We start from the raw sequence: 45,880 nt of genomic DNA, 5'->3' as shown, positions 1-45,880 counted from the left end.
ACGCCTATGGCTGCGCTCAGGGAGCCGATGCGCTGGTGATCGTCACCGAATGGGATATGTTCCGGGCACTCGACCTCAAGCGGCTGAAGGCAGCCCTCTCCAAGCCCGTGGTGGTGGACCTGCGCAACGTCTACCGCCCCGAGGAGATGCACAAGCACGGCTTCACCTATTCCAGCATCGGGCGTGTCTGACATCGAGCCGGAGAGATGTTCACGCGGACGCCGTCCCGTGCCATACCTCCCCTTACTTCATCATTGCTTGAAGCCGACGCCTTTTGGAGCGCCCCATGCAGACCTTCTTCGTCGAGATCAAATGCAAGCTCGGCAAGACCTACGCGGTTGCCAACGCCCTCGCCGACCGGGAGATCGCGTCCGAGATCTACTCGACGGCCGGCAATTACGACATCCTCGCCAAGTTCCACGTGGATGACGGGGTCGATATCGGCCATTTCATTGCCGAGAACGTGCAATCCATCCCCGAGATTGCCGACACGCACACGATCATTACGTTCAAGGCGTTCTGATCACTGCGTGACGGCGCTGGTCTCCGTCACATCAACGGTCGGACGCGTGACCTCGGCGAGATAGGGGCCGATGCCTTCGTAGCGGTCGAGACGACGGACAATCTTCGAGTCGATCTTGTTGTAGAGTTCGGCGACTGTGACCGGGCGGCGCTTGCGGCCCTTGCCTTCCATGAACAGGCCCGTATTGGCCTTGGCGGCTTTCGGGAAGAGCTTGGAAGCCTTCATGTTCGGGTCCCGGTCCAGAACCTCGAGGAAACGCACGGCGCTCTTCGCGCCCAGGAAGTGAGCAAGGTAGAGCTCGGCTTCGGCGAGTTCGCGCTCGCCTTGAGCGATTAGGGCGCGCTCCACGTCCTTGATCAGTTCGCCCGCCATCAGCGCCGAGAAATAGGGATCGGTGCGCAAATTCATGATCCACTCCCGATCCTTGTCGCTTACGGTCGGCTCGCCACTGATCATGCGGATGGCCTCGGCTGCGGCGGTGAAGCCGTAATCTGCGGCGTGCATGGCAACGATCTCGAGCCAGGTGCGGTCGATGAACTGGAACAGGCCCTCGGCGGACGAGGTCGGAGCCTTGGCCTCGGGCGAGAGGCTCGATTCCACGTCGGCCAGCGTCATCATGTAGACCGGGTCCACGCCCGTCACGTGTGCCGCCTTGAGGATGGAGTGAACCAGCCAGCGCGGGATGTTGCGCCCGTTGAAGGGAATGATCTCATCCGGATTGCCGGAGGCCTCCGGGAGAGGCTCCTCCCGTTCCGGCTTCGTCTTGCGCTTCTTGAGCGAGAACGCACCATCGATGATGGCTTTGAAGAGCCCCGGCTGCTTGCCGAGTTCCGGCGTAAAGGCCATCGAAACCGCCACGGGATCGGCCACCAGCGGCTTCACCGGAGACGAGTGATTGTAATCCGCCATTGCGGTTGGCAGGGTGGCGACGGCGGCAGGACCCGCCGTCACCCCCTGGAATCCAACCATCAGGCCCAGAGCAAGGGCCACACGAAGAGTTCGGCGGCCGCGGCCGCCTTGGCGCGGATCCGCAACAGGTTGCGGCACAGCGCACAGCAGCGTTCTTGCATTACTCGGCATCACACTTGTTCCCGCAAGGTTCGGGTTGGGTCCGAACCACCCCTTGTGTCATTCTGGGACAAGAGTTGACGGGTAGATGTGTCGAGAATCGGACAGCTTGACCGTAAGACGGCAATCTCACGGGCTTAAAGAGCACCTTTCCCCGGGAAAAAGTCCCTAAATCCGAGAGTTTTCATGAGGAAGACTGGGCCACGAGCTGCGCATTCGTGCGCTCGAGGCGCTGCGCCAATTCGCGCATGACGGCCAGCGACATCTGGGGGAACTGGGCCAAAAGCTCCAGGAAAACGCGCTTGTCGATGCGAAGGGCCGTGGTCGGCTCGGCGGCCATGATCGTTGCGGAACGGGGCGTGTCGGACAAAATGCCCATCTCGCCGACAAGGGCATTGCTTGAAAGCTCAGCGACCTGGATTTCTCCATTCGGGGTATTGAGGAGCACGCTCGCACGCCCGTCGAGGAGCACATAGGCGGCATCGGACGGATCTCCCTGCGAGAAGAATCGCTGGCCAGTGGCGAATTGCACCCGCTCGCTGGTGAAGGCGAGAAGCTTGAGCCTTGCCGGATCGATATCCCGGAACATGGGCACCTGTCTCAGGGACTGAACCTCGGTCTCAAGGGTCATGCCACCTCTCCTGCTACGCTCTGGGCGGCCTCCGCTTCGGGCTTGGAAGCCCTTCCCTGCGGACCAGCCGTCTTCTCCATGACAATACGTCTGTCGCTCAGCCGCATCTGAACATCGAAAGCGGCCGCCTGTCGATCATTGGGCAGCACCATGAACAGGCTTTGTTGTTCGAGAAAGTCGAGGAGCGCCTGAAGAATTCTCCCGGCACGTTCCTCGTCAAAGGGAGCGAGCGCCCCATCGATGATCATGATGTCGGGGCGTTTGACCAGACAGCGCACGAGATTGACGCTGGTGCGCTCCTGCGGCGACAGGAGTCTGCCCGCCGTACCGACTTCATGGTCGAGGCCGATACGCTGCACATCCTCCAGGAGGTCGAACTCCCGGATCACGGCCGCGATCGCCTCGGCCACCCGGTGCCGAGCATCGGCCACCTGGTAGTTGACCCGGCCGAACAGAAGGTTGTCCCGCAAAGGCGCCGCCGAGCAGATCTTCTCGGGATCGTAGAATTCGACGCCGGTTGCAAATCCCTCTTCGAGGGTTTCCCGAACAAGGTTACGCGTCTCGACGATCCGTCCCTTAAGGTCGTCGTCCAGAAGTCCCAGACGATGGCGGGCCTCGATATAGGCCAGGGGCAGCGCGAGGATTCGCGTGCGCTCCTCCTGCTTCAGATTGGTTGCGCCTCTTGCACGCCGCCGCAGAATGGCCTGGAAATCTGGCAATTCATCCGCGCCGATGAAGGAAAACTGTGCGAACAGGGAGTGCCCCGGAGGCAGTCCCTGGAAGATTTCCGTCATTGTCTCGGCAATCTGGAGACCCATGGTCGTGAGATCGTCGGTCAGCTCCGCCTTATCGATGGCGCTGCGGAATTGCGGGTTCAGGACCAGATTGCGCCCCATGAATTCTTCTGAGACCGGAACGCCGAACAAGAGGTTCTCGGCGACGGTCGCTTGATCGTTGTAGCGATCGATATCGAAGGGCTCGACGAGATCGGCCATGCCGTTCAACCGGAAATTCTCCCTCAGACGGCCCCGTGCCTCGACAAGGCGCTCTGCAAGGTCGGTATGACGCTCCGGATCGATCCGGCCCACAAGACCGAACAAGTAGATCGCCTCGCCCATCTCGACCCTTTCCAGAAGGCTCACCAGCACCCGGTCGAGTTCCTGCTCGTCCCTTACGCCAACCCGTTGGTAATCGATCCACTGATCGGCGACGCTCTCGAAAGGGTTCCCGGTTCTCGCGGCCTCGGCCAGGCGGCGGACCGCCTCTCGCCTGTCCTCTTCGGACTGACCTACGGGCCTGAGGCGCAGACCATAGATCAGATTGTCGCGAATGCTGCCGGGAAAAAGGATGGGGTCCACACCCGCATAGGCGATCCTGCGACCGGCCACGGAAGCGGGAAGCTGCGCGAGATCCCGATCGCCGATGCAAATGCGGCCACCGAAGTTTGAAATACGGCGGGCCAGGACGCGAGCCATCATGCTTGCGGCAGGGCTGCCATTGGAGATGAGAGCGACCTTCGCTGGCAAGTCCAGCGAGAAGGAGGCGTTGTCGATGATCATGTCTCCATGAGGTCCGCTGAGGCAGAGATTTTCGGCCATGAGCGAACCGACGAGCGGCGCGTCCTCTTCCACCTCTTTGGCCTCGATCATCGGGCCCAGCCGCTCTTCCGCGAAGTGTTGGGTGACCTGATCGTATTTCACCTGCACGTCGAGACGCTGCTGGTCCCAGTCGATCAGCTCCTTCAGGGGCGGCGGCAATTCGCGATAGGCGCTGATTACGGCGACCAGCTGACCAATATCGAGCGTGCCTCGCAGGGCGAAATAACCACCCACTGCGTAGAACAGGAACGGCGTGACCTGCGACAGGAAGTTGTTGAGGAATTTAACCGCGAATTTGCGATTGTAAATCTTCAGCCGGATGTTGAAGAGCCGGAAGAGGCGATTGCCAATTTCCGCTCTCTCCCAGGCATAGGCGTTGTGCACGTGAACGACCTCGATGCCGTCGAGCACCTCTCCGATGCGCCCCGCGAGTTCACGGGAAGCAAGCTGACGCTGCTTGCCGAGACGCAGAAGCTCGCGCCGCAACCGGGGAATGATGGTGAATTGCAGGGCAATAACGCCCAGCGCCATGAGGCCGAGCCAGACGTTCTGCACCATGATGAAGAAAAGCGCCGTCGAAGCCTGAAGCCCCAGCAGAACGGGTGTGATGAAGGCATCCCCGATGAAGCCCCCAATAGGCTCGACCTCGTCCTTGATGATGGTGGCGGTCTCGGACGATTTGACGGTGCGCAGCGCCTCCGGCGTGAAGCGCAGCAGCATCGCGAACAGATCGAAGCGCATGCGCCTGAGCATCCGCTCTCCAAGCACGCCCTTGGAGACGTTGACCCAATATTTGAAGCCGTTGTTCACGACGACGAAGAACAGGAAGAGGCACGAGAGCCCGACCAGGAGGCCGATGCGGCCCACCTGGAACCCTTCGAAGATTTGTACGGACCCGCCGCCCAGCCATTGCGGCCAATCGAAGCCTAGTTCCAGGAAGGTTGCCGTAACGTTTCCATCCTTGAAGGCCTCACCTTGGATGACCTGGTTCACGATCTGGCGAGGAAGGTCCAGTGAAATGAAATAAAAAGGCTGGGACAGAAGCACGACAAAGCAAATGAATAGCTGGTCGCGCTTTGAGTGAGTCCATATATATCGAAAGAGGCTCTTTTCCATTGACGTAAAGTTATACCACTTAAACTCTGGAATGAACCTCTTCCCGATCGTGATCGCTGTCTTATCTGATCGGGTGGGGCTTTAGAAGAGGTAGAGACGGAGGCTGCGTCGTCAACCGATGCACCTCCTGCCAAGGGGCACCCGCATGGCGGATTTGGCGACCAGCGTGAACAAGGATCCTGATCCGCACTTGGCCCTGCTCGGCATGGCCAGAGGCTCTCGGGTTCTGATCTACAGCCACGACACCTTCGGGCTTGGGCATCTGCGCCGTTCGCGCGCTATCGCCAACGCCATCGTCAGCGACCAGTCGGACGCCTCGGTGCTGATCATCTCGGGCTCACCCGTGATCGGCAATTTCGAGTTCGGCAGCGGCGTCGACTACATCCGCATCCCCGGCGTGACCAAACTCCCGGATGGGGATTATCGCAGCCTCAACCTCAATGTGAGCATCGACGAGGCCGTCGGCCTGCGTCAGGCGCTCATCCTCCAGACCGCGAAGGCGTTTCAGCCGGATGTGTTCATCGTCGACAAGGAGCCCACCGGCTTTCGCGGCGAGGTGGTGCCTGCCCTCGACTATCTGCAGGCAAGCGGCTGCCGCCTCGTGCTCGGCATCCGCGACGTGATGGACGAGCCGACCCTTCTCGTGCCCGAATGGGACCGGAAGGGCGCCAAGGAAGCGCTCGTCCGCTACTATGACGATATCTGGGTCTACGGCCTGAAGGACGTGTATCAGCCGCTCGAGGCCCTGGACCTGCCGGAAGAGGTGAGCAGGCGCATCACCTATACCGGCTATCTGCGCCGGGAGGAGCCACCCACCCCATCGCTGACCAAATACCCGAAGATCACGAAGCAGCCTTTCATCCTTGTCACCACCGGTGGTGGCGGGGACGGTGACGATCTCATCGACTGGGTGATCTCGGCCTATGAGGCCGACCCGACGCTGGAGCAGCCCGCGCTGATCGTCTTTGGTCCCTTCATCGACCGCGATCAGCGCCGCGCCTTCATGGAACGCATCGCCCAGCAGCCGAAGCTCGACGCCATATCCTTCGACACCAAGATCGAACGGCTGATGAAGAAGGCGGACGCCATCGTGGCCATGGGCGGCTACAACACGTTCTGCGAGGCGCTCTCCTTCGACAAGCGCACCCTGATCGTGCCACGCACGAGGCCGCGGCTCGAGCAATATATTCGCGCCGTCGAGGCCGAACGTCTCGGTCTCGTTCGCATGCTGAGCGATTACAAGAGACCGCGCACGCCGGAGCGTATGGCGCAGGCCCTGCGTGGCCTCTCCTCGCAGCCGCGTCCGTCGGAGGTTACCATTCCCGGCCTTCTCGATGGGCTTGACCGGGTGAAGGAGCGGCTTAAGGCTCTCGCCGAGCCTGCAACCCCGTCCAAGCCAGCCTATCATCAGGCGGCCGAGTAAAACTTCTGATGCTCCCGTCACCTACAGCCCGGCGAATCGCCATTGTCGTCAAAGGTTATCCGCGCCTTTCGGAAACCTTCATCGCGCAGGAAATTCTGGCGCTTCAGGATCGTGGGCTTGATCTCGAGATCTGGTCTCTCCGTCATCCGACGGAGCGGGCCGTGCACCCCATGCACAAGAAGATCGAGGCGCGGGTGACCTATCTGCCGGAATATCTCTACGAGGAGCCGCTGCGCGTTCTCAAAGGTGCGTTCTGGTGCCTGGGGCAGAAAGGCTTTGGCCCTGCAATGAGAGCGTTCTGGCGCGACCTGAAGCGGGACCTCACCGCCAACCGCGTGCGCCGATTGGGACAGGCCTTCGTCATGGCGCGGGAACTGCCCGCCGACGTGAGGCACCTGCATGTCCACTATCTCCACACACCCGCTTCCGTCGTGCGCTATGCAGCGCTTCTCACCGGGCGTACCTGGACCTTCTCGGCTCACGCCAAGGACATCTGGACGACACCCGATTGGGAAAAGCGCGAGAAGATGCAGGAAGCGCTCTGGGGCGTGACCTGCACTGCACATGGCGCGGAGAACCTGCAGGCGCTGTCTTCACCCGATCGCGTCTCGCTCGTTTATCATGGGCTCGACCTTTCCCGCTTTCCCACTCAGCCCGAGAACCGCCCGGCGCGCGACGGCACCAATCCGATGGACCCGGTGCGGATCGTATCCGTTGGGCGCGCCGTGGCGAAGAAAGGCTATCGCGATCTGATCCAGGCGCTCGCCGCCCTGCCGGGTGATCTGCACTGGCGCTTCGCGCATATCGGCGGCGGAGAACTGCTGAGCAGCCTGAAAAAACAGGCGCAACAGGCGGGCATTGCCGACAAGGTCGCCTTCCTGGGATCGAAAGCGCAGCCCGACATCGTTTCGCTGTTGCGCGAGGCCGATCTCTTCGTGCTGCCGTCCAAGCAAGCGGCCTCCGGCGATCAGGACGGATTGCCGAATGTGATCATGGAAGCCGCGAGTCAGGGGCTCGCAATTGTCGCCACGAACTTTGCCGGAATCCCTGAATTCGTCCGCGACGGCGCGGAGGGGCAGCTCGTACCGCCCGGCGATTGGGAGGCGTTGTCGAACGCACTCAATCTTCTTGCCCGCGAACCCGAGCGGCGAAAAATTTTGGGTGATGCAGCCTATCGCCGCCTTCGCCAGGACTTCTCCATGGAAGGCGGCATCGATCGGCTCGAGGAGCGCTTTCGCGCTCTTGTCGGCAACCTGAAAGAACCGGAGCCGGTGTGAGCGCCAAGAAGCCTGTCGCGTTCTATGCCCCGCTGAAGAGCCCGAACCACCCACTCCCTTCGGGCGACCGCACCATGGCGCGCCTTCTGATGAAGGCGCTCGACGCCGCAGGGTTTGTCCCGCAGCTCGCCAGCGAATTGCGAACCCTCGACAAGGCCGGCGACAGACAGGTTCAGGAGAACCTGAAACAGCAATCGCTGGCGGAAGCCTCACGCCTCATTGTCCATTACGAGAGCCTGCCGGAACCGCAGCGCCCTTGCCTATGGTTCACCTATCACGTCTATTACAAGGCGCCCGATTGGATCGGCCCACTGGTGAGCGAGGCTCTCGACATCCCTTATGTGATCGTCGAAGGCTCACGCGCCGCAAAACGTGCGCAAGGGCTCTGGTCTCTGGCCCATGAAGGTGCGGAAGAAGCGCTCGATCAGGCCAATGCAATCTTCGTGATGACGGCCAGGGACCGGATCGCGCTGGAACAGGCGCGTCCGGCTCATCAGATCCTGATCGATTTACCGCCATTCCTGGACGCCTCGGAATGGCTGCCCCCCTCCTCTCCTCGCAATGCAGGCGCACCACGCCTTCTCACGGTGGCCATGATGCGCGAAGGTGACAAGTGCGCCTCCTATCGCATTCTTGCGAGCGCGCTCGAGAAGGTCACGCATCTCTCCTGGTCGCTCGACATCGTTGGCGATGGCGAGGCACGCGCAGAGGTCGAACATCTGTTCGCGCCTTTCCTGGGCCGTGTGCGCTTTCATGGGCGGATCGAAAGCAGGAGCGATCTCGCGGCCCTTTATGAGGCGGCCGATCTTTTCGTCTGGCCCGCCGTCAACGAGGCCTACGGCATGGTGCTGCTGGAGGCGCAGCTCTTCGGCTGTGCCGTGATTGCCGGCAATTTCGGTGGTGTCTCAAGCGTGGTGGAGCATGGAAGGACAGGACTGTTGACCTTGCCCGGCGATGCTACAGCTTTCGCGGATGCGATGAGAGACTTGCTTGAACATCCTGAACGGCTTCGGCACCTTGGCGATGAGGCGCGCCGCTTCGTGATGAAGGAGCGCACCCTCGATGGCGCGGCCACGCGGCTACGCGAGGCTTTGTCCTCCCTCACGTCGACAAGAGGAGCACGAGCTTGCGCGTCCTGATCGTCGTCACCCATCTCTTGGGAGCGGGTCATCTCACGCGAGCGGCCGCTCTTGCGCGTGCCTTCGCGCGGGAAGGCCATGAGACCACGCTCGTTTCAGGCGGAAGCCCGTCCCGTCCTACGGGTCTTGACCGCATTACGTTTGTTCAGCTGCCGCCGGTGCGAACCATCGGCACGGACTTCAAGGCGCTGCTCGATGAGGACGGCGCGCCCGTTCACAACTTCCGGCTGGCGGAGCGCCGCATCCTTCTTCTTCAGACATTGAGGGCAGCCCGCCCGGACGTCATCATCACCGAACTCTTTCCCTTTGGCCGCCGCGTGCTGGCGGATGAGTTCATGACGCTCATCAACGAAGCACGGCGCTTGAGCCCACGTCCGCTCATTCTCTGCTCCATCCGCGACATCCTCGCCTCACCTTCGAAGCCGGGTCGCATCGAGGAAACGCACGCACGTGTTCTTGAAAGCTATGACGCCGTCCTCGTTCATGGCGACCCGCGGATCGTGCCTCTGGAGGCCACGTGGCCTGTGGACGAGAGCATCCGCCCGCTCATTCGCTACACCGGCTATGTGGACGAGAGCCCAGAGCCGCTGCCATCGGGAGCACGCCATGGCATTCTCGTTTCCGGCGGATCGAGCGCCGCAAGCCTCCCGCTCTACCGCGCCGCCATCGCAGCCGCGAAAGAGATCACTGACAAGCCCTGGCGAATCCTGATCGGACGCGGCGTTGCGGATTCCGATTTCGCGGCTCTTCACGACAGCGCGCCAGCCCATGTGACGGTGGAGCGCGCAAGGCCGGATTTCCGTACGTTGCTGGCGCAAGCCGAACTGTCCATCAGCCAGGCGGGCTACAACACGGTGGTGGACCTTCTGCGCAGCGGGGTCAGATCGATTCTCGTTCCCTTCGAGGCAGGTCACGAAACCGAACAGCGCCTGCGGGCCGAACGCCTGAAGGCGCTTGGCCTTGCCGAGATCGTCCCTGAAACGGACCTATCCCCTCGGCATCTTACCGAGGCCGTGCGGCTCACCCTGTCGCGCTCGCCACTGCTGCCCCCGCACATCAACCTCGATGGGGCACGCCAGAGCGTTGCCATTGCGGAAAGCCTCGCCTTGGCCCGTCCTGCCCTCCATCGCCCCAACGACTGGTCCCCGGTGGAACAGGCACTCGCACGCGCCAGGGATCACGGCTGCCCCATCCGCGTCTGGTGGCGGGACGACGATGCGGCGGCCGATACGCCCCAGCTCGATCGGCTTCTCTCCTTGAGCCGTCGCGCCGAAGCCAGTGTCGCGCTCGCGGTCATTCCTCATCGGCTCGAAGCCTCGTTGGGCAAGCGCCTGCAGAGCGAGGATACCGCCTTCGCCCTGGTTCACGGCTGGTCTCACGCGAACCACGCTCCTGAAGGACACAAGAAGGCCGAGTTCGGAACTCACCGGCCCGTCGCCACCATGGCAGCAGAAGCTGAACAAGCCTTGCGGAGGGCGCGGGAAAAACTCGGTGGCACTCTTCTGCCGGTTTTCGTGCCGCCGTGGAACCGGATCTCGCCCGAACTGGTCCGGCATCTACCCTCTTCGGGCATTTCGGCTCTCTCGACCTTCAACGATCGCAAAGCGGCCTTCCCGGTCGAAGGCCTGCTGCAGGTTAACGCGCATCTCGATCCGATCGACTGGCACGGCACGCGAAGCCTGGCCGATCCGGCTTTCATCATTGCGAGCCTGGCCGCCGCCATCGACCGCCGCGTGACGGGCAAGTCGGACCGGGAGGAGCCCATTGGTCTCCTGACCCACCACTTGATTCATGACAATGTCATCTGGTCGTTTTGCGAGGAGTTGATGATCCAGCTCGGCCATTGGGAGGTTCCCCTTATGCGCCCTGACCAAGCCTTTTCAGGTAGAACAGGATCACAGCCTTGGCTTGATGCGTTATGATGGAGACCCGTTGGAGACACCCATGGAAGCGCCGCTCCTGTCGATCCGTCAGCTGACGGTCGACTTTCATACCGATACCGGAGACTTCCGGGCGGTGGACGGCCTGACCTTCGACATCCCGAAGGGCAGGACCGTGGCGCTCGTAGGTGAATCCGGCTCCGGCAAGTCGGTGACCGCTCAAGCCATTCTCCAGATTCTGTCGAAGAAGGCTCGGATCACCGGCGGCTCGATCATCTTCAACGATCCCGCGCTCGAAACCCCCATCGACATCGCCGCCCTCAAGCCCGAGGGCGAGGCCATGCACCTGCTTCGCGGCGGGCGCATCGCCATGATCTTTCAGGAGCCGATGACCTCTCTCTCGCCGCTCCACACCATCGGCGACCAGATTTCGGAAGCGCTCCTGATCCATGCGGATGTGAGCAAGGCCGAGGCGCTGCAGCGCACCATGGAGGTGCTGGCGCGCGTCGGTTTTCCCGACCCCAAGCGGGCGCTTCGCACCTATCCGTTCGAACTCTCCGGAGGCCTTCGCCAGCGCGCCATGATCGCCATGGCGCTGATTACGCGTCCATCCCTTCTGATCGCGGACGAGCCGACCACCGCTCTCGACGTGACGACGCAGGCCCAGATCCTCGATCTCATCAAGGAGCTTCAGGCCGAGACTGGCATGTCGGTGCTGCTGATCACGCACGATCTCGGCGTGGTCGCGAACGTGGCCGACGACGTGGTGGTCATGTATCGCGGTCGGATCATGGAGGCGGGCTCCCGCGAGGAGATCTTCCGCCATGCGCAGCATCCCTATCTGCAGGCGCTCATGCGTGCCGTACCGCGCTTTGCGATGGCGGAAAACGAGCGTCTGACCCCGATCCGCGAAGTGAAGAGCGCAACGCTCGCAAGAGTCCATGCGCCTGAGCGGCCGCAACCCCGAGGCCCGATTCTCAAGGCCGAGGGTTTGACGAAGTACTTTACGCTCCGCTCCAGCCGGATCTTCGGCAAGCCGCGGATTATCCATGCCGTGAACGGGGTCGATCTCGAACTCCCCACCGGCAAGACGCTGGGTCTGGTGGGTGAGTCAGGATGCGGCAAGACCACTGTCTCCAAGATGATCATGCGTGCGCTCGAACCCGATGCAGGGCGCGTGCTGTTCGATGACGGCACAGGACCGAGAGACGTGCACCGCCTCGAAGGCGAGGATCTGACGGACTATCGTCGCTCCGTGCAATTCATTTTTCAGGATCCGTTCTCGTCGCTCAACCCGCGCATGACGGTCTACGAGCTCCTCACCGAGCCCTTGCGCATCCACAACATCGGCACCCCGGACGAACGCTATGAGCGCGTCAAGCAGCTGCTCGACATGGTGGGGCTCGATCAGCGCTCGCTACGGCGCTATCCGCATTCATTCTCCGGTGGTCAGCGCCAGCGCCTCGGCATCGCGCGGGCGCTCGCCCTCGAGCCGCGCGTGCTGTTGTGCGACGAGCCGGTCTCCGCCCTCGATGTATCCGTGCAGGCGCAGGTTCTGAACCTGCTGAAAGATCTGCAATCGGCACTTGGGCTGTCCTACCTCTTCGTGTCCCACAATCTCGCGGTGGTGGATTATATTGCGGACACCATCGCGGTGATGTGCCGGGGCTATATCGTCGAGGAAGCGCCTAAATCCTCCCTCTTCCGCAATCCGGTGCATCCCTACACGCAGGCACTTCTCGCCGCAGTGCCGGATCCAGATCTCGACCGTCCCCTCGATTTTGCGAAACTGCGGGCGGATCGGTTCTCCAATCCGGCCGAATGGCCCGAGCCCTTCCGCATTCCGGATGACGAGTTCGGCGTGATGAAGGAGATCGAACCCGGCCACAAAATCCGTCTGGGGCGCGTGACGGCGCAGGAGGCTGCGTGATGATCCGGCTGCAGATGAAACCCTTTGCTCTGGCCCTTGTATGCTGTCTTCTCGCGCTGCCGGCTGCGGCACAGGACCTGCAGGAAACACCCTTCTTCAAGGACCACGCGAAGAACCTCCCGCCCATCGCCGAGCGTGTTCCATCGACGCCGCTCGTGGTCGAGGCGAGCGGCCAGCAAGGCGGAGATATCGTGACGCTCGTGCCCCGAGCCCGCGACATCCGCTATATCTCAACCTATTCCTACACTCGCCTCGTCGGCTACGACAAAAACCTGCAGCTCCAGCCCGATTTGCTCGAAACATTCGATAATCAGGACGACAAGGTCTTCACATTTATCCTGCGTGCAGGTCATCGCTGGTCCGACGGTACACCCTTCACGGCGGAAGATTTCCGCTACTACTGGGAAGACATCGCGCACAACAAGGATCTATCGCCCGCAGGCCCTCCCGAATTCATGCTGGTGGATGGAAAGTCTCCACGCTTCGAGATCATCGATGAGCGGACAATCCGTTACAGCTGGGATAAGCCCAATCCGCGTTTCCTGCCGCAGCTCGCAGGTGCGCTCGATCCCGCCATTTACAGAGCCTCGAAATATCTCAAGCAGTTCCACGCAAAATATGCCGACAAGGCTGCCTTGGAGGAAAAGGCGAAACAGCAGAAGCTGAAATCCTGGGCAGCTCTTCATAACCGCATGGACGACATGAAGGAGCAGACGAACCCGGATCTGCCGACCCTCATGCCATGGCGGGTGACAACCGCAGCACCTGCGAACCGCTTCGTCTTCGAGCGCAATCCCTATTACCACCGCATCGACAGGCAGGGGCACCAGTTGCCCTATGTCGACCGCATCATCATGGACGTGTCCGCCGGCGGCCTCTTCGCCGCCAAGGCGAATGCCGGCGAAACGGACCTTCTGTTCCGCGGCCTCTCCATGGGCGACATTCCGGTGTTGAAAGAAGGCGAGAGAGTACAGGGTTACAAGACCCTGATCTGGCCCTATGCGCGGGGAACGGAGCTGGCACTTTATCCCAATCTCAATGCGGTTGATCCTGTCTGGCGCCAGCTCAATCGCGATGTCCGCTTCCGCCGCGCCCTGTCGCTCGGCATCGACCGTAAGACCTTGAACAACGCCCTGCTCTTCGGCCTCGGAACCGAGGGCAACAACACAGTGGTGCCTGAAAGCCCTCTGTTTTCAGAAGAACTGCGCACGCTGAATGCGCAATACGATCCGGCTCAAGCCTCGCGGCTTCTCGACGAGATTGGCCTGACGGAGCGCAACGGCGCGGGCTTTCGCCTGCTGCCGGACGGGCGCGAGCTCGAGATCATCGTCGAAACGGATGGCGAGAGCAGCCTCGTGGTGGATGGGCTCACCCTCATCAGCGAGTTCTGGCGCGAGATCGGCGTGAGGCTTTTCGTAAAGCCGCAGGACCGCACGGTCTTGCGCAACCGCGCTTTCGCGGGTCTCACTGTGATGGTGGCAGCCCCCGGTATCGACAACGCCATCCCCACCCCCATCATGCCGCCGACGGAATTCGCCCCCATGCGTCAGGACAATTACGCTTGGTCGAAATGGGGACAGTATGTCGAGACGAAGGGCATGAACGGCGAGGCAATCGATATGCCCGAAGCCAAGCGCCTCTCAGAGCTCTACGACACTTGGATGGCGACCGGCGATGAGGCCGTGCAGGACAAGGTATGGCGGGAGATGCTGCGCAACCATGCGGAGAACCAATGGGTGATCGGCACGGTGGCTGGAGCTCTGCAGCCCATCGTGGTCCGCAACGGCCTGCAGGGACTGCCGGCGAAGGCGCTCTACAGCTGGGAACCCACGGCCATGCTCGGCCTCTACCGGGTCGACGAAATCTACTGGAACAAGGCCGCCAGCAAAGAGGCCCGCCGATGATCCGCTTTCTGTTGCGTCGCCTCGTCACCATGGCCGTCACGCTCGTCATCATCTCGGCGCTGGTGTTCTTCATCATCAAGCTACCGCCAGGAGACTTTCTCTCCAACCTGATCTACGAGCTGCGCGCGCAGAACGACAACGCCTCCATCACCAAGGCCGAATTCCTGATGAAGCAATACGCTCTCGACCGGCCGGCCTGGGAGCAGTACCTGATCTGGATCGGCGTGATGCCCGGCCCCAACGGCTTCTCCGGCCTGCTGCAGGGCGATTGGGGATGGTCGTTCGAATATGACAAGCCGGTTGCCGACGTTGTCGGCGATGCCCTTTGGCTGACGCTTCTTGTAAACCTCGCGGCGGTGATCTTCATTCACATCGTCGCGATCCCGATCGCGATCTACTCGGCCACGCGGCAATATTCGATCGGCGATTATCTGGCCACCTTCATCGGGTATATCGGGCTTGCGACACCGAGTTTCCTGCTCGCCCTCATCCTGCTCTATTATCTGAACCGCTGGTTCGGAATTTCCATCGGCGGCCTCTACGATGCGAAATATGCAGGCGAGCCCTGGAACTGGCCCAAGATCCAATCCTTCCTCGCGCACCTCATCGTGCCGACCATCGTGATCGGGCTTGCCGGAACGGCGTCCATGATCCGGCGGATGCGCGCGAACCTGCTCGATGAACTCGGCAAGCAATATTACGTGACAGCGAAAGCGAAGGGCCTCGGGCCCACGAAGGCGCTCTTGAAATATCCCTTCCGCATGTCGCTCAATCCCTTCATCGCGGATATCGGCAACCTTCTGCCGCATCTGGTCTCGGGCTCGGTGCTGGTCTCACTGGTGTTGAGCCTGCCGACAGTGGGCCCCATTCTGCTCAGCGCGTTGAAGAACCAGGACCAGTTCCTCGCCGGTTTCATCCTGATGTTCGTCGCGGTTCTGACCGTCGTCGGCATGCTGATCTCCGATCTTCTGCTGGCTTGGATCGATCCGCGCATCCGCATGGGAGGCGGGCGATGAGCACGGCCCTTCCATCCACGAGTCCTTCCTCCAAGCGCCATTACGTAGATCCGACGCCCTTCGATCCAGGAGCGACCGAGCCTATCGGGACCGAGAACGAGAGCTTCTATCGCGCCTCATCCTGGCAGCTCATGTGGTGGAAGTTCCGCCGCCACAAGATCGCCCTGGCTGCCGCCTTCGTACTGCTCGTCTTCTATCTCATCGTGCCCTTCGTAGAGGTCATCGCGCCCTACAACCAGACGAAGCGGCACGGCGATTTTCTCTATGCGCCTCCGCAGCCGATCCACCTCATGCATGAGGGTCGCTTCGTTGGGCCTTTCGTATATCCGTACAAGTTCACCTTCGATCTCGAGACGTTCCGGCGCGTCTACACGGTCGACACATCCCAGCCGCAGCCGATCCGCTTCTTCTGCCGGGGCGATCCTTACGCGTTCTGGGGTGTCTGGAACACGAATGTGCATCTCATCTGCCCGCCTGAGAACGGCACGATGTTCCTTCTCGGCACGGATCGGCTGGGACGGGACATGTTCTCGCGCATCATCTATGGCGCGCGCATCTCGCTCACCATCGGCATCATCGGCATTGCAGTGTCCTTCGCGCTCGGCCTCTTCTTCGGAGGTCTCGCGGGCTATATCGGCGGCTGGGTCGACCACGTGATCCAGCGCATGATCGAGATCCTGCGCTCCCTGCCAGAACTGCCCCTGTGGCTCGCACTCTCCGCAGCGCTGCCGCCGAACTGGAGCCCGATCCTCGTCTTCTTCGGCATCACGATCATCCTGGGCCTCCTCGACTGGCCAGGCCTGGCGCGTGCCGTGCGCTCGAAGCTGCTCGCCTTGCGCGAGGAGGATTTCGTGAAGGCGGCAGAACTGATGGGCGCTTCCAAGAGGCGCATCATCGCTCGCCATCTCATCCCGAACTTCATGAGTCACCTGATCGCCTCCGCGACGCTCTCGATCCCTTCCATGATCCTCGGCGAGACCGCCCTCTCCTTCCTGGGCCTCGGCCTTCGCCCGCCGGTCACGAGCTGGGGCGTGCTGCTCAACGAGGCGCAGAATCTCGCCGCGGTGCAGCTCCATCCGTGGCTGCTCTTCCCCATGGTGCCCGTGATCGTCGTCGTACTCGCCTTCAACTTCATGGGCGACGGACTGCGCGATGCGGCCGATCCGTATCACTGATTGGACGTGATGTGCTGGAGCGCCTGAAAAAGCGGCTTGCCGACTGGCTCGGCATCACGCGCCTGAACCACGCCGTGTCTTTTGTGCTGATGCGGGACGTGAACGTGCTGTCTTCTGCTCCGAAAGGTGCAGAGGGTCATGCGGCTTTGCGAGCCACGTTCCTGCATCTCATCGACATTCTGAAGCCTGATGTCATCTGCGATATCGGCGCGTTCGATGGCTCTCTTTCACTGGCAGTGCGCGACAAGGCTCCGAACTGCGAGGTCATCGCCTTCGAGGCCAATCCCAAGACCCATGCCCGTCATCGAGAGGCGCTCTCAGCCCGTGGCATCGACTATCGCAACCTCGCCATCTCAGACTCTGATGGTCGCATCACGATCCATGCGCCGCGCGGTCAGCACGAGGGTAAGACATCGCTGCTGCTGCGCAACGAAGAGATTGCCTATGAGGATTACGAGGTCGAGGCGCATACTCTCGACAGCCTCTTCGGAGATCGTCTGAATGCCAGGGACCAGAGCTTCTTCCTCTGGATCGATGTCGAGGGCGCTGCCGAACGTGTTCTGGCGGGCGCTCCCCGCATGCTGGAAAAGACGCTTGCGGTCTTCATCGAATGCGAGACCTTTCCCTTCTGGCAGGAAGGCGGCAGCGCGGGCGGCGTCGCCGACACGCTCTTGAGGGCAGGCTTCGTGCCGGTAGCGCGGGACCGGGAGTATGGCGACAAGCAGTTCAATGTTCTGTTCGTGGCAGGACGTGTGGCGCATCTGCTCGCGCCCTCGCTATTCAGTGCAAACTCGCCGTTGAGAAAGGGCCTGATCTCAGGATCTCCCCCGGGCACCACCGATCGCGAGGCGGCGCAGCATTGAAACCAATCATGAACTCGTGAAAAAGGGCGCCCTGAGGCGCCCTTCTCGTTTGCGCTATTCGTTTTAGCGACGGCGCGGGCTCTTTTCGAGCCACGCAACCTGTGCGCCGTCTCCACGGCGTCCATCCGACCGGCTGGGAGCAGACTTCGCTTGAGCGGGCCGTTGTCCCTGTTGAGGACGCTGACCCTGAGCGGATTTCTGGCCATGCGCTGGACGCGGCTGGTTGGCGGCCGGATGTCCACCTTGCGGCTGACCGCCTCCCGGCTTGCCGCCACGGCGGCGACGGCGCTTGGGGCCTTTTTCGGCATTCGGATCTGCACTGCGCGGCTGGCCGTGGCCCTGATGCCCACGGGCATGAGGTGCCGGACGACCGCGCTGCGGCTCACCGCGGTGCTCGGATGGAGCCGGAGCTGCAGGAAGCCCTTCCGGCAGCGGCATGACCGGCACTTTCAGGCGCGTCAGCTTCTCGATGTCCTTCAGGTACGCCTTTTCCTCGTCGTTGCAGAACGAGATCGCAAGGCCCGTTGCGCCAGCGCGCGCGGTACGGCCGATGCGGTGGACGTAAGATTCCGGCACGTTCGGCAGGTCGTAGTTGATGACGTGCGTCACGCCTTCCACGTCGATGCCGCGCGCGGCGATGTCGGTTGCCACGAGCACTCGGCACGAGCCGTCACGGAATCCAGCGAGCGCGCGTTCACGCTGCGGCTGGGACTTGTTGCCGTGAATGGCCGCACCTACGATTCCGGCCTTATCGAGACCACGCACCACCTTGTCCGCGCCGTGCTTGGTGCGGGTGAAGACGAGCACGCGGTCGATGGACGGATCGCGCAGGAGCGTTTCGAGCAGAACCTGCTTGCGGTTCGTCGGCACGAAGATGACGCTCTGCTCCACACGCTCGGCGGTGGTGGCGACAGGCGTTACCGCCACATGAGCGGGATCGCGCAGGAAGGAGTCGGCAAGCGTCGAGATCGTCTTCGGCATGGTAGCCGAGAAGAACAGGCTCTGGCGCTCCTTCGGCAGCAGGGTCACGATGCGCTTGAGCGCATGGATGAAGCCGAGATCGAGCATCTGGTCTGCCTCGTCGAGGACGAGAATCTCGATGTCACGCAACGTCAGCGACTTGCGATCCACGAGATCGAGCAGTCGGCCGGGCGTGGCGACGAGCACGTCGACGCCGCCCGCGAGTTCCTTCTCCTGGCGGGAGATGGTGACGCCACCGAACACCACGGTGGTGGTGAGCTTCAGGTTGCGGCCATAGGCGCGGAAGCTGTCGGCGATCTGACCGGAGAGCTCGCGAGTGGGGCTGAGCACGAGCACGCGGGCGCTCTTGCGCTGACGCGGCTTCGGGTCCTGCGACAGGCAGTGGAGAATCGGCAGCGCGAAGGCGGCCGTCTTGCCGGTTCCGGTCTGGGCGATGCCGCAGACGTCGCGGCCTTCCATGGCATAGGGAATGGTCTGGGCCTGGATGGGTGTGGGCTTCTCGTAGCCTTCAGCGGCCAGGGCCTTCAGGATCGGCTGTGCCAATCCGAAATCAGTGAAGAGTGTCAAAGTGATATCGTCTTTCGAACGGATGCGGTGAGCCGCAAAGCAGGTTCGGCTTTTCTTAAGCTAAGGCGCTTCAGGGCTCTCAAGGCGACAACCCGCGTGATGGGGCGATCGTATGGGTCAAGCGATTGAAGAAGGGGACCGGGCTTTCGCTTTTAACGAATTTCCGTCACGCAGTCCCGCTCAAGCGGCTCGTGGTCGAGCGCTGACGCCGTGCTGTTCATATGAGGGTTAAAGCCCTATCCGTCAACCTCGGGGACTGACATAAAGGGCTGCAACACCATCAGAAAGAGATCATGTCCTCCCCTGCCCGCATGCCCTGGGCCTTCGTCTCCTCCCTGTCGCTGACCGTGCTGATCTCCTACGGCACGATCTTTTATGCCTTTGCCCTCTTCGTCGATCCGATGGGCCGGGAGCTGGGCTGGGGCAAGTCCGAGCTGACGGCGGCCTATTCCCTGGCGCTCGGAACCTCCGCCCTCTTCGCCGTGCCGGTCGGGCGTCTCATCGATCTGGGCTATGGCCGCACGGTGATGACGGGCGGCTCGGTTCTGGCGGCCGTGCTTCTGGCGCTCTGGTCGCAGGTCGAGAGCTACCCGGCCTTCGTCCTCATCTGGGCGGGGTTGGGCCTTTCCATGAGCAGCGTGTTCTACGAGCCCGGCTTTGCGGTTCTGGCCCGGAGGCTCGGCTTCCTCGCCCGGCGGGGCATCACCTTCATGACCCTGGTGGCAGGCTTTGCCAGCACGGTCTTCATTCCCCTCACCCACCTGCTCATTGAGCATCTAGGCTGGCGCAACGCCCTCCTCGTCTTGGCCGCCTTCAATCTGGCCATCTGTGCCGTGGTGCATGCGATTGCCATCCCGCCGGCGCTGAAGGCCTCTCAGCATGCGAGCGGACAGCCGCGCCCTCTCACGCCCAGTGCCCGCCATGTGCTGCTCAAGGCGTCCTTCTGGTGCTTCGTAGCCTCCTCCGTTCTCCAGGGCCTCATCGCAGCGGGCCTGCCGATCCACCTGATCCCGCTCCTCACGGAGAACGGCTACAGCCTGGAAATGGCCGTGATCGCTTTTTCCATCATCGGCCCGGCTCAGGTGGCCGGGCGGATGACCATGGCCATGGGCGAACGCGCCTTCGGCATGAAAGGCATCGGCGTCGTCACCTTGGGCCTGGGCGTTCTCGCCTTCGGGCTCCTGCCCCTGCTTTCACCAGGCTCCTGGCTGGTCGCGGCCTTTGCGGCGCTCTTCGGCGCCTCGAACGGGATGATGACCATCGTCCGCGCCCTTCTTCCCCCGGAAATGTTCGGGCGCGAGAGCTACGGCACGGTCCAAGGCATGATCGCCATGCCGGTGCGCCTGACCACCGCCGCCGCCCCCTTTCTGTTCGGAGCGCTCTGGGCGTGGTGGGGCAGTTATGCCGCCGTCATGGTCCTGTGCTTAGGTATGTCCTTCTGTTCGCTCGGGTTCTTCCTTGTTGTCCTGTTGTTGCAAAAGCGTCGTGAAAACCCCGAAAATTCACTTGCGTTAGACGGCTAAAGAACTCATGTGCTCACGAACTGAATTGCTTGGCTTGTGAAGAAAGACTCGTTCGTGACGGCAGTAACCGATCTTCTCATTGTTGGCGGCGGCATCAATGGCGCGGGCATCGCGCGCGATGCGGTGGGCCGAGGCCTTTCCGTGGTGCTCTGCGAGCAGGGCGATCTGGCGGGCTACACCTCCTCTGCCTCGACGAAGCTGATCCATGGCGGCCTGCGCTATCTCGAATATTACGAGTTCCGTCTGGTCCGCGAGGCCCTGTTCGAGCGTGAGCGCCTTTTGAATTCCGCGCCCCACATCATCTGGCCGCTGCGCTTCATCCTGCCCCATGAGAGGGGTATCCGCCCGGCCTGGTTCGTGCGCCTGGGACTCTTCCTCTACGACCATCTTGCCCCGCGCAAGAACCTCCCGGGTACGGAAACGATCCACCTCACCAGGCATCCGGCAGGCCAAGCCCTGAAGCCCGGCTTCGACACCGCCTTCGTCTATTCCGACTGCTGGGTCGAGGACAGCCGCATGGTGGCACTCAATGCCCTCGACGCCTTCGAGAAGGGTGCCGATATCCGCGTGCGGACCAAGCTCACCTCCGCCCGCCGCGACGGTCAGATCTGGGTGGCGACCTTGCAGAACGTGGAGACCGGCGAGACGCAGGCAGTCCGCGCCAAGGTCATCGTCAATGCGGGTGGCCCCTTCGTGGCCGACGTGCTCAATGCCAAGCTCGGCCTCAACACCACGAAGAACGTGCGCCTCGTGAAGGGCAGCCACATCGTGGTGCCCAAACTCTTCGATACCGAGCAGGCCTTCATCCTGCAGAACACGGACAAGCGCATCGTGTTCGCCATCCCCTACCAGGAGAAGTTCACTCTCATCGGCACCACCGACATCCCGGTCGAGTCCGTGCCGGACAAGAAGGTCGAGATCAGCCCGGACGAAGTGCAGTACCTCTGCAATGTCGTGAACCATTTCTTCAAGAAGCAGGTCACCCCCACCGAGGTCGTGTGGAGCTATTCCGGCGTGCGTCCGCTCTTCGACGACGGCTCGTCCAACGCCTCCGCCGTGACCCGCGACTACGTGTTCGACATGGACGCGCCGCAGGGCCAGGCACCGGTTCTGTCGATCTTCGGCGGCAAGATCACCACCTTCCGGAAGCTTTCGGAGCATGCGCTCGAAGAGTTGAAGGCCTTCTTCCCCGACATGAAGCCATCCTGGACCGAGAACGCCAAGATGCCGGGCGGCGACATCATCGACGCCGACTTCGACAAGTTCCTCGCCACCGTGCGCCAGCGCTGGCCCTTCCTGCCGGAGCAGGTGGCATACCGCCTGTCGCGCGCCTATGGCACACGCATTCTTGAGCTGCTCGGTCAGGCCAAGTCGATGACCGATCTCGGGGAGGATTTCGGCGCGGGGCTCACGGCGGCGGAGGTCGATTACCTCATGCGGCGTGAATGGGCGCGCACGGCCGAGGACATCCTCTGGCGCCGCTCGAAGCTCGGCCTGCATGTGCCGGCCGGCGCCCCGGCCAGCATCGATGCCTATATCGCCAGGCAGAAAGCGGCATCCATCGCGGCCCAGTAGGAAGTGAGCGGGGCATCACCGGTTCTGCCCCTCCCCTCAGGATGCATGAAGTCAGCACATTTTGCGGGAGAGCGGCCCGAACGCCGCCTCCTGCTTCTTGCATCAACGGTGGAGGGCCGCTCGGATCTTCTCGGCGAAACCGGCCAGCACACCGTTGGCCTCCATTTGGCCCGTATGCGGTTTCAAAGGCACGCCTTCGAAGCGCGGAATGACATGTACGTGCAGGTGAAACACCACCTGCCCGCCCGCACTCTCATTGAACTGCTGGATCGTCAGGCCAGCGGCCGAGAAGGCTTCCTTGGTCGCGCGGCCGACGATCTGGACAGCCTTGAAAAGCTCCGCGAGATCATCGGGCTTCGCATCGAGGATATTGCGGGATTTTGCCTTGGGGACGACCAGCACATGCCCGTCGCCGCGGGGCATGATGTCCATGAAGGCCAACACATGCTCGGTCTCATAGACCTTGTGGCACGGCAGCTCGCCTCTCAGGATCTTCGCGAACACGTTGTTGTCGTCGTAGGTCATCCTGCCCTCTCATCATTCATGGCTCCTGAAACTCATACACCGAGCCGTCCTGCCAATCACTCCCATGATACGGCCTGCAGGGCTTCCAGGGTGCTGGATATCACAGGAAGGGAGCATCCGGGTCACAATCTCGGGTGTCAGTCAATCGATGGGCTGGCAGCGAAGTCGCAGAGTCAAACCGGAACGGCCGGATAGTCACGCACAGCACGCTACCGAATATTGCGGTTGAATCACGCCTGTTTTGGCAAGCGGATCGACATTCGAGAATCTTGCGAGCCTGCTTTCTAGACTCAGGTGAGGTCAAATACTTGTGTCGTAATCGCGTTAACTTCTTAAATATAATTTCCCTTTTTCTGTGCTTTTCGAGCCCGTATCATCCCCAGCGGCTAAAGGTACAAACAACAGAGCGTCACAATTATTTAAGCGTGGCAATCAAAGTGGAAAACGTTCTTCATCTACATTGCTTTTTTTCATGCAAATTTTTTTGCAAAGGTTACCCCTCCCCCCTCGGAACCATCGAATTTGCGAGTGGTTGTTCATCCACGAACACCATTGGTCAAGGAGGCATAAGATGGCGCCAAGTAGTTCAACTTCGAAGCGCGGTTTCGCGTCCATGGATTCCGATCGCCAGCGCGAAATTGCAAGCAAAGGCGGCAAGAGCGTTCCTGCAGAGAAGCGGTCTTTCTCGCAAGATCGAGAGCTTGCCTCGGAAGCAGGCCGAAAGGGCGGCCAGGCATCGGGCAACACCCGTGGGAATCAGGAATAGCGATAGTAACCCTTGTTCATCAAAAGGGGCCGCTCGACGGCCCCTTTACTTTTTATGAAAGACGAAAGGCAAAATGGTCAAAGGCTGAAATGCCGTCCGGGCTTGTCGAATGCCTCGACGATCGCCTCAATCTGCGCATCTTCAATTCCAATCACGGCCCTGAACTCATGCAGGCTCGGGACTGGAAAGACAATGGCTCCAAGATCGATCTGCCGGGCGAGCTCCCCTCCGAGGGCGGACACGAGATCCAGCGGCAGCGGCGACACTCCAACGATGGCGGCAGCCTCCCGAGCAACCTCCGAACCGGGCTGACGCGCCGCCCCGATCACGACCATGAGGCAATACTCCTCTATGCTCCCATGGCGCGATCTGAGCGGCCGATGATGGAAAGCACTCCCCCGTTGTCGGGTCAGGGCGAAGGCGAGAAGCAAGGCATCCGAGACGATGCCCTTGGCAGAGCCCGGCTGGAGATAAGCGGACAACATCTCCTCAGGACCGTCGAGGAGCGTCAGATCGTACTGCTCATCCAGGCTGCCGACCGACCGAAAGACATCCATCACCGGCACTGCGCTGGGATGGAAGAGAACGGCAACGGAATCGTGCCCAATCGAATTCAAGAATGCTTCGGTCATCAAACAAATAAGCCTGGAACGCTTTTCGAACCCTAGAGATTGCGCTGAATGCCGGGGGTCATGCCTCTGGACCAGGCCTGCACCACCAGATGCCGCCTCAGCATGAGAGGACAGGTCACCTCGTCCTGCTGGCTGGCCGACACGATCCCGCTCAGCATGGCGGCCACATTCGGCTTCTCATGGGGCGAGGAGCTCGAGGCAAGCCGGGAGAACTCGTCGGGCAATTCCTCCTGGCAAAGAGCCGCATCCAGTTCATTGGTGGCAGTCATTGTCATCTCCGCATCTTTCTTGTGCTTCAGCAACGTGCCCGAAACGGCCCGGTTCCTTATGCGGCAGCAAGTTCATCCCTCTTGTTCTCGGCCCGGAATCTGCGCCCCGGATTCTTTTGAGAAAAGTTTGGAACCCCCTCCTCTTTTTAGGCGTTGTGTCAGCAACCGGTTCGAATGCCCCCTCGGGCCGGCACCTTTCAAGGCGCAGCCTTTCTTGGCTGCGCCTTTTGTTTTGCCTGGATCTCGAGCCCAAAAGAAAAGGCGCCTCGGAGGACCGAGGCGCCGCGGATCGGCAGATGCTATGACGATTACTGCTTCGGCGCCGTCGTCGTGTTGCCGGTCGCGTTGTTATCGCCATCCGGCCTGAAGGCCGGAGCCGCCTGAAGTTCGGCCTTCGTCATGCGAAGAATCACGCGCTCCGGCTCGCTCGACGAGGCCGTGCTGGTGGAGCTGCCGGCCGAGCCCTGTCCCGATGTGGTGCCCGTGGCGGTCGAGCCGGTCGTCGTCACGTTGCTGCCGCCGGCATTGTTGTCCATGGCATTCGCCTGCTGGCTGGTGGCGAATTCCAGGGACTTGAACGGAACGGCCACATCCTTTTCACCGATGCCCAGGAAGCCGCCGACGCCGACCACCGCAGCCATGACCTGACCGTTACGATCCACGATCACGTCGTTGATGTCGCCGATGGACTCGTTATTGGCGCTTACGACCCGGGTGCCGATGAGATCGGAGGCCATCATCTGGCCCTGCTGCATCTGGGTCATGAACTGACCCTGCATGCCGCCGCTCTGGTTCATCGCCGACGAGCCCGTGGAGGAGGAGCCCATGGACGAGGAGCCGGGTGCGCCGGGCTGCATGGCCGGGGAACCCGAAGTCGTTGAGCCGGAGCCCGTTGCAGTCGGGCGATCGGTCGGAGCGGAAGGCGCCGGCGAGGTCTGAGCGAAGGCGGGCGCAGCCGCGAAAGCCGTCACGACAAGGCAAGCTGCCATATGCTTCTTCAGCATTGGATTTTTCTCCTGATGTCCATTGAATCGCGATATGCGCCAAAGTGCGCGAGGGAGAAACGCTGCGCCCTATGCATACGTTCCAAATTTCCCTGTATTCAAATCTTTGCTATTAAAAATCTTCTAAAAAAACAAGATGAATACTTGTTCAGATGGCATCTTCATCTAAACAGCTTCTGAATCCCGCGAGAAAACACACCCCCTCGACTATCTCAGAATAAAGGCCGCTCCAGAGAAGCAAGGCACAGGCTCGGCATTCTGTTCGCGCTTGCGCTTGCCAGAGGGCTCACATCCCCCATGCATCCGACGGGGGTCTGGCGCTTGGGCTTGCGAGCCCCTTCATCGCTGCCCTCACGCTGAGTTGCAGGCGGATGCTGCACGGCAGGCCTTTGCAGATCCTCCTTCATCGTCAGGATGGGAAGGTCGGTGTTCTTCGCCATCGTCGTGATGCCGGAGCGCGGATCGGACCTGTACAGAACCTCGCCGTTGCTGCCACGCAGAATGATGGTGGCATGGGTGAGCCCGACGATCTCGACGATGGAGATGCTCACTGCCTTCTCCGCAGCTCGGGCAGGCATCAGCCGGTCACCCTTTGCCGCCACCGGATGATCGAGGAGAGCTGTCTTGAGAAACTCCTGCGACTGCGCCAGGGGCGCGATGCCGGCATCGGCAAAGGCGATGCCGGCAGCCAGCAGGGCGGCCCCAGTGAGAGTGCACATTATCGTGGATGTGCGGAGCATTTCTGTCCCCTGCTTTCTCAGCTCAACCATTCGAGAAAACAACGCGGCCTTATGTTTGATGTTCCTGGACCTCCACCTGAGGATAATCCAAGAAAAAAGGTGGGAACCTTTATTTTCCAAGCAGCGTTCTAAAAGTACCGGCCTCCTGGTCCTCCCCGCATTCCCCTTGTGCATTGGCCGGCACCTTTAGACGGGCTTTGAGAGCCCGTCTTTTTTTGTGCCGATTACGCCTTGGCAAAAGAAAAGCCCGGCTGAAAAGCCGGGCGATTACTTGGCCATAATTGCTCGAATGATCAGGCCGTTGCGGCGCGAGGCTCACGGCGCTTGGCACTCTGCTGGAAGAACAGGGCTTGGCTGATGACAGCAGAGACATTAGCCGGCTGGAACGGCTTGGCGATAAGGAAGGCCGGCTCGGGCCGCTCACCGGTCAGGAAGCGCTCGGGATAGGCGGTGATGAAGATCACCGGCACCTCGAAGGACTTCAGGAGGTCGTTGACCGCGTCGAGACCCGAGCTGCCGTCGGCAAGCTGGATATCGGCGAGGATCAGGCCCGGTTGCTTGGTGGAGGCGAGCTTCACGGCCTCGGTTCGCGTCCGGGCAACGCCCGTCACGTTATGGCCAAGGCCTTCCACCAGCGCCTCGAGATCCATGGCGATCAGCGGCTCGTCCTCGATGATCAGAATATCAGTGGCCATGTCGGCGGCGAGCTCACGGCCTGCCTCGTCGACGAGTTCGCGCACCGTCTTGGTGTCGACGTCGAGGATCTGGCCCACCTCCTCCTCTCCGAAGCCTTCGAGGCAGGAAAGAAGGAAAGCCTGACGGGGAAGCGGGGTGATCTGGCCCAGGCGAACTTCCGCCGGAAGATCACGCTGGATCTGCTCGCTGCGTCCATTCACGGAAAGCGAATTCCAGATGCGCGTGAAGACCTGGAAGAGTTCGACCTTGACGTTACCCGAGGGGCCGATGGTCTCAGGCTCGCTCACCAGGGTTTCAAGGGTCGCGGCCACATAGGCATCACCAGCCATCTGGCTACCTGTGAGAGCGCGTGCGTAGCGGCGAAGATACGGTAAGTGCTGGACGACAAGCTGAGCTGTCGACATTCGCTTCCCCTTATTGTGCTTATGACTCGTTGTACCGATGGTCCATTCAACGCTGCAAAGCTGCAAAAGTTCCATTCTGGAACTGTAACTAAGAACAAGCGTTATTGCTCGAAAATGAGTATAGAGCTACTGCCAAGGTTGGCTATCCCTTAATAATATACGGGGTAGCAAGGGGAATCAGATGACAGGTGACAAGGGGAACAAGCTGGCTCGGGCGCTCCCGAGAACATCACCGGATGACAAGCTTGGGACCAAGGCAAAACTCGACAGTGGCAGCCAGAAGCGCATCGGCGACCAGCTACGCGCCATGTACGACGAATTAATGCAACAACCCGTTCCTGACCGCTTCAGGGAATTACTGGATCAGCTCGATCGAAAGAAGGAGGGGTCGCAATGACCCCTGAGCCTGACCTGCGAGAGGCTCTGCTTGCTGCCGTACCCAGTCTACGCGCCTTTGCCATCTCGCTATCAGGTCAGGTCGACAAGGCAGACGACCTTGTCCAGGATACTCTCCTCCGGGCTCTCTCCAACCTTCACCGTTTCGAGCGCGGCACCAATCTGGATGCCTGGCTTTTTACGATCCTGCGCAATCTTTTCCATTCCGAATACCGCAAGCGCCGGCGCGAGGTCGAAGATCCGGACGGCTCCTATGCCGGACGCTTGAAGGTTCAGCCCGAGCAGGGACCGCACCTCGATTTCGAGGATTTTCGCACCGCCCTTTTCCAACTTCCGTCCGAGCAGCGCGAGGCCCTGCTTCTGGTCGGCGCGTCCGGCTTTTCCTACGAGGAAGCCGCCAGCATCTGCGACTGTGCGGTCGGCACTATCAAGAGCCGCGTAAACCGCGCCCGCATCCGCCTGGCCGCGCTTCTGAATGTGGACGATGTGGATGATCTAGGTCCCGATAGCATGACCCGCGCGGCCCTTCAGGGCTGATCTCCAAGAAAAACGCCGCCTGAAGGCGGCGCTTTCGAATTTAAGGGACGTGCCCATTACATGGGGCTTCGTCCGCGCAGAAGGCCGATCACGGCCGAAATGGCGAAGAGCACGATCGCGACGAAGAAGATCAGCTTCGCAATCTCGACAGCGGTACCAGCGATACCGCCAAAACCGAACAGAGCCGCGACCAGCGCGATGATGAGAAAAGTGACAGCCCAACCGAGCATGGTGTTACCTCGCAAATATAAAATCAGCTTGCAGCCGATGACGTTCAATCAACGCCAAGCGCGACTGTGAGGTTCCGCCCAAAAAACTTGAGCGTGGAGATTCCGGAAGCTCTGGCGTAAGTAATTATCGGGTGTCTTACCAGAATGGAACCCAGCTCTCCCACTGACGTTTTTCAAAACACTTGGGAGAAATATCGATGACCCGTTCCGTTGCCCTTCGTGCGTTTTGCCTTTTTACTATTCTTACTATGCTCGCAGGCGTCACGGGCATGGCGTCCCAGGCTGAAATTGCGGAAGTCGTGTTTCTGATCGGCGCTTCGCTTTCCGCCGTGCTGCTGTTCTTTGCACTCACGGTGCAGGCTCCCGCTCCGGTCCCGGTGCGCGTGCGTCGCCGTCGCTGATCACTCCTGATATCACGTAGGAAAGGCGGCTCGATGAGCCGCCTTTTCCGTTGTCAGGATTCCGTTGGATCACCGCCATTGGGATGCAGGATCGAACCGGTGATGTAGGACGCGTCCTCGCATGCAAGGAACAGAAAGGACGGCGCGACCTCGTTCGGCTGACCGGGGCGCTTGAGCGGTGTATTTGCGCCGAAGCTCTTCACCTTGTCCGCCGAGAATGTCGCCGGGATCAGCGGCGTCCAGATCGGACCCGGCGCAACGCCATTCACGCGTATTCCCTGCTCCGCGAGCTTCTGCGCCAGCGAGCGGGTGAAGGCGACGATGGCTCCCTTGGTCGCGCTGTAATCCAGCAGCTCCGAGCTGCCGCGATAGGCCGTGACCGAGGTGGTGTTGATGATGGTGGCACCCTTCTTCAGATGCGGCATCGCCGCCTGCACCATGTAGAAATAGCCGAAGATGTTGGTCCGGAAGGTGCGGTCGATCTGCTCCGGCGTGATCTCGGCAATCTCGCCCTTCGGATGCTGCTCCGCCGCGTTGTTGATGAGGATGTCGAGCCTGCTGAAGCGCTGGATCACCTGATCCACGGCGGAACGGCAGAAAGCAGGATCGCCGACATCGCCCGCGATGGTCAGGCACGTGCGCCCTTCCCTCTCTACCAGACGCTTGGTCTCCTGCGCATCCTCGGTTTCGTTGAGATAAAGAATGGCGACATCCGCGCCTTCCCGCGCGAAGAGAACGGCCACCGCGCGCCCGATGCCGCTGTCGCCGCCGGTGATGAGAGCCGTCTTGCCCTGAAGGCGATTGCTGCCCGGATAGCGCGGTTCGTAATCGGGCCTTGGGTTCATCTCGGTCTCGTGACCGGGTTGCTGATCCTGCACCTGCGGAGGAAGCGTCTGCTTCTGTTCGGAGCTCATGGCATCATCCCATTTTGGAGAGAGTGATGCGGGCTCTTGTCTGATCCTTCGGAAAAAGGAGAAGCCCGCGTTGAGGCTCAACGCAGGCTCCGAAAGCGTGTTCCTGCGCGCTTTCAAACGTGCCGGGGTTCAGCGGCGCGAGCCGTCACCATATTCAGGACGTGATAGAGAATGATCGCACCGAAGGTGGCCGTGCCGATGCCGTCGAGGGTGAAGCCTGCAATGTTCAGCTTGAAGTTGCCGGCTCCGAGGATCAGGGCGACCGCGACGGTGATGAGGTTGCGCGGATTCGAGAAGTCCACCTTGTTCTCGACCCAGATGCGGCCAGCCGTTGCGGCAATGAGGCCGAACACCACGATGGACAGGCCGCCGAGCACCGGCCCCGGAATGGTGCCGATGAAGGCGCCGAACTTCGGCGAGAGGCCGAGCAGCAGCGCAAACGCCGCGGCGATCACGAAGACCAGTGTGGAGTAGATGCGGGTCACGGCCATCACGCCCATGTTCTCGGCGTAAGTGGTCATGCCCGTGCCGCCAGCGGCACCCGATAGCATCGTGGCCAGACCGTCGCCCATGAAGGCGCGGCCGAGATAGGGATCGAGGTTGCGGCCCGTCATGGCGCCGATAGCCTTGATGTGCCCGAGGTTCTCGGCCACCAGGATGATCGCCACGGGCGCGATCAGGCTCACCGCCTTCATGTCGAAGACGGGGCTCTGGAAGGACGGCAAGCCGAACCAGGCCGCCTGCCCGATCTTCGAGAAGTCGATGGGCGTTCCATAGCCCATGAGGTTCGCGAAGATGTAGTAGATCAGGTAGCCGAGCGCGCCGCCGAGCAGGACCGGAAGACGGCGCGCCATGCCCGGCGCATAGACTGCGACAATGCCAACGGACAGAGCCGTCGCAAGCGCAATCCAGCGGGCGAAATCGGAGCCGTTCGCGTTGTCTGGCGTGATGCCTGAAGCGCTGTTGATGGCGACGGGAGCCAGCACGAGGCCGATGGCGGCGACGATGGCGCCGGTCACGACCGGCGGCATGAGCCGCTCGATCCAGCGGTGACCCGCCATCTGAACGACGAGGCCGATGAGGAAATAGAGCGCGCCGGCCGCGATGATGCCGCCAAGCGCCACGGGAAGGTTCGGGTTCGGGCTGCCGACGGCTGCGCCGGTCGCGACCAGAACGGGGCCGATGAAGGCGAAGCTCGAGCCCAGATAACTCGGTACCTGGCCGCCCACCACGAAGAAGAAGATCAGGGTCGCGAGGCCGGAAAACAGGATGGAAACATTCGGATCGAAGCCCATCAGGATGGGCGCCAGCACCGTGGCTCCGAACATGGCGACCACATGCTGCAGGCCCACGACGACCATCTGGCCCGTCGGCAGCCTTTCGTCGGGCATGATGGTGCCTTCAGTCTTCAAGGTCCATCGTGGCAAGAAACTGTCGGTCATAACTAACTCCCCCAGACATGACGCTTGAGGCGGCACCCTAGTGCCAGGCATGGACAAATGGCTAGCGCCTGAAATGACTTATTAACTGCTGCAAAGCGCCCGATTCTGGACAAGGATCCATTCGGCCGTCACATCATTTCCCGTTCACGAGCCATGAGGATCAGCGATGCGCAAGGACCAGAACGTGCCGGAAGGCGTGGTGCACAGCCTCCGGATCGACAGCGAGTGCCTCAAAGGGAACCTTCTCGGTGATCCCACACGGCGGCGGATCGACGTCTATGTGCCAGCCGGCCATGACGGACGGGGCCTCCCGCTCCTTGTCGACCTCGTGGGCTATACGGCAGGCGGGCCCGCTCATACCAACTGGAAGAACTATGGCGAGAACGTCCCGGAGCGTCTCGACCGTCTGATCGGGACAGGCGCGATGCCTCCGGTCGTGGTGGCCTTCCCCGATTGCTTCACGCGCCTTGGCGGCAACCAATATGTCGACAGCGCTGCGATGGGCGCCTGGGAGACCTTCCTCATCCGCGAGATGCTGCCCTTCGTGGAGGAGCGCTTCGGCTGTGGCGGAGACGGACGCCGGGGCGTGTTCGGCAAGAGCTCGGGCGGCTACGGCGCCCTCGTCCATGCCCTTCGCCATGGCGGCTCGGTCTGGTCGGCGGCAGCCTCCCATTCCGGCGATGTGGGCTTCGAATACCTCTACCACCTCGGCGAGTTCGCAAGCGCGCTCAGGCATCTTGCGGGCCATGGCATGTCCATCGACACTTTCTTAAGCAAGTTCGAGCAGGGACCAAAGGCTAAGGACCAGGATTGGCATGTGCTGATGATCCTCGCCCAAGCCGCGAGTTTCGACCCGGACCCGAACCACTTCTGCGGCATCCGGCTGCCCGTCGATCTCCACACCTGCGAGGTCATCGAGGAGCGCTGGTCCAACTGGCTGCGCTGGGATCCGCTGCGCATGGCCGACGACTCCAAGATGCAGGCCAACCTGAAGAAGCTGAAGGCCTTCTACATCGATTGCGGAGACGTGGATCAGTACAACATGGTCTACGGTTCGCGGCAGTTGCATCGTAAGCTCGAGGCCGCCGGCATCACTCACACCTATGAGGAATTTCCCGACAATCATTCGTCGATCGATTACCGCATGGATGTGAGCCTGCCCCTGCTCGCGAGAGCTCTCGTCTGACAGCCTCACGCCCCGCCCGGCTCGTCTTCGGTCGGCAGATCGCAATGATTATGGATATGCGTGGCGGCTTGGGCAGCGTGAGCCATGCCGACCACGATCTGGTCGATGCCGCGCACGATATCGCCTGCGGCGTAGAGCCCCTTCACGCTCGTCTGGCAGTGCTCGTCGACGATCAGACTGCCTGACCGATCGTGTTCGGCCCCGAGCGACAGGGCGAGATCGGAGCGGTATTGGAGGCCCAGCGCCGAATAGAGCACGTCGAAGCGATGCTCCTTGCCGCCCACGTGAAGCGCGGTGATGCGATCATTTTCCATATCGAGGGACTCGACGGGAGCCTCGACCACCTTGATGCCATGCTCGTCGAGCCTAGCCCGCTGATCTTCATTCAGCTCCAGATGCTGACCGAGGGTGAGCAAGGTCACGTCGCGGGAATAGGTGCGCGCAATGAACACTGCCTCTCCCAGACCATGAGCGCCATAGGCGATGACGGCGATCTTCTGGTCGCGCGACTCATAGCCGTCGCAGATAGGGCAATAGCGCACGAGACCGCGCTGCACGGCATTGGGCACGTCTGGCAGATCGGGCTCGATGTCGACCGCGCCCGTGGCGAGCACCACGCGCTTCGCCGCGATCTGGCTCGTGCCGCCATCATCGTGCTCGACAAGCGCGATGAAGCGATCAGGCTGCTTGCGCAGGCCCGTCACCCGCCCGCCTCGGATGCACTTGCCATATTGCTCGAGATTGGTGCGCGCGCGGGCGAGAAGATCCTGGCCTGAGATTCCATCCGCGAACATCGGGATGTTGTGGCTGGTCGGGATCCAGGCAGCCCGCGGGGTCCCGCTGTCGACGATGAGGAAGCGGCGCTTGAATCGCGCCAGATAAAGCCCCGTCGTGAGCCCGGCCGGCCCGCCGCCGACGATCAGGCAGTCGAGAATGTCTCCGTTGGATCCCATCCCGCCTTGTTCCCTCCTGTTGAACCCAGAGGGGGCACAACTCCCGAGAACGACAAAAGATCACCGTGAACGGCAGGGCTTTTGGCTTTAAGGCTCCCGCTTCTCGAACCTTGCGCTACACTCACGGCCGAAAGCCAGCAGCATCTCAGGAGCACGCGATGACGGTCACGCTGTCTAACGATCATCTCAAGGCCCAGATTTCCTCACATGGCGCGGAACTGGTCCGCCTATGCGACGATCAGGGCCGGGATCTGCTGTGGGATGGCGATCCGGCGTTCTGGACGGGACGTTCCCCTCTCCTCTTCCCGATCGTCGGCCGCTTGCGGAATGACCAAGCGCGCATCGAGGGGCGCGCCTACTCCATGAAGCAGCACGGGTTTGCCCGCACCTTGGCTTTCGAGATTGTCGATGCGGCCCCAGAATTCTGCCGGTTTCGCCTGAACGCGAGCGACGCCACGCGCGAGCAATTTCCCTTCGATTTCAGATTTGACATGGCCTATCGGCTCGATGGAGGACGACTGACCCTCGTCGCATCGATCCTGAATCCGGAGAGTCGCTCCATCCCCGTCTCATTCGGCTTCCATCCGGCCCTGCGCTGGCCGCTGCCCTATGGCGGCGAGCGCAATGCCCATGAGATCCGCTTCGAGGCTGCGGAGCCGGCCTCGTTGCATACGCTGTCCGATGGATTGATCGGGGCAGCCTTGCGCCCGACACCGGTGCATGGTGACCGCCTGCAACTCCACGACGATCTGTTTCAAGACGGTGCGCTCGTGTGGAGCGAGCTTGCGAGCCGTCAGGTTCGCTATGGTGTTCCAGGCCATCGCGCCATCACAATATCCTTCCCTGACATGCCGCATCTCGGCATCTGGACGAAGCCCGGCGCGGGATATGTCTGCATCGAGCCCTGGCAGGGCTATGCCGATCCTGTCGGGTTCGAAGGCGAACTCAAGGACAAACCCGGCATCGTGATGATCCCTGCCGGTGAAAGCCGCGACTTTTCGATGGAGATCGAAGTCGATCCGCCCAGCGCTGCCTAGAGCATCGGATGTGAAAAGTGGCTCCCACTTTTGGGATTGATCCGATGTTCACTTCCTTTCATGAGCGCATCGTTTGCGCGAACCGGAGGTCCGCACTACAGCATCGGACCCAAAAGTGGATTTGCACTTTTGGGACCGATCCGATGCTTTCTCCTACAATGAGAGCATCGTTGAGAGCGGAAAACCGGATCCACTTTTCGCTGACGCGGACCTTCGGTTCCGCACGATGCTCTAGCGAATAGCCGGAGCGACTTTTTAACCACGACGCGCCGGAAGCGCGGGATCGCTCAAACAAAAAGGCTCCGGTCTCAATCGAGACCGGAGCCGCTGATGAAGCCTTGGTGAGGGGCCGTCTTAGCGGCCGTAGATATCCTCGACGCGAATGATGTCATCCTCGCCTGTATAGCTGCCTACCTGAACTTCGATCACCTCAAGCGGAATGCGGCCCGGATTGACGAGGCGGTGCATGGAACCGATCGGGATGTAGATGGACTCGTTTTCGTGCACGAGAGACACATTCTCGTTCACGGTCACTTCGGCCGTGCCCTTCACAACCACCCAGTGCTCTGCGCGGTGATGATGCTTCTGCAACGAGAGGCGTCCTCCCGGCTTCACCATGATGCGTTTCACCTGGAAGCGGGAGCCGTGGTCGATGCGCTGATACCAGCCCCACGGATGGTACATGCGGATGTGTTCGCTGGCCTCGGGGCGCTGCTTGGCGCGCATGGAGACCACGAGATCCTTCACCATCTCGGAACGGCTGCGTGAGGTTACCAAGACCGCATCGGGCTTGGCGACGACGACGACATCATCGAGGCCGACAACAGTGGTGAGGATGTCGTCACTGTGAATGAGGCTGTTGCGAGCCTCAACGACTTCGACATTGCCGCGAAGCGCATTGCCGGCCTCATTGCGCGGCGAGGCATCCCAGAGCCCGTATTTGGGTTCGTTCTGCCAAATCCATCTCATTGTCAAGCGAGTAAAACTCCAGATCCAGCGCTAGGACCCCAATAATTATTCGGCTAAGTAATCGTTTGTGATTTTTGCTACAAGCCTTCCTCAACGGGTCCAATTCAATCTATATAACCGATGTCACGTGCGGCGAGAGCTTCATGTTGAGCCCTGCGCACCTCATCGAAGGCTCGCAGGGCCGTGTTCCGCTGCGACAGGGCCCGGCGTTCGTACCGAGCCAACTGGTCCAGACCCTTCAGCAGGGAATCGCCGATGACCATCAGCGCCTCAGGATGGCGAACCAGGATGTCAAAGAGTCCCTCTTTGGCACGACGTGCCCTTATCACGGCGATGGCCCCGTCAGCCACATCAGCGGCGGCCTGCATGATCCGAGGATCGCGCTCGTCCGTACCGGCGAGAGCCTGTGTCAGGTGCGTTACCTCGCGCGAGAGTACTGGATCGGCCGATATGGGCGTGGCAAGGCCATGCTTGAAAGCGTTGAGACGCGAGCGCTGCTTGCCTGTTGCGGAGCGGGGACCGGTGCTCCGTTGAGCGTTCGCTCGGTTGGCTGCCACTTTCCGCGTTGAAGACATTGGAGACTCCCCTGACGGCCACCGGCCGATTAGCTCACATCGTCGACATCGGTGGCGCGCAGCCGGGAGTGGCGTGCGGCGGCCTCGCGGCGGCGATCAAGTTCTGAGAGCGCCCGGTTACGCCGGGCCTCAGCTCCCGCGATCATGCGCTCGATCATGTCGAAATCACTCAGTCGGTTCGCCAGCCCCAACGCCATCATCCCATCGGCATCCGATCCATGCTCGGCCAAGACACGTTCGACAAGCGTCACGGCCAGTTTGAGGCCAGACATGTAGCCGCTTGCGAGGCGATGCACGTCATACTGGACTCCATCAATCAGGCCAGGCTGCGGGAGGCCTTCCAGGAACATTTCCAGAGCACACTGACCCGACGCCTGCAGCAACCCTGCCTTGATCCGGCGCAGACGTTGAGCTTCCCAAGTCAAATCCGTGATGTCCTTGACCCACATGGCCTCAATGACATCGGTGGGCCTGATGGCGGCGGTGACCTTCGAGAGTAGCGTATCATAATCCCCCTCGTCCTCGCCCCAGACGAGGGGGCGCTTGGCGAAGAGGGAGCCGAGGTCCGTGGGATGAACTTGGAAATCCTCGTTTCTAGGACGGCGTGGCCGTCGGGGTGACCGGGCCGTCTTTGGCGACCGGACTGGAGAGGTGTGTGACATCCACCGTGCCTTCAGGTTTGCCTCGTGCGCAAAGGTCAGGACCCTGGCCACGGGATCAGGTGCCTACGGGCGCCGCGCCAGAGGAAGGGAGGGTCCGGCTCACGCCCACGGGCACAATACCCAGCTGACCTTTCCATAAGGTTGTCGGATCCTGTTCTGGATAGAGTCGGCCCATGGCCGTGTTCGAGCAGCCTCCTGCCCGGCCGGGTTGCTGGGCAACTCGCCTCACAACAGGCGAACAACGCCCCGCACCTCCGCCGCAGCGGCGCTTCGCGTCAGCCGCTGCTACGCGGGGGCGTCACAGAAATCGCCATGGCGAAGGTCTCGGAGTGACCTACAGGGATCAGAACGATCCCCGGCTTCTCGGCCAGATCGCCTATGAAGTCCTCGGGACTGGCATAGCCATGCCAGGGCTCGATACAGACGAAGCCCGCCCCTGGCTTGGTCCAGATTCCGAGATGGGGCAGGTTTCGAAATCGCAGCGCGAGGCCACGCTGGCCGGGGACCCCATAGGTGACAGACTGGCTCCCCAACCGGTCAAAGATCAGAGCGTCGGTGGCAAAGAGCTCATCCCGCAAGACCAGACGGTCGCTCACAACCGGGCTGGGACACAGCTCGCGGGCGATGAGCCCGCCCCTGAGCCGACGGATCGGCGCGGGCTCGGACTGTTCGAAGCGGATCTCATGCGCCTCACGGACACCGCCATATGGCAAAGGCCAGCAGAACGCCGGATGAAAACCAAAGGATGCGGGGAGCACATCAGGACCCGGATTGGTCACCGTCGCCATCATCAGCAGGCGCGCCCCCTCGACCTGATAAGTGACTGCCAATTCGAAAGTGAACGGATATTGCGGTTGTGTGGCCGCGCTGGAGCGCAGATGTAGCTCACAGGAAGAAGGTGTGGCGTCCACCACCTCGAACTCGGAGGTGCGGGCAAAGCCGTGCCGCTTGAGCGCGTAGGCCGTGCCGTTCACGATGATGTGGTCATGGACCAGGCCGCCAATGATCGGAAACAGCAGCGGCGCGCGACCGGCCCAGACCGCGGGATCACCGTTCCACAACAGGTCGCGGCCAGCCTCATCCTGTAGGGTGACAAGTTCGGCGCCGGTGGAGGAGATCGCGGCCGTCAGACCAGCGGCGGACAGGAATATGAGCACGACCCAGGCCTCTCAATCGATCCGAGAGCGCCAGTGTGGTCCCTTAACGGCGGAGGAGCAAGCAGGGTTGCCACCCTCGTGATCCAAGACATTCTCGTTGACTCGCGCTCTATAGATGATATAACGTCATTATAAAATTACCAATGGATGGTCTGCCGGGCTCGTCGTCATCACCAAGCGGGTGGGGGCGCTGCCTCGGGCGGACTGAAGAGACAACCCGGAGACTCGCGATGAGACGCCCCTCTGATGCCGATCGGGCATCCGGTTTGGGCCAAGGTCCGCGCCAAAGCTCACAGCTCGAGACCGTGGCCTCAACCGGGGTGCCTGTTCGGCTGGTACGGCAGGATCCCGAGCGCGTGCGCCGGCTGCAGGATCTGATCGTCGCCTGCGAATCCCTGCGGGTCGAATGGGAGCACGTGTTCGAGCGCCTGATGGCCACGCTTGAGGACGAGATCCGAGGGGCGCCGTCCCCCGAGGATCCCCGTCCGGATGAACCCCGCGCATGAGGCGTGCATGCCGTTCGTGGAGCGCGAGGATGTGGGTACGACACTGCGCCGCAAGCTGACGCCGCACCGCAGGCTGCAGGTGTGGGAGAAGACGGGCGGGCACTGCGTGCTGTGTGGGCGAGCCATTGATGCGGGGCGGGAGCGCTGGATTGCCGAACACATCCGGGCGCTGGAGCTCGGTGGGCTGGATGTCATGGAGAACATCGGGCCAGCGCATGAGGCTTGCGCCTTGGACAAAACCGGAGAGGATCACCGCCGGACCGCCAAAGCCAAACGGCAGAAGATCCGGCACATCGGGGCCGAGGGCTCTCAGAGGCCCCTGCCCTTTGGCCGGACCAGCCGGTGGAAGCGCAAGCTGTCGGGGCAGATTGTGCGGCGCTGATCACTTTGGAGAGCCATCCCTCCCTGGAACTCAGGTTCGGGATGACGCGCTCGGGTTTGAGAGGCTGCTGGTATTAAGACCTGCACTGCGGGAGTGCCGTGCCTGCGGGTGACGTCTTGTGGTATCGTGCCAGGGCCCACTTTCATTGAGGAGCTGTGCCTCTATCGAGGAGAAGACCTTGCCCTTCAGCAGGTCGACTTGGAGTTTGCAAATGACGCTCTCATAGGAGCCATTTCCCACGAACGTTGGGTCTCAATGGGCAGACCCCGCGTACCGGGCTAGGGACGATACATGCGCATATGCTCAGTGGCTTCCGACCATTGACGGGCATCCAGCTTCAGGCTTACGAAAACTGCAAATTTCGGTGCTCGCGTTAGTCCAGTGCAATCTCGTTGAGCCTCAAGCGGGACCAGCATGACCATCACGCGGATTACGAATTCGGCCCTACGGAAACTCGGATGGCGCCGATCGTGAAGTGGATAGAATGTCTCTTAGCTCACAAATCAGATTTCTTGTGTTCGCGCACGTGCACTATCCCGAAATTTGGGAGGCTATGGCCAGCGAGCTGGCATCGTCCATTAAGGTGCCTTTCGCCTTGGTGGTTACACATTGCCAGGCACACAGCTTTATCGCGAAGCCGGATACGCCTTATCTTTCCCATTTCCAGACGATCTTGGTGGAAAACAGGGGAAGGGACGTACTACCCTTCCTCAAGGCACTGAGTGCCGATCTTCCTGACATAGATCTGGCACTCAAGATCCACACGAAACGCTCGCCCCATAGAAGCGACGGCGCCGATTGGCGTGCCAGTATGTCCAGCTCCCTACTGACATCGGACGAACAAGGCCTAATTGCGCTACAGCTGTTGGAACATGAGAGTAGAATTGGTCTTATTGCGCCTGCGGGCCACTTTCTCTCCCTTCAAGGGCGGCTCACTCTCAATCGTCGGCCGATGAGAAAAATGGCGCATGTCGTCCTTGGTAGCTTACCCACTGATTTGGAAACCTACAGATTTCCAGCTGGTTCAATGTTCTGGTTCCGGCGGTCGGCACTCACTCCGTTCTTGAAAAAGGAGCTTGAGCAGCAATTTGCGACCGAACGCGGCCAGTTGGATGGCACTGCTGCCCATGCAGCCGAACGGCTCTTTGCGCTTGTGGTGGATTCTCGTGGGCTGATAGCCTTAGGCATGGAGGCTGTGAAGCCACTCCTGGCGGAGCTAGTGAGAAAAAAACATCTTTCTAGCTCTGACATTAAGCATCTCGTGGAAGAACGTGCCCAGACAACAGACAATCCTTTCGTCATGCCACTGGCCAATCATTGGCGCAGGTATCCAGTACTGTTTTTCATTGCCCACCTTGCATACGTCTATTTGCCGCGTGGCGTCACGCGCATTCTCAGAAAGCTGACCCGGCGTCTCGTTCAATGATCGCTCTGTTGGTCCTGCCCCAGATGTGATCCACGGCCTATGCAACTTTCCGGTCCTGGTGGACCTGCCCCGAATGCTGGACCACGGCCGGACACGAACTCCGGCCTCATGGCCCCATCGGCCGGCCGGGGATGCCGATGGGTTTCATGAACTCGAGTGGGGTCTTATGCCCGATCGAGCTGTGTGGTCTGTCGCCATTATACTCATGGCGAAACGCCTCACATTTTAGCCTGGCGTCGGCCAAGGACAAGAACCAGTTCTGGTCAATGCATTCGGCCCGCACCTTGCCATTAAAGGCTTCTACGAAGCTGTTGTCGATGGGCTTGCCGGGCCGCGAGAAGTCCAGAACAACCCCGTTCCGATACGCCCAGAGATCGAGAGCGCGCGAGATAAACTCAGGGTCGTTGTCCATACGAATCGTGCGCGGAACCCCATACTGGCTTGCCACCCGCTCCAGAGTCGCAACCACATCCGCGCCGGTGTAGCGGAAGCGCACATCACTCGCCGGCGAGAGCTTCGAGAAGATATCCACGATGGTCAGGATCCGAATCTTGCGGCCATCGAAGAGCTGATCCGACAGGAAGTCCATTGCCCATACCTCATTCGGAGCCGAGCGCACCTTCGCGGCCACCTTGCGCTTCGGCCGTTTGTTCCGGATCTGCAAGCCTTCTTCGGCATACAGCCGGTAAACGCGCTTATGGTTCACGGCCTATCCCTCGCGCCGCAACAGCACGTGAATGCGTCGGCGGCAGGTACTGCACACTAGCTCCAGCGGCGCGGGTCCGTCTCCCGGACGCTCGCCACTTTGTGCGGTGCCAATTATCGTGCGCCATCAGGCGAGAGTTCCGGCACCAGCACCTGCTCGACATAAGCCGGAACACCTCACCCATCATTGGACCGTCCAGCACCATCGAGGCAATCAGGCTGCCAGCGCACAGGCCCGCCACAAAGGTGGTGATCTTCCAATGACCCCAGGGTGTGGCATCCACCAGGCGCTCGCACAAGGGCAGTGCCCATAGCGCTGAACCACATTGGTCGATGCGCCCGTTTCATCGACAAAGACAAAACGGCAAAATCTATATTTTATGAAACCAGATTTAACGATCCCGTCAGCCCAATCCGGCTGCAGCCCTACAAATCACAATTTCGATACTGATACATTGCAACATTAATAAGTCCGTGATAAGCACTCTTCCTTGGCTAATAGAGGCTGTTGACCTGCGTGGCCGTCGTGATTAGGGCTCTATCAGAAACTAGGCGTCGGTATTTGCCGGCTCCTAGTCAGAGGCGATGCGAGACATCTCTCAAAAAGACCTCTCCACCAGACCGGCTCGCTAGGCTCAACTGCTGATCCCAGATTTAGCGACGAAATCCGATAACATCATGAAGTATGCCCTACTTGATATACTAGAAGGCTTAAAGCGCAGCGACTTATGGGCATTCCTTGCGTGGAATGACATCAAAAAGCGCTATCGGCGTTCAACACTAGGGCCGTTCTGGATCACGTTTGCCACATTGATCATGGTTGGCGGAATGACACTGGTCTATGGTGGCTTGTTCCGGCAGGAGATCAAGAAGTTCCTGCCGCTTGTTGCTTCCGGACTGGTTATTTGGAGCCTTATTGCAGGTTGCCTTACGGAAGGCGTCAATATTTTCATCTCGGCGAGTGCAACAATCCGGCAAATCCCAGCACCTTTGACAGTACACGTATTCCGACTCATCTGGACTCAGATCATTTATTTTTTGCATAACCTTATTGCGATTGTCCTTGCTCTGGTGATTGCGGACGTTTCCGTGACCCCAGCAACCCTTCTTGTTCTTCCAGCTTTGGCTATCCTTATCGCGAACCTTACATGGATAAGCTTGTTGCTCGGAGCAACAGGAGCCCGCTTCCGAGATGTCCCGCTGATCGTCCAGTCGTTCATGTCGGCGATTTTTATGATCACGCCTATCGTTTGGCAGCCGAGCTTCCTTCCGCCTGATAGGCAGTGGGTTGCATATCTGAATCCGTTTACATATCTAGTTGAAATCGTTAGAGAACCTCTGCTTGGCAACTCCCCCTCCCTCGCAATATGGTTCGTCAGCATTGCCATGGCGCTCGGAGGAGGCTTGATCACTGTCATTGTTTATGGACGCTCGCGCAAGAAAATTGCGTTTTGGGTCTAGATACAGCAGCGTCTTTTAGGATAATCTTCATGGCGTATGTAGAAGCACAAGGCCTCGGCATTCGATACCCCGTGCTGAGTGCCTCGGCACGCTCTTTGAAAAACAAAATTCTATCACGCACGACAGGCGGCCGGATTGCCGGAACGGCCTCAGGCCTTGTCGAGGTCCAAGCTCTATCTCAGGTCAATTTTACCTTTGAATTGGGCGAACGTGTCGCTCTCATTGGCCACAACGGGAGCGGCAAGAGCACGCTCCTGCGTGTCCTGGCCGGTATCTATCACCCGACAGAAGGCACTCTCTACCGAAAGGGACGCGTTGCCGCCCTGTTCGACGCCTCTTTTGGAATGGACCTTGATGCAACAGGTTACGAAAACATCATCGTCCGCGGAAGGTACCTTGGTCTTCCCCGCCTGGAGATCGAACGCCGGATTAATGAAATCGTAGAATTCACCGAGCTGGGCGAGTTCATCAATATGCCCATTCGAACTTACTCGGCAGGCATGGCCGCTCGGTTGGCTTTTGCAATCTCCACCTCTGTCGAGGCCGACATTCTCCTGATGGATGAGGGTTTGGGGGCTGGGGATTCAAACTTTATGGCCAAGGCGGATACGCGTCTTCACAACCTGATCGAACGTTCGCCTATCGTGGTGATTGCCTCACATAACCAAGGGATGATCGAGAAGCTCTGCACGCGAGGTCTGGTTTTTCAGAGCGGCAAGCTGATATTTGACGGCGATATCAAAACAGCCTATGCCCACTATCATGGCGTAGTTGGCGCAGCCGTAGCCTAATTGCAGTCTCAGGAGAGCACTCCTTCAGCGATGTGCTTACCTGGTGCAATGGCGCCGAGCCTGCACGGATTTGCGGTTAGCGCCCGCTCTTCAAGCGGTCAACAAGGACTTGATCAGGTTTGAGCACCGCCACACTCCAACCCTCGGGTGAGAGAGGCGCCGCCGGAGCTCATAGCGCGGGCGGCGCCCTTCAGGGCCTGCTGGCGATCCGCGGCTTGGAGCGAGCGGCAACACCCGGCAGTGGCAGAGCCATACCGAGAACGCCGAGCTCGCTCGGCGCCTGCGCGAGCGCACTCCATCCGTCGTGATCGTTGGTGCCACCACGGACTCTTGAATCGCGCCACGATGCGAGCACCGATCACCTGCTCCCGCTAATCCTTTTTAGAGGCAAAACCTCTCCGAGGGATGGGATTCAGCCATCTTGATCTGGCTCAAGGTTGCGACTGGGGCTTTGGGATCGATGCGGAATGGCGCGGCGTGGATTCTTTTATAAGCCGAAACTGTACCGGGGCGGATTTCCAGTCCCAAGGTGTGCGTGCAGGGCGTGAGCAGGCTCTGCCCTGCACGCATTCTGCACTCAAACACAAAGCCCGGCCGCTCCATCCAAGCGCAGTTCGGCCACCGGTCAAAATCGATCCAGCCACTCAACGGGTAGTCTCATCACCACATTAGAGATAGAGATTGTCGCTGGCGAGGGCCGATATACCTGAGACCTTGATCTGGAAATCAGCAACCCTGTCGCCGTTGAGGTCGCCCGACAGGACACCGCTGCTGAACTTCAGCTGACCTGCCTGGCCGCTAAACGCCTTGCTGCCGATAAACGAGAACGCCTGATCCCCTGACAGCTTGCTATTGGCGTCGATAGCGCGCAGATCAATCCGATCCACCCCACGTACGAAATCCCTGATTGTGTCTCCTATACCCACAGGGGATTGTGTGATCGAGTGGAAATAGAAGCGATCCGTGCCAGCGCCCCCGAACAGCACATCGGCGCCTGTATCTCCGCTCAGGGTATCGTTGCCGCCGCGGCCATGGAGGGTGTCATTGCCCGACCCTCCCCAGATCACATTGGCCGCATCGTTCCCGCGCAGGGAATCGGCATAGGCGCTGCCGGCCAGGTTTTCGACGCCCGCATAGGTATCACCGGAAGCATCCTTGTTATTCCTAGACACAGACCCCAGATCGGCAAGAAGCCCGGTGGCGTTCGCGTAGCTGACCGTGTCCGTGCCAGCGCCGCCGTCGAGATAGTCCCACCCAGCCCCGCCAATCAGCACGTCGTTGCCCGCACCTCCATACAGCTTGTCGTTGCCCGCATTGCCATACAGCCTGTTGGCGCCTGTGTTGCCCTTGATCACGTTGGCGAGCGAGTTGCCCGTCAGGGAGATCGAGGCCGAGCCGCTGCCGGTGAGGTTCACCTCGTCTGCGGCGAGAGTGTAACTGACGCCGGTGGTCACGTAGGGGGATTTCTCCGGGAGCGGGGTCGGCTCGGGAGTCGGCGTCGGCGTACTGACGGTCCCGTCGCCCAGGGTATAGGCGAGATACTTCAGCGAGCTCGTGTACTGTTCGTTGAACTGCTTCGAGCCTTCGAGCCACGCTCCATTGACGCCGCCCGCGAACACCTTGTCGCCGCGCTCCTTGTACGTAGTGTCACCGGTCATCTTGTAGACCCAGCCGAAGCCGGACGAGATCATGTTGTTGAGGTCAGGCGCTGGCTCGGGCACCTCGCCAAAGGAGTTGGGCTTCTCGACATACATGAACGACTGCGATGCCTCGTCCCACGTATGGGTCCAGAGATAGTCCAGCGACTTCTTCACCGCGGTCAGGATGCGCGAGTCGGCCTTATAGTTGGTGTAGTAGTCGATCAAGGTGTCGTTCAGGAGGCCGGTCATGAACGGCACGACGCCACCTTGGGCGAAGTGGTAGCCGCCATCGGCGCCTTGCGACGACAGGATCTTGTCGAGCGAGGACTGGAGCAGCGCATCCCAGTTGTTGCCGCCCGGCACGCCCCAGTCCTCGCCATTCGGCTGGATATTGGGCACTCCGACGCTGGGCGCGTTGATCTTCTTGGCATACAGGAAGGCTTCCAGCGTTCTCGCCTGGATGCGGTTGTCCATCTCGGCATTCAGATTGCCGAGATTGTCGGTGTACCACGGATTGGCGAACTGATCGGCGACCTTGCCGACCGCAATGTGGCTCGCCTCGTCGCCGGTGGCCAGATAGTGTAGGGCCACGCCCGCGATCTGCGACCAGTGCGCAGACATGCTGTAGTTGTTCGCCTCAAGGTACTTCTTGCGATAGTCGAGCGCGAGCGCGTTCGCCTTTGTGAGATAAGAACTGTCGTCGGTCCGGTTGTACCAGTTGTAGAAGATTTCAGCCCGATCATAATAATTCGCGTTTTCCCAAGACGAGCCTTCCTGGCTCCAGTGCTGGGCAGCGTATTGAGTGAAATCAGATTCATATTTGCTGTAGACGCCGCCCTGGGCGTTCACCGCGCCGACTGAGATCTTGGGCGCAAGAAGGGATACAAACTGAGAAGAGATAACCATTGGTTTTGCCCCACCGCTTTGGTTTTTATTGGTGATTGAAATATCTGTTTTTTGGAGCTGGCGTGCCTCGCCAGCCCGTCCTATTTACTTATTCGGTTCAGGAACTCCTTTCAGGCAATGTGAGACGGTTTGCCCTCCGTCTGTTCGAAATAGACACAGGTATTCATTCGTAATTCGGCCCGGAGAGCGGGTACAACCCTTTAGATCTGGCAAGTTTTAGCGGATCTGATTTGGTGCATCTATTAAGACGGATGGCCTAGGCCCTTCCTGGTAGGGAACCCATACAAACTCTTGGAGTAATTTAGAGCAACGGCAGTTCTGACGGAATCGTTGGGGCTATGCGGTGTGGCGGCTTCGTGATTCACTCATCTTGGCTCTC

At 60.7% G+C, this 45,880-nt stretch carries 42 protein-coding genes and 2 pseudogenes; 24 read left to right on the top strand and 20 right to left on the bottom strand.

What is annotated here, in order from left to right; translation table 11 throughout:
• A partial coding sequence (locus DC522_RS22885; protein WP_245444434.1) for a UDP binding domain-containing protein occupies positions 1-191 on the top strand: 191 nt, incomplete at its 5' end.
• Between the two features lie 95 nt (positions 192-286).
• A complete protein-coding gene (locus DC522_RS22880) occupies positions 287-523 on the top strand; it encodes an Lrp/AsnC ligand binding domain-containing protein (protein WP_047189580.1) in 237 nt (78 codons plus the stop codon).
• Here DC522_RS22880 and DC522_RS22875 read toward each other — a convergent pair whose 3' ends face one another.
• From DC522_RS22875 to DC522_RS22865, 3 genes are all read right to left on the bottom strand, one after another.
• Complete coding sequence (locus DC522_RS22875; RefSeq protein WP_116530924.1) at positions 524-1,603, bottom strand: transglycosylase SLT domain-containing protein; 1,080 nt, start codon at positions 1,601-1,603, stop codon at positions 524-526.
• A 172-nt stretch (positions 1,604-1,775) separates the two neighbouring features.
• Positions 1,776-2,222, bottom strand: coding sequence for a Crp/Fnr family transcriptional regulator (locus DC522_RS22870; protein ID WP_047189581.1), 447 nt, complete (start codon positions 2,220-2,222; stop codon positions 1,776-1,778).
• A complete protein-coding gene (locus tag DC522_RS22865; protein ID WP_245444432.1) occupies positions 2,219-4,813 on the bottom strand; it encodes an ABC transporter ATP-binding protein in 2,595 nt (864 codons plus the stop codon). The genes DC522_RS22870 and DC522_RS22865 overlap by 4 nt, the downstream gene beginning before the upstream one ends.
• A gap of 268 nt (positions 4,814-5,081) precedes the next feature.
• Here DC522_RS22865 and DC522_RS22860 point away from each other — a divergent pair, with 268 nt between their 5' ends.
• Genes DC522_RS22860 through DC522_RS22820 form a run of 9 tightly spaced genes read left to right on the top strand, consistent with a single transcriptional unit; the run spans position 5,082 to position 17,543 of the window.
• Complete coding sequence (locus DC522_RS22860) at positions 5,082-6,359, top strand: glycosyltransferase family protein (protein WP_116530929.1); 1,278 nt, start codon at positions 5,082-5,084, stop codon at positions 6,357-6,359.
• 8 nt (positions 6,360-6,367) lie between these two features.
• The gene (locus DC522_RS22855) at positions 6,368-7,636 is read left to right on the top strand and encodes a glycosyltransferase family 4 protein (protein ID WP_116530922.1); all 1,269 of its coding nucleotides are present in this window, start codon (positions 6,368-6,370) and stop codon (positions 7,634-7,636) included.
• Positions 7,633-8,775 carry a glycosyltransferase family 4 protein gene (locus DC522_RS22850; protein ID WP_245444430.1) on the top strand — a complete coding sequence of 381 codons (1,143 nt, stop codon included), beginning with the start codon at positions 7,633-7,635 and terminating at the stop codon, positions 8,773-8,775. Before DC522_RS22855 ends, DC522_RS22850 begins: the two co-directional genes overlap by 4 nt.
• Entirely contained in the window at positions 8,763-10,697 is a 1,935-nt protein-coding gene (locus DC522_RS22845) for a glycosyltransferase (RefSeq protein WP_116530921.1), read from the top strand. Before DC522_RS22850 ends, DC522_RS22845 begins: the two co-directional genes overlap by 13 nt.
• A gap of 22 nt (positions 10,698-10,719) precedes the next feature.
• Positions 10,720-12,585, top strand: coding sequence for an ABC transporter ATP-binding protein (locus DC522_RS22840; RefSeq protein WP_116530920.1), 1,866 nt, complete (start codon positions 10,720-10,722; stop codon positions 12,583-12,585).
• Positions 12,585-14,489 carry an ABC transporter substrate-binding protein gene (locus tag DC522_RS22835; protein WP_116530919.1) on the top strand — a complete coding sequence of 635 codons (1,905 nt, stop codon included), beginning with the start codon at positions 12,585-12,587 and terminating at the stop codon, positions 14,487-14,489. Before DC522_RS22840 ends, DC522_RS22835 begins: the two co-directional genes overlap by 1 nt.
• Entirely contained in the window at positions 14,486-15,505 is a 1,020-nt protein-coding gene (locus DC522_RS22830; RefSeq protein WP_116530918.1) for an ABC transporter permease, read from the top strand. Before DC522_RS22835 ends, DC522_RS22830 begins: the two co-directional genes overlap by 4 nt.
• Positions 15,502-16,680 (top strand): ABC transporter permease, encoded by a 1,179-nt coding sequence (locus DC522_RS22825; protein ID WP_116530917.1) that lies wholly within the window; start codon positions 15,502-15,504, stop codon positions 16,678-16,680. Before DC522_RS22830 ends, DC522_RS22825 begins: the two co-directional genes overlap by 4 nt.
• A gap of 11 nt (positions 16,681-16,691) precedes the next feature.
• Positions 16,692-17,543 (top strand): FkbM family methyltransferase, encoded by an 852-nt coding sequence (locus DC522_RS22820; RefSeq protein WP_116530916.1) that lies wholly within the window; start codon positions 16,692-16,694, stop codon positions 17,541-17,543.
• Positions 17,544-17,606: 63 nt separating this feature from the next.
• On the opposite strand, the gene DC522_RS22815 is transcribed toward DC522_RS22820, so the two are convergent.
• On the bottom strand, positions 17,607-19,091 hold the full coding sequence (locus tag DC522_RS22815; RefSeq protein WP_116530915.1) for a DEAD/DEAH box helicase: 1,485 nt from the start codon (positions 19,089-19,091) through the stop codon (positions 17,607-17,609).
• A 293-nt stretch (positions 19,092-19,384) separates the two neighbouring features.
• Here DC522_RS22815 and DC522_RS22810 point away from each other — a divergent pair, with 293 nt between their 5' ends.
• Both DC522_RS22810 and DC522_RS22805 read left to right on the top strand, forming a co-directional pair.
• Positions 19,385-20,614: an MFS transporter gene (locus tag DC522_RS22810; RefSeq protein ID WP_116530914.1), complete on the top strand. Its 1,230-nt coding sequence runs from the start codon at positions 19,385-19,387 to the stop codon at positions 20,612-20,614.
• Between the two features lie 54 nt (positions 20,615-20,668).
• On the top strand, positions 20,669-22,189 hold the full coding sequence (locus DC522_RS22805) for a glycerol-3-phosphate dehydrogenase (RefSeq protein WP_116530927.1): 1,521 nt from the start codon (positions 20,669-20,671) through the stop codon (positions 22,187-22,189).
• Between the two features lie 102 nt (positions 22,190-22,291).
• Here the strand turns inward: DC522_RS22805 and DC522_RS22800 are convergent, their stop codons facing one another.
• Complete coding sequence (locus DC522_RS22800; RefSeq protein ID WP_116530913.1) at positions 22,292-22,714, bottom strand: HIT family protein; 423 nt, start codon at positions 22,712-22,714, stop codon at positions 22,292-22,294.
• A 571-nt stretch (positions 22,715-23,285) separates the two neighbouring features.
• Here DC522_RS22800 and DC522_RS22795 point away from each other — a divergent pair.
• Entirely contained in the window at positions 23,286-23,480 is a 195-nt protein-coding gene (locus tag DC522_RS22795; protein WP_047192288.1) for a general stress protein, read from the top strand.
• Between the two features lie 77 nt (positions 23,481-23,557).
• On the opposite strand, the gene DC522_RS22790 is transcribed toward DC522_RS22795, so the two are convergent.
• From DC522_RS22790 to DC522_RS22770, 5 genes are all read right to left on the bottom strand, one after another.
• The gene (locus DC522_RS22790) at positions 23,558-24,112 is read right to left on the bottom strand and encodes a hypothetical protein (protein ID WP_116530912.1); all 555 of its coding nucleotides are present in this window, start codon (positions 24,110-24,112) and stop codon (positions 23,558-23,560) included.
• 32 nt (positions 24,113-24,144) lie between these two features.
• Positions 24,145-24,381 carry a hypothetical protein gene (locus DC522_RS22785; RefSeq protein WP_133239347.1) on the bottom strand — a complete coding sequence of 79 codons (237 nt, stop codon included), beginning with the start codon at positions 24,379-24,381 and terminating at the stop codon, positions 24,145-24,147.
• Positions 24,382-24,689: 308 nt separating this feature from the next.
• Positions 24,690-25,385 (bottom strand): PRC-barrel domain-containing protein, encoded by a 696-nt coding sequence (locus tag DC522_RS22780; RefSeq protein ID WP_116530910.1) that lies wholly within the window; start codon positions 25,383-25,385, stop codon positions 24,690-24,692.
• A gap of 212 nt (positions 25,386-25,597) precedes the next feature.
• The gene (locus tag DC522_RS22775; protein ID WP_133239346.1) at positions 25,598-26,125 is read right to left on the bottom strand and encodes a hypothetical protein; all 528 of its coding nucleotides are present in this window, start codon (positions 26,123-26,125) and stop codon (positions 25,598-25,600) included.
• 293 nt (positions 26,126-26,418) lie between these two features.
• Complete coding sequence (locus tag DC522_RS22770) at positions 26,419-27,225, bottom strand: response regulator (protein WP_047192292.1); 807 nt, start codon at positions 27,223-27,225, stop codon at positions 26,419-26,421.
• A gap of 181 nt (positions 27,226-27,406) precedes the next feature.
• Between DC522_RS22770 and DC522_RS22765 the strand changes: the two genes are divergently transcribed.
• Together DC522_RS22765 and DC522_RS22760 are read left to right on the top strand one after the other, a co-directional pair.
• Positions 27,407-27,622, top strand: coding sequence for a NepR family anti-sigma factor (locus DC522_RS22765; protein ID WP_165820266.1), 216 nt, complete (start codon positions 27,407-27,409; stop codon positions 27,620-27,622).
• On the top strand, positions 27,619-28,158 hold the full coding sequence (locus tag DC522_RS22760) for a sigma-70 family RNA polymerase sigma factor (RefSeq protein WP_205769727.1): 540 nt from the start codon (positions 27,619-27,621) through the stop codon (positions 28,156-28,158). Before DC522_RS22765 ends, DC522_RS22760 begins: the two co-directional genes overlap by 4 nt.
• Before the next feature lie 56 nt (positions 28,159-28,214).
• On the opposite strand, the gene DC522_RS22755 is transcribed toward DC522_RS22760, so the two are convergent.
• Positions 28,215-28,388: a DUF1328 domain-containing protein gene (locus tag DC522_RS22755; RefSeq protein ID WP_009494036.1), complete on the bottom strand. Its 174-nt coding sequence runs from the start codon at positions 28,386-28,388 to the stop codon at positions 28,215-28,217.
• Positions 28,389-28,585: 197 nt separating this feature from the next.
• Here DC522_RS22755 and DC522_RS22750 point away from each other — a divergent pair, with 197 nt between their 5' ends.
• Entirely contained in the window at positions 28,586-28,789 is a 204-nt protein-coding gene (locus DC522_RS22750) for a hypothetical protein (RefSeq protein WP_116530908.1), read from the top strand.
• A 53-nt stretch (positions 28,790-28,842) separates the two neighbouring features.
• Here DC522_RS22750 and DC522_RS22745 read toward each other — a convergent pair whose 3' ends face one another.
• Entirely contained in the window at positions 28,843-29,703 is an 861-nt protein-coding gene (locus DC522_RS22745; RefSeq protein ID WP_116530907.1) for an SDR family oxidoreductase, read from the bottom strand.
• Between the two features lie 113 nt (positions 29,704-29,816).
• Positions 29,817-31,145 carry a solute carrier family 23 protein gene (locus DC522_RS22740; protein WP_116530906.1) on the bottom strand — a complete coding sequence of 443 codons (1,329 nt, stop codon included), beginning with the start codon at positions 31,143-31,145 and terminating at the stop codon, positions 29,817-29,819.
• 166 nt (positions 31,146-31,311) lie between these two features.
• Between DC522_RS22740 and DC522_RS22735 the strand changes: the two genes are divergently transcribed.
• Positions 31,312-32,331 (top strand): alpha/beta hydrolase family protein, encoded by a 1,020-nt coding sequence (locus tag DC522_RS22735; RefSeq protein ID WP_116530905.1) that lies wholly within the window; start codon positions 31,312-31,314, stop codon positions 32,329-32,331.
• A gap of 5 nt (positions 32,332-32,336) precedes the next feature.
• On the opposite strand, the gene DC522_RS22730 is transcribed toward DC522_RS22735, so the two are convergent.
• Positions 32,337-33,284 (bottom strand): NAD(P)/FAD-dependent oxidoreductase, encoded by a 948-nt coding sequence (locus DC522_RS22730; RefSeq protein WP_116530904.1) that lies wholly within the window; start codon positions 33,282-33,284, stop codon positions 32,337-32,339.
• 158 nt (positions 33,285-33,442) lie between these two features.
• Here DC522_RS22730 and DC522_RS22725 point away from each other — a divergent pair, with 158 nt between their 5' ends.
• Positions 33,443-34,321, top strand: a complete 879-nt coding sequence (locus DC522_RS22725; RefSeq protein ID WP_116530903.1) for an aldose 1-epimerase family protein — start codon at positions 33,443-33,445, stop codon at positions 34,319-34,321.
• A 354-nt stretch (positions 34,322-34,675) separates the two neighbouring features.
• On the opposite strand, the pseudogene DC522_RS22720 reads toward DC522_RS22725, so the two are convergent.
• The 4 genes and pseudogenes from DC522_RS22720 to DC522_RS22705 form a co-directional block, all read right to left on the bottom strand.
• Positions 34,676-35,230: pseudogene (locus DC522_RS22720) on the bottom strand (cupin domain-containing protein); the annotation flags it as partial.
• A gap of 164 nt (positions 35,231-35,394) precedes the next feature.
• Entirely contained in the window at positions 35,395-35,865 is a 471-nt protein-coding gene (locus DC522_RS22715) for a hypothetical protein (protein WP_116530901.1), read from the bottom strand.
• Positions 35,866-35,894: 29 nt separating this feature from the next.
• Positions 35,895-36,527, bottom strand: a complete 633-nt coding sequence (locus tag DC522_RS22710) for a hypothetical protein (RefSeq protein ID WP_116530900.1) — start codon at positions 36,525-36,527, stop codon at positions 35,895-35,897.
• Between the two features lie 275 nt (positions 36,528-36,802).
• Positions 36,803-37,684, bottom strand: coding sequence for an aldose 1-epimerase family protein (locus DC522_RS22705; protein WP_116530899.1), 882 nt, complete (start codon positions 37,682-37,684; stop codon positions 36,803-36,805).
• 230 nt (positions 37,685-37,914) lie between these two features.
• On the opposite strand from DC522_RS22705, the gene DC522_RS22700 reads away from it, so the two are divergent.
• The 3 genes from DC522_RS22700 to DC522_RS22690 all read left to right on the top strand — a co-directional run bounded on the left by DC522_RS22700 (position 37,915) and on the right by DC522_RS22690 (position 39,998).
• Positions 37,915-38,190: a hypothetical protein gene (locus DC522_RS22700; protein ID WP_116530898.1), complete on the top strand. Its 276-nt coding sequence runs from the start codon at positions 37,915-37,917 to the stop codon at positions 38,188-38,190.
• 7 nt (positions 38,191-38,197) lie between these two features.
• The gene (locus DC522_RS22695; protein WP_116530897.1) at positions 38,198-38,572 is read left to right on the top strand and encodes an HNH endonuclease; all 375 of its coding nucleotides are present in this window, start codon (positions 38,198-38,200) and stop codon (positions 38,570-38,572) included.
• 484 nt (positions 38,573-39,056) lie between these two features.
• Positions 39,057-39,998 carry a rhamnan synthesis F family protein gene (locus DC522_RS22690; protein WP_116530896.1) on the top strand — a complete coding sequence of 314 codons (942 nt, stop codon included), beginning with the start codon at positions 39,057-39,059 and terminating at the stop codon, positions 39,996-39,998.
• 106 nt (positions 39,999-40,104) lie between these two features.
• Here DC522_RS22690 and DC522_RS22685 read toward each other — a convergent pair.
• Positions 40,105-40,743, bottom strand: a pseudogene (locus tag DC522_RS22685) (IS3 family transposase); the annotation flags it as partial.
• Positions 40,744-41,381: 638 nt separating this feature from the next.
• Between DC522_RS22685 and DC522_RS22680 the strand changes: the two are divergent.
• Positions 41,382-42,164: an ABC transporter permease gene (locus DC522_RS22680; RefSeq protein ID WP_116530894.1), complete on the top strand. Its 783-nt coding sequence runs from the start codon at positions 41,382-41,384 to the stop codon at positions 42,162-42,164.
• A gap of 29 nt (positions 42,165-42,193) precedes the next feature.
• Entirely contained in the window at positions 42,194-42,955 is a 762-nt protein-coding gene (locus tag DC522_RS22675) for an ABC transporter ATP-binding protein (protein WP_116530893.1), read from the top strand.
• 668 nt (positions 42,956-43,623) lie between these two features.
• Here the strand turns inward: DC522_RS22675 and DC522_RS22665 are convergent.
• Entirely contained in the window at positions 43,624-45,501 is a 1,878-nt protein-coding gene (locus DC522_RS22665) for a M10 family metallopeptidase C-terminal domain-containing protein (RefSeq protein WP_116530892.1), read from the bottom strand.
• Between the last annotated feature and the right edge of the window lie 379 nt (positions 45,502-45,880).

It is taken from the genome of Microvirga sp. KLBC 81, assembly GCF_003075415.1.
GTDB lineage: Bacteria > Pseudomonadota > Alphaproteobacteria > Rhizobiales > Beijerinckiaceae > Microvirga.
This window is presented reverse-complemented; position numbering and strand designations above follow the sequence as displayed.

What these genes read in the sequence shown, in the direction of transcription:
- DC522_RS22875 (WP_116530924.1), bottom strand. Translation starts at nt 1,603, where the DNA reads ATGCCGAGTAATGCAAGAACGCTGCTGTGCGCTGTGCCGCAACCTGTT.
- DC522_RS22680 (WP_116530894.1), top strand. Translation starts at nt 41,382, where the DNA reads ATGAAGTATGCCCTACTTGATATACTAGAAGGCTTAAAGCGCAGCGAC.
- DC522_RS22725 (WP_116530903.1), top strand. Translation starts at nt 33,443, where the DNA reads ATGACGGTCACGCTGTCTAACGATCATCTCAAGGCCCAGATTTCCTCA.
- DC522_RS22750 (WP_116530908.1), top strand. Translation starts at nt 28,586, where the DNA reads ATGACCCGTTCCGTTGCCCTTCGTGCGTTTTGCCTTTTTACTATTCTT.
- DC522_RS22795 (WP_047192288.1), top strand. Translation starts at nt 23,286, where the DNA reads ATGGCGCCAAGTAGTTCAACTTCGAAGCGCGGTTTCGCGTCCATGGAT.
- DC522_RS22770 (WP_047192292.1), bottom strand. Translation starts at nt 27,225, where the DNA reads ATGTCGACAGCTCAGCTTGTCGTCCAGCACTTACCGTATCTTCGCCGC.
- DC522_RS22810 (WP_116530914.1), top strand. Translation starts at nt 19,385, where the DNA reads ATGTCCTCCCCTGCCCGCATGCCCTGGGCCTTCGTCTCCTCCCTGTCG.
- DC522_RS22695 (WP_116530897.1), top strand. Translation starts at nt 38,198, where the DNA reads ATGCCGTTCGTGGAGCGCGAGGATGTGGGTACGACACTGCGCCGCAAG.
- DC522_RS22690 (WP_116530896.1), top strand. Translation starts at nt 39,057, where the DNA reads ATGTCTCTTAGCTCACAAATCAGATTTCTTGTGTTCGCGCACGTGCAC.
- DC522_RS22745 (WP_116530907.1), bottom strand. Translation starts at nt 29,703, where the DNA reads ATGAGCTCCGAACAGAAGCAGACGCTTCCTCCGCAGGTGCAGGATCAG.
- DC522_RS22825 (WP_116530917.1), top strand. Translation starts at nt 15,502, where the DNA reads ATGAGCACGGCCCTTCCATCCACGAGTCCTTCCTCCAAGCGCCATTAC.
- DC522_RS22700 (WP_116530898.1), top strand. Translation starts at nt 37,915, where the DNA reads ATGAGACGCCCCTCTGATGCCGATCGGGCATCCGGTTTGGGCCAAGGT.
- DC522_RS22730 (WP_116530904.1), bottom strand. Translation starts at nt 33,284, where the DNA reads ATGGGATCCAACGGAGACATTCTCGACTGCCTGATCGTCGGCGGCGGG.
- DC522_RS22760 (WP_205769727.1), top strand. Translation starts at nt 27,619, where the DNA reads ATGACCCCTGAGCCTGACCTGCGAGAGGCTCTGCTTGCTGCCGTACCC.
- DC522_RS22675 (WP_116530893.1), top strand. Translation starts at nt 42,194, where the DNA reads ATGGCGTATGTAGAAGCACAAGGCCTCGGCATTCGATACCCCGTGCTG.
- DC522_RS22775 (WP_133239346.1), bottom strand. Translation starts at nt 26,125, where the DNA reads ATGCTCCGCACATCCACGATAATGTGCACTCTCACTGGGGCCGCCCTG.
- DC522_RS22740 (WP_116530906.1), bottom strand. Translation starts at nt 31,145, where the DNA reads ATGACCGACAGTTTCTTGCCACGATGGACCTTGAAGACTGAAGGCACC.
- DC522_RS22800 (WP_116530913.1), bottom strand. Translation starts at nt 22,714, where the DNA reads ATGACCTACGACGACAACAACGTGTTCGCGAAGATCCTGAGAGGCGAG.
- DC522_RS22665 (WP_116530892.1), bottom strand. Translation starts at nt 45,501, where the DNA reads ATGGTTATCTCTTCTCAGTTTGTATCCCTTCTTGCGCCCAAGATCTCA.
- DC522_RS22880 (WP_047189580.1), top strand. Translation starts at nt 287, where the DNA reads ATGCAGACCTTCTTCGTCGAGATCAAATGCAAGCTCGGCAAGACCTAC.
- DC522_RS22780 (WP_116530910.1), bottom strand. Translation starts at nt 25,385, where the DNA reads ATGCTGAAGAAGCATATGGCAGCTTGCCTTGTCGTGACGGCTTTCGCG.
- DC522_RS22870 (WP_047189581.1), bottom strand. Translation starts at nt 2,222, where the DNA reads ATGACCCTTGAGACCGAGGTTCAGTCCCTGAGACAGGTGCCCATGTTC.
- DC522_RS22835 (WP_116530919.1), top strand. Translation starts at nt 12,585, where the DNA reads ATGATCCGGCTGCAGATGAAACCCTTTGCTCTGGCCCTTGTATGCTGT.
- DC522_RS22735 (WP_116530905.1), top strand. Translation starts at nt 31,312, where the DNA reads ATGCGCAAGGACCAGAACGTGCCGGAAGGCGTGGTGCACAGCCTCCGG.
- DC522_RS22765 (WP_165820266.1), top strand. Translation starts at nt 27,407, where the DNA reads ATGACAGGTGACAAGGGGAACAAGCTGGCTCGGGCGCTCCCGAGAACA.
- DC522_RS22840 (WP_116530920.1), top strand. Translation starts at nt 10,720, where the DNA reads ATGGAAGCGCCGCTCCTGTCGATCCGTCAGCTGACGGTCGACTTTCAT.
- DC522_RS22855 (WP_116530922.1), top strand. Translation starts at nt 6,368, where the DNA reads ATGCTCCCGTCACCTACAGCCCGGCGAATCGCCATTGTCGTCAAAGGT.
- DC522_RS22710 (WP_116530900.1), bottom strand. Translation starts at nt 36,527, where the DNA reads ATGTCACACACCTCTCCAGTCCGGTCGCCAAAGACGGCCCGGTCACCC.
- DC522_RS22790 (WP_116530912.1), bottom strand. Translation starts at nt 24,112, where the DNA reads ATGACCGAAGCATTCTTGAATTCGATTGGGCACGATTCCGTTGCCGTT.
- DC522_RS22755 (WP_009494036.1), bottom strand. Translation starts at nt 28,388, where the DNA reads ATGCTCGGTTGGGCTGTCACTTTTCTCATCATCGCGCTGGTCGCGGCT.
- DC522_RS22715 (WP_116530901.1), bottom strand. Translation starts at nt 35,865, where the DNA reads ATGTCTTCAACGCGGAAAGTGGCAGCCAACCGAGCGAACGCTCAACGG.
- DC522_RS22830 (WP_116530918.1), top strand. Translation starts at nt 14,486, where the DNA reads ATGATCCGCTTTCTGTTGCGTCGCCTCGTCACCATGGCCGTCACGCTC.
- DC522_RS22785 (WP_133239347.1), bottom strand. Translation starts at nt 24,381, where the DNA reads ATGACTGCCACCAATGAACTGGATGCGGCTCTTTGCCAGGAGGAATTG.
- DC522_RS22860 (WP_116530929.1), top strand. Translation starts at nt 5,082, where the DNA reads ATGGCGGATTTGGCGACCAGCGTGAACAAGGATCCTGATCCGCACTTG.